The sequence below is a fragment of the Rhodococcus sp. 06-1460-1B genome, assembly GCF_002258475.1.
Lineage (GTDB): Bacteria > Actinomycetota > Actinomycetes > Mycobacteriales > Mycobacteriaceae > Rhodococcoides > Rhodococcoides fascians.
In genome coordinates this window covers 57188-114658 of sequence record NZ_NOYS01000041.1, presented here as the reverse complement: position 1 = coordinate 114658, position 57471 = coordinate 57188, and the positions used below count along the sequence as shown (strand labels likewise).

Annotated in this window: 57 protein-coding genes and 1 pseudogene (1 of these 58 running past the window's edge); 26 read left to right on the top strand and 32 right to left on the bottom strand. The window is 63.8% G+C overall.

Annotation, left to right across the window (positions count from 1 at the left end):
• The 6 genes and pseudogenes from CH268_RS23445 to CH268_RS23425 all read left to right on the top strand — a co-directional run.
• Positions 1-894, top strand: partial view of a primary-amine oxidase gene (locus CH268_RS23445; protein ID WP_167325245.1) — the 3' end only. The gene continues 1044 nt to the left of window position 1, outside the view; 894 of the gene's 1938 nt are visible here — the last part of the coding sequence; its start codon lies beyond the left edge, outside the window; the stop codon is at positions 892-894.
• Complete coding sequence (locus CH268_RS23440; RefSeq protein ID WP_048319512.1) at positions 885-1400, top strand: hypothetical protein; 516 nt, start codon at positions 885-887, stop codon at positions 1398-1400. The genes CH268_RS23445 and CH268_RS23440 overlap by 10 nt, the downstream gene beginning before the upstream one ends.
• Positions 1375-2625: pseudogene (locus CH268_RS28100) on the top strand (multidrug effflux MFS transporter); the annotation flags it as partial. The gene CH268_RS23440 and the pseudogene CH268_RS28100, both read left to right, overlap by 26 nt.
• A 75-nt stretch (positions 2626-2700) precedes the next feature.
• Positions 2701-3507, top strand: a complete 807-nt coding sequence (locus tag CH268_RS28330; protein ID WP_255182497.1) for a 2-keto-4-pentenoate hydratase — start codon at positions 2701-2703, stop codon at positions 3505-3507.
• Positions 3508-3587: 80 nt separating this feature from the next.
• The gene (locus CH268_RS23430) at positions 3588-5111 is read left to right on the top strand and encodes an aldehyde dehydrogenase family protein (protein ID WP_094666041.1); all 1524 of its coding nucleotides are present in this window, start codon (positions 3588-3590) and stop codon (positions 5109-5111) included.
• A 35-nt stretch (positions 5112-5146) separates the two neighbouring features.
• Positions 5147-5722, top strand: coding sequence for a TetR/AcrR family transcriptional regulator (locus CH268_RS23425; protein WP_032385616.1), 576 nt, complete (start codon positions 5147-5149; stop codon positions 5720-5722).
• Positions 5723-5726: 4 nt separating this feature from the next.
• On the opposite strand, the gene CH268_RS23420 is transcribed toward CH268_RS23425, so the two are convergent.
• Together CH268_RS23420 and CH268_RS23415 are read right to left on the bottom strand one after the other, a co-directional pair.
• Positions 5727-6062, bottom strand: a complete 336-nt coding sequence (locus CH268_RS23420; protein WP_032385615.1) for an indolepyruvate ferredoxin oxidoreductase subunit alpha — start codon at positions 6060-6062, stop codon at positions 5727-5729.
• A gap of 43 nt (positions 6063-6105) precedes the next feature.
• On the bottom strand, positions 6106-7101 hold the full coding sequence (locus CH268_RS23415) for an NAD(P)/FAD-dependent oxidoreductase (protein WP_032385614.1): 996 nt from the start codon (positions 7099-7101) through the stop codon (positions 6106-6108).
• A 255-nt stretch (positions 7102-7356) separates the two neighbouring features.
• Here CH268_RS23415 and CH268_RS23410 point away from each other — a divergent pair, with 255 nt between their 5' ends.
• Genes CH268_RS23410 through CH268_RS23380 form a run of 8 tightly spaced genes read left to right on the top strand, consistent with a single transcriptional unit; the run spans position 7357 to position 14648 of the window.
• On the top strand, positions 7357-8625 hold the full coding sequence (locus CH268_RS23410; protein WP_080731842.1) for a Rieske 2Fe-2S domain-containing protein: 1269 nt from the start codon (positions 7357-7359) through the stop codon (positions 8623-8625).
• Between the two features lie 42 nt (positions 8626-8667).
• Positions 8668-9621, top strand: a complete 954-nt coding sequence (locus tag CH268_RS23405) for a catechol 1,2-dioxygenase (protein WP_094666040.1) — start codon at positions 8668-8670, stop codon at positions 9619-9621.
• The gene (locus tag CH268_RS23400; protein ID WP_048319519.1) at positions 9618-10514 is read left to right on the top strand and encodes an alpha/beta fold hydrolase; all 897 of its coding nucleotides are present in this window, start codon (positions 9618-9620) and stop codon (positions 10512-10514) included. Before CH268_RS23405 ends, CH268_RS23400 begins: the two co-directional genes overlap by 4 nt.
• A gap of 22 nt (positions 10515-10536) precedes the next feature.
• Positions 10537-10680, top strand: coding sequence for a hypothetical protein (locus CH268_RS27995; protein WP_155288885.1), 144 nt, complete (start codon positions 10537-10539; stop codon positions 10678-10680).
• A 30-nt stretch (positions 10681-10710) separates the two neighbouring features.
• Complete coding sequence (locus CH268_RS23395) at positions 10711-11586, top strand: alpha/beta fold hydrolase (RefSeq protein ID WP_032385612.1); 876 nt, start codon at positions 10711-10713, stop codon at positions 11584-11586.
• On the top strand, positions 11583-12569 hold the full coding sequence (locus CH268_RS23390; protein ID WP_228139169.1) for a quinone oxidoreductase family protein: 987 nt from the start codon (positions 11583-11585) through the stop codon (positions 12567-12569). Before CH268_RS23395 ends, CH268_RS23390 begins: the two co-directional genes overlap by 4 nt.
• Positions 12570-12574: 5 nt before the next feature.
• Complete coding sequence (locus tag CH268_RS23385) at positions 12575-13894, top strand: M20 family metallopeptidase (protein ID WP_176458037.1); 1320 nt, start codon at positions 12575-12577, stop codon at positions 13892-13894.
• Positions 13878-14648 (top strand): IclR family transcriptional regulator, encoded by a 771-nt coding sequence (locus CH268_RS23380; RefSeq protein ID WP_094666038.1) that lies wholly within the window; start codon positions 13878-13880, stop codon positions 14646-14648. Before CH268_RS23385 ends, CH268_RS23380 begins: the two co-directional genes overlap by 17 nt.
• 8 nt (positions 14649-14656) lie before the next feature.
• On the opposite strand, the gene CH268_RS23375 is transcribed toward CH268_RS23380, so the two are convergent.
• The 6 genes from CH268_RS23375 to CH268_RS23350 form a co-directional block, all read right to left on the bottom strand.
• Positions 14657-15433, bottom strand: a complete 777-nt coding sequence (locus CH268_RS23375) for an enoyl-CoA hydratase/isomerase family protein (protein ID WP_094666037.1) — start codon at positions 15431-15433, stop codon at positions 14657-14659.
• Entirely contained in the window at positions 15430-17712 is a 2283-nt protein-coding gene (locus tag CH268_RS23370) for a CaiB/BaiF CoA-transferase family protein (protein WP_176458036.1), read from the bottom strand. Before CH268_RS23370 ends, CH268_RS23375 begins: the two co-directional genes overlap by 4 nt.
• A gap of 10 nt (positions 17713-17722) precedes the next feature.
• Positions 17723-19264 carry an AMP-binding protein gene (locus CH268_RS23365; RefSeq protein ID WP_176458035.1) on the bottom strand — a complete coding sequence of 514 codons (1542 nt, stop codon included), beginning with the start codon at positions 19262-19264 and terminating at the stop codon, positions 17723-17725.
• The gene (gene dmpG, locus CH268_RS23360) at positions 19261-20286 is read right to left on the bottom strand and encodes a 4-hydroxy-2-oxovalerate aldolase (RefSeq protein ID WP_048319526.1); all 1026 of its coding nucleotides are present in this window, start codon (positions 20284-20286) and stop codon (positions 19261-19263) included. Before dmpG ends, CH268_RS23365 begins: the two co-directional genes overlap by 4 nt.
• Entirely contained in the window at positions 20283-21236 is a 954-nt protein-coding gene (locus CH268_RS23355; RefSeq protein WP_048319528.1) for an acetaldehyde dehydrogenase (acetylating), read from the bottom strand. The genes dmpG and CH268_RS23355 overlap by 4 nt, the downstream gene beginning before the upstream one ends.
• A gap of 111 nt (positions 21237-21347) precedes the next feature.
• Positions 21348-22181, bottom strand: coding sequence for an IclR family transcriptional regulator (locus CH268_RS23350; protein WP_048319529.1), 834 nt, complete (start codon positions 22179-22181; stop codon positions 21348-21350).
• Positions 22182-22419: 238 nt separating this feature from the next.
• Here CH268_RS23350 and CH268_RS23345 point away from each other — a divergent pair, with 238 nt between their 5' ends.
• Positions 22420-23865: an aldehyde dehydrogenase family protein gene (locus CH268_RS23345; RefSeq protein ID WP_048319674.1), complete on the top strand. Its 1446-nt coding sequence runs from the start codon at positions 22420-22422 to the stop codon at positions 23863-23865.
• A 132-nt stretch (positions 23866-23997) separates the two neighbouring features.
• Here the strand turns inward: CH268_RS23345 and CH268_RS23340 are convergent, their stop codons facing one another.
• The 5 genes from CH268_RS23340 to CH268_RS23320 all read right to left on the bottom strand — a co-directional run bounded on the left by CH268_RS23340 (position 23998) and on the right by CH268_RS23320 (position 28436).
• Positions 23998-24810, bottom strand: a complete 813-nt coding sequence (locus CH268_RS23340; protein ID WP_179275106.1) for an IclR family transcriptional regulator — start codon at positions 24808-24810, stop codon at positions 23998-24000.
• Between the two features lie 203 nt (positions 24811-25013).
• Positions 25014-25820, bottom strand: a complete 807-nt coding sequence (locus CH268_RS23335) for a class II aldolase/adducin family protein (RefSeq protein WP_094666034.1) — start codon at positions 25818-25820, stop codon at positions 25014-25016.
• Positions 25820-26653 carry an ABC transporter permease gene (locus CH268_RS23330; protein ID WP_032385606.1) on the bottom strand — a complete coding sequence of 278 codons (834 nt, stop codon included), beginning with the start codon at positions 26651-26653 and terminating at the stop codon, positions 25820-25822. The genes CH268_RS23335 and CH268_RS23330 overlap by 1 nt, the downstream gene beginning before the upstream one ends.
• Positions 26650-27456 carry an ABC transporter ATP-binding protein gene (locus CH268_RS23325; RefSeq protein ID WP_032385605.1) on the bottom strand — a complete coding sequence of 269 codons (807 nt, stop codon included), beginning with the start codon at positions 27454-27456 and terminating at the stop codon, positions 26650-26652. The genes CH268_RS23330 and CH268_RS23325 overlap by 4 nt, the downstream gene beginning before the upstream one ends.
• Entirely contained in the window at positions 27453-28436 is a 984-nt protein-coding gene (locus tag CH268_RS23320; protein WP_094666033.1) for an ABC transporter substrate-binding protein, read from the bottom strand. Before CH268_RS23320 ends, CH268_RS23325 begins: the two co-directional genes overlap by 4 nt.
• Before the next feature lie 284 nt (positions 28437-28720).
• On the opposite strand from CH268_RS23320, the gene CH268_RS23315 reads away from it, so the two are divergent.
• Positions 28721-29695 carry an ABC transporter substrate-binding protein gene (locus CH268_RS23315; RefSeq protein WP_094666197.1) on the top strand — a complete coding sequence of 325 codons (975 nt, stop codon included), beginning with the start codon at positions 28721-28723 and terminating at the stop codon, positions 29693-29695.
• A gap of 80 nt (positions 29696-29775) precedes the next feature.
• Here the strand turns inward: CH268_RS23315 and CH268_RS23310 are convergent, their stop codons facing one another.
• Positions 29776-30441, bottom strand: a complete 666-nt coding sequence (locus CH268_RS23310; RefSeq protein WP_057473838.1) for an SDR family NAD(P)-dependent oxidoreductase — start codon at positions 30439-30441, stop codon at positions 29776-29778.
• A gap of 118 nt (positions 30442-30559) precedes the next feature.
• Here CH268_RS23310 and CH268_RS23305 point away from each other — a divergent pair, with 118 nt between their 5' ends.
• Positions 30560-31123, top strand: coding sequence for a TetR/AcrR family transcriptional regulator (locus tag CH268_RS23305; protein ID WP_094666032.1), 564 nt, complete (start codon positions 30560-30562; stop codon positions 31121-31123).
• 41 nt (positions 31124-31164) lie between these two features.
• Here the strand turns inward: CH268_RS23305 and CH268_RS23300 are convergent, their stop codons facing one another.
• Positions 31165-32508, bottom strand: coding sequence for an alpha/beta hydrolase family protein (locus tag CH268_RS23300; protein WP_094666031.1), 1344 nt, complete (start codon positions 32506-32508; stop codon positions 31165-31167).
• A gap of 159 nt (positions 32509-32667) precedes the next feature.
• On the opposite strand from CH268_RS23300, the gene CH268_RS23295 reads away from it, so the two are divergent.
• Positions 32668-33228, top strand: coding sequence for a TetR/AcrR family transcriptional regulator (locus CH268_RS23295; RefSeq protein WP_048319539.1), 561 nt, complete (start codon positions 32668-32670; stop codon positions 33226-33228).
• A gap of 6 nt (positions 33229-33234) precedes the next feature.
• Here the strand turns inward: CH268_RS23295 and CH268_RS23290 are convergent, their stop codons facing one another.
• From CH268_RS23290 to CH268_RS23260, 7 genes are all read right to left on the bottom strand, one after another.
• Positions 33235-34542, bottom strand: a complete 1308-nt coding sequence (locus CH268_RS23290; protein ID WP_048319679.1) for an NAD(P)/FAD-dependent oxidoreductase — start codon at positions 34540-34542, stop codon at positions 33235-33237.
• A gap of 148 nt (positions 34543-34690) precedes the next feature.
• Entirely contained in the window at positions 34691-35929 is a 1239-nt protein-coding gene (locus CH268_RS23285) for a PucR family transcriptional regulator (RefSeq protein ID WP_048319541.1), read from the bottom strand.
• Positions 35930-35989: 60 nt separating this feature from the next.
• Positions 35990-36853: an alpha/beta hydrolase gene (locus CH268_RS23280; protein ID WP_048319542.1), complete on the bottom strand. Its 864-nt coding sequence runs from the start codon at positions 36851-36853 to the stop codon at positions 35990-35992.
• Complete coding sequence (locus CH268_RS23275; RefSeq protein ID WP_228139171.1) at positions 36850-37998, bottom strand: metal-dependent hydrolase family protein; 1149 nt, start codon at positions 37996-37998, stop codon at positions 36850-36852. Before CH268_RS23275 ends, CH268_RS23280 begins: the two co-directional genes overlap by 4 nt.
• 231 nt (positions 37999-38229) lie before the next feature.
• The gene (locus tag CH268_RS23270) at positions 38230-39534 is read right to left on the bottom strand and encodes an MFS transporter (protein WP_080966324.1); all 1305 of its coding nucleotides are present in this window, start codon (positions 39532-39534) and stop codon (positions 38230-38232) included.
• Between the two features lie 234 nt (positions 39535-39768).
• Complete coding sequence (locus tag CH268_RS23265; protein WP_094666029.1) at positions 39769-40521, bottom strand: ferredoxin reductase; 753 nt, start codon at positions 40519-40521, stop codon at positions 39769-39771.
• A gap of 1 nt (position 40522) precedes the next feature.
• Complete coding sequence (locus CH268_RS23260) at positions 40523-41122, bottom strand: sulfite oxidase-like oxidoreductase (protein WP_032401208.1); 600 nt, start codon at positions 41120-41122, stop codon at positions 40523-40525.
• Between the two features lie 167 nt (positions 41123-41289).
• Here CH268_RS23260 and CH268_RS23255 point away from each other — a divergent pair, with 167 nt between their 5' ends.
• Both CH268_RS23255 and CH268_RS23250 read left to right on the top strand, forming a co-directional pair.
• Positions 41290-41778, top strand: a complete 489-nt coding sequence (locus CH268_RS23255) for a nucleoside deaminase (protein ID WP_094666028.1) — start codon at positions 41290-41292, stop codon at positions 41776-41778.
• A 6-nt stretch (positions 41779-41784) separates the two neighbouring features.
• A complete protein-coding gene (locus tag CH268_RS23250; protein WP_094666027.1) occupies positions 41785-43164 on the top strand; it encodes an alpha/beta hydrolase in 1380 nt (459 codons plus the stop codon).
• Positions 43165-43195: 31 nt separating this feature from the next.
• Here the strand turns inward: CH268_RS23250 and CH268_RS23245 are convergent, their stop codons facing one another.
• Positions 43196-44071, bottom strand: coding sequence for a helix-turn-helix domain-containing protein (locus tag CH268_RS23245; protein ID WP_094666026.1), 876 nt, complete (start codon positions 44069-44071; stop codon positions 43196-43198).
• 101 nt (positions 44072-44172) lie between these two features.
• Between CH268_RS23245 and CH268_RS23240 the strand changes: the two genes are divergently transcribed.
• Positions 44173-44868, top strand: a complete 696-nt coding sequence (locus CH268_RS23240; RefSeq protein WP_094666025.1) for an SDR family NAD(P)-dependent oxidoreductase — start codon at positions 44173-44175, stop codon at positions 44866-44868.
• A 21-nt stretch (positions 44869-44889) separates the two neighbouring features.
• On the opposite strand, the gene CH268_RS23235 is transcribed toward CH268_RS23240, so the two are convergent.
• Together CH268_RS23235 and CH268_RS23230 are read right to left on the bottom strand one after the other, a co-directional pair.
• A complete protein-coding gene (locus CH268_RS23235; protein ID WP_094666024.1) occupies positions 44890-46335 on the bottom strand; it encodes an amidase in 1446 nt (481 codons plus the stop codon).
• A gap of 32 nt (positions 46336-46367) precedes the next feature.
• Positions 46368-46808: a DUF3237 family protein gene (locus CH268_RS23230; protein ID WP_094666023.1), complete on the bottom strand. Its 441-nt coding sequence runs from the start codon at positions 46806-46808 to the stop codon at positions 46368-46370.
• A 156-nt stretch (positions 46809-46964) separates the two neighbouring features.
• On the opposite strand from CH268_RS23230, the gene CH268_RS23225 reads away from it, so the two are divergent.
• From CH268_RS23225 to CH268_RS23215, 3 genes are all read left to right on the top strand, one after another.
• Positions 46965-47639: a TetR/AcrR family transcriptional regulator gene (locus tag CH268_RS23225; protein ID WP_217900937.1), complete on the top strand. Its 675-nt coding sequence runs from the start codon at positions 46965-46967 to the stop codon at positions 47637-47639.
• A 59-nt stretch (positions 47640-47698) separates the two neighbouring features.
• A complete protein-coding gene (locus CH268_RS23220; protein ID WP_032383918.1) occupies positions 47699-48493 on the top strand; it encodes an SDR family NAD(P)-dependent oxidoreductase in 795 nt (264 codons plus the stop codon).
• Positions 48494-48572: 79 nt separating this feature from the next.
• Complete coding sequence (locus CH268_RS23215) at positions 48573-49328, top strand: alpha/beta fold hydrolase (protein ID WP_094666022.1); 756 nt, start codon at positions 48573-48575, stop codon at positions 49326-49328.
• Positions 49329-49337: 9 nt separating this feature from the next.
• On the opposite strand, the gene CH268_RS23210 is transcribed toward CH268_RS23215, so the two are convergent.
• Positions 49338-50624 carry a competence/damage-inducible protein A gene (locus CH268_RS23210; protein ID WP_094666021.1) on the bottom strand — a complete coding sequence of 429 codons (1287 nt, stop codon included), beginning with the start codon at positions 50622-50624 and terminating at the stop codon, positions 49338-49340.
• A 140-nt stretch (positions 50625-50764) separates the two neighbouring features.
• On the opposite strand from CH268_RS23210, the gene CH268_RS23205 reads away from it, so the two are divergent.
• Positions 50765-51172, top strand: coding sequence for a DoxX family protein (locus CH268_RS23205; RefSeq protein ID WP_094666195.1), 408 nt, complete (start codon positions 50765-50767; stop codon positions 51170-51172).
• Positions 51173-51202: 30 nt separating this feature from the next.
• Here the strand turns inward: CH268_RS23205 and CH268_RS23200 are convergent, their stop codons facing one another.
• From CH268_RS23200 to CH268_RS23180, 5 genes are all read right to left on the bottom strand, one after another.
• Complete coding sequence (locus CH268_RS23200) at positions 51203-52690, bottom strand: FAD-dependent oxidoreductase (protein WP_094666020.1); 1488 nt, start codon at positions 52688-52690, stop codon at positions 51203-51205.
• A 63-nt stretch (positions 52691-52753) separates the two neighbouring features.
• Entirely contained in the window at positions 52754-53812 is a 1059-nt protein-coding gene (locus tag CH268_RS23195) for a GGDEF domain-containing protein (protein WP_094666019.1), read from the bottom strand.
• Between the two features lie 49 nt (positions 53813-53861).
• Positions 53862-54395 (bottom strand): DUF6924 domain-containing protein, encoded by a 534-nt coding sequence (locus tag CH268_RS23190; protein ID WP_027496150.1) that lies wholly within the window; start codon positions 54393-54395, stop codon positions 53862-53864.
• A gap of 42 nt (positions 54396-54437) precedes the next feature.
• Complete coding sequence (locus CH268_RS23185) at positions 54438-55388, bottom strand: alpha/beta hydrolase (protein WP_094666018.1); 951 nt, start codon at positions 55386-55388, stop codon at positions 54438-54440.
• A 45-nt stretch (positions 55389-55433) separates the two neighbouring features.
• Positions 55434-56228, bottom strand: coding sequence for an SDR family NAD(P)-dependent oxidoreductase (locus CH268_RS23180; RefSeq protein ID WP_032393382.1), 795 nt, complete (start codon positions 56226-56228; stop codon positions 55434-55436).
• Positions 56229-56307: 79 nt separating this feature from the next.
• On the opposite strand from CH268_RS23180, the gene CH268_RS23175 reads away from it, so the two are divergent.
• Complete coding sequence (locus CH268_RS23175; RefSeq protein ID WP_032372992.1) at positions 56308-56874, top strand: TetR/AcrR family transcriptional regulator; 567 nt, start codon at positions 56308-56310, stop codon at positions 56872-56874.
• On the opposite strand, the gene CH268_RS23170 is transcribed toward CH268_RS23175, so the two are convergent.
• Positions 56864-57133: a hypothetical protein gene (locus tag CH268_RS23170; RefSeq protein ID WP_094666017.1), complete on the bottom strand. Its 270-nt coding sequence runs from the start codon at positions 57131-57133 to the stop codon at positions 56864-56866. The genes CH268_RS23175 and CH268_RS23170 overlap by 11 nt on opposite strands.
• Positions 57134-57471: the final 338 nt, after the last annotated feature.

Below are 57471 nucleotides of genomic sequence, written 5' to 3'. Positions count from 1 at the left end.
TGGAAGCACACCGACTGGATGACCGGCAAGGTCGACGTACGTCGCTCGCGTCGCCTGGTCGTCAGCTTCATCGCCACCGTCGGCAACTACCACTACGGCTTCTACTGGAACTTCTACCAGGACGCCTCCATTCAAATGGAGGTCAAGCTACTGGGGATCGTGCAGACCCGCTCCGTCGAAGAGGGTGAGACCTCTGCGCACGGCACCCGGATCGCCAAGAACATCGTGTCCAGCTACCACCAGCATCTGTTCTCGTTCCGGCTCGATACCGAAATCGACGGATGGCAGAACACTGTCGTACAGAACGATGCCTACGGGGTGCCTGTCGGCCCGGACAATCCCTACGGCAACGCAATCGGAGTCAAGAAAACGGTCATCGACCGCGAATTGACCGGTGACGACCACACCAACACGCAGTCGTCTCGCAGTTGGCAGATCATGAACACCGCCAAGAAGAACGCCTGGGGCAATCCGGTCAGTTACAAGTTCCTGCCCGGTTGGTCGTCGGCAACGATGCTGGCGCAGGATCCCTCATTGATTGCCAAGCGAGCCGGTTTCGGCACCCGCAACATGTGGGTGACGCCGTACTCGCCCGCTGAAATGCGCCCCTCGGGTGACTTCCCGAACCAGAGCCGCTCCGGTGACGGTCTTCCCCGATGGACTGCGGAAAATCGCGCGACCGACAACACGGATGTGGTGCTGTGGCACACCCTGGGAGTGACACACATTCCGCGCGCCGAGGACTGGCCGGTCATGCCGACCGAGGTCGTCGGTTTCCACCTGCTGCCGGTGAACTTCTTCGACAAGAACCCGGCGCTGGACGTGCCTGCTTCGTCGAGTGCACACGGCGGGAGCACTGCAGACGACCAGCCGGGCGAAGCGTCGTGTCACTGACCCTCGGGCCTGTGGTGGGCATGCCACCCGGGCGCGAAAGAACTAGGGCTGGAGTCGATCTCGTCGATGCCGTCCTCGCCGCTGTTGCGATTCTGTGTCTGGTGGTGCACGTCGTGTTGCTCATCGTCACGGGCACGGCGATGCTCGGCATGGTTGTGCCGATGCTCGTTCTGTCCGGCCTGTGCGTGGCGTTCACGTGCAGGAAGGGCAACGGCCACCGCGTACGCGAGTACGCGGTGACCGCCGGTTTCGGTATCGCGATGCTCACTGTGCACTGGGCATTGATGTCGACGTCGCTGGGCCACTCGAGCCACACGGCGGCGGAAAGCGGCGCCATGGATCACGCTGCGATGGGGCACGGGGCGATGGACATGGCAGGCTCCGGCAGTGTTCTGTCCGCGCAGTCGTTCGAGGGATTGATGCAGGCCGGGTTGTTCTTCGCAGCCCTTCAGATCGTGTTGGCAGTGGGCGCATCGGTGCGTGCACTGCGTGCCGGCGGTGAATAGATCCATCGCCGCGACCGAGAGCGAACACGGAAACTCCGGTGCCGACGGCACCGGAGTTTCCGCGTCCGCGGTGACGGCACCGTCGGGTCGGGGCCGTCTTCGCTTGGTCGTGATGCTCGGTGCGCTCACCGCACTCGGTCCGTTCACCGTCGACATGTATCTGTCGGCTTTTCCCGTCATCGCAACCGAATTCGCGATATCGGAGACGGCGGTGCAGTTCACCCTGACCGGCACTCTGATCGGCTTCGCTGTCGGCCAATTGGTGATCGGTCCGATGTCGGACGCACTGGGTAGGCGACGTCCACTGATCGTGGCGTCGCTGCTCCATGTTGCGGCCTCTCTCGGGTGCGTGGTCGCGCCGGGTATCGAGGTGCTGGCAGTGCTTCGGGTCCTGCAGGGTTTCGGAGGTGCAGCCGGAGCTGTCCTCGCCATGGCCGTGGTGCGAGACCTCTACCAGGGCAACGCCGCTGCGGTCATGATGTCCCGGCTGATGCTGGTGATGGGCGTGGCACCGATCCTGGCACCGTCGATCGGTGGCCTGGTCGTCGAAATGTCGACGTGGCGCGTGATCTTCGTGATCCTTGCAGCTCTGGGCCTGACGGCGGTCGCGATCGGTGCGTTCGCGATGCCCGAGACCCTGCCCCCGGCGGCGCGGCAGCAGAACAGTGCGCGCACGGTTCTACGCAATTACGCGCGCCTCGGCACGGATCGAGCCTTCGTCTCGATGGTGCTCGTATGTGGCCTGGGCCGGGTGGTGATGTTCGCGTACATCTCTGCCTCGCCGTTCGTCCTACAAGGTAGCTTCGAACTCACTCCGCAGCAGTTCGGAATCGCTTTTGCCGCAGGCGCAGTCGTGTTGATCGGAGCTTCTCAGCTCAACGTCGTCGTTCTTCGTCGATGGACAACTCGAACCGTTCTGCTCTCTGCGCTGTTGATCGGCACCGTCGTTGCCGTCGTGTTCGTGGTCTTGGCGGCGACCGATACGGGCGGGTTGATCGGTTTCGGGGTGCCGGTACTGCTGATCTTGGCGGTGATGGGCACGGTCCTACCGAACGCTCCGGCGCAAGCACTGGCCGGCTACGGGTCCCTGGCCGGTACCGCGTCGGCCTTGATCGGCGGCGTCCAATTCGCCTTCGCAGCGGCAGCCGCACCCGTCGTCGGTCTCCTCGGCAACGACGCCCTCGCAGTGGCGACCATGATGGCTTTCGCGGCGTCGGTTGCCTTGGTGCTGGTTCTCGTCGGCACCGGACCGACGGTGAGGACCGCTGAGCGAGACGCAGTTGTTGCCGGTGACGCCCCCGTGTCCGAAGCTTGCGTCGTGACTGTGAGCCAGAACAACATCGAGGCCGCCGCCGAGCGGCTGAACCACGCTGCGAACAGCGGCGAGCCCTGCGAGCCGGTCCGCGACCTGATCGGCCGTGACGACGTGACGGCGGCGTATGCGGTACAGGAGATTCTCAACAACGAGCGTCTGGATTCCGGAGCGGTCGTGGTCGGCCGAAAGATCGGTTTGACGTCGAAAGCCGTTCAGTCGCAATTGGGTGTCGACCGTCCCGACTTCGGAATGCTGTTCGACGACATGGCCTACGGTGCCGACGCCGTCATTCCCGCCGAGCAGGTGTCGCAGCCGCGTGTCGAGGCCGAGATCGCCTTCGTATTGCGCGAAGATCTGGCCGACGGGCCTCTCGACGCAGATCGCGTCAGACGAGCCACCGATTACGTGGTCGCCGCCCTCGAGGTATGTGGTAGCCGAATCAGCAACTGGGACATCAGCTTTGCAGACACCGTGGCCGACAATGCGTCGGCGGGTGCCTACGTACTCGGTGATCGGAAAGTGTTGCTCGGGGATCTGGACCTCACCGAGGTGCAGATGACCATGTCGATCGACGGAACTCAGGTGTCCGAGGGCACCGGTGCCGCCTGCCTCGGCGATCCGGTCGCAGCCGTCGTCTGGCTGGCACAGACCGCGGCAGACCTCGGTCGGCCGCTGCGTGCCGGCCAGGTCGTTCTGTCCGGAGCTTTGGGACCGATGCGGGCGGTCGCAGCAGGACAGTCGGTCACGGCCACCCTGACCGGCCTCGGATCGGTGAGCGCTTCCTTCCAGTAGTAAACCGGGACAACCCTTCTCCGTGTATCGCGCTACGGAAGCGGGTTGTACTCGCAACGTGTCACGTCAGAAGGAGAACAATGTCGTCCATTCTCTCGTCGGAAACAGCCCGCGCGGCTTTCGTCCCCAACGGGGACTATCAGCAGTTCATCGGTGGCGACTGGGTGAGCGCCCGTAGCACCTTCGAAGCGGTCGACCCCAGCGTCGGAAGCCCGTGGGCGGTCCTGCCGCAGGGCACGGCCGAGGACGCGGAGTCCGCCGTGGCGGCGGCCGTCCGCGCCTTCGGGCAGTGGCGCAGGACGACGCAAGATCAGCGACAAGCAATCCTGCTGTCGATCGCGGATCGCTTCGAGGCCGACGGCGACCGTTTCGGTGCCTTGTTGGCGACCGAGAACGGCCGACCGGTCCGCGAAGCAGGAATTGCCGACATCCCCACGGTGGTGGCAATTTTCAGGTTCTACGCCGGCGTCATTCGCGCATTCAACGGCGAGCAGATTCCGCTGTCGAACCCCGACACCCTGCTCTACACCAAGCGCGAACCTCTCGGCGTGGTCGCGGCGATCATCTCGTGGAATTCGCCGTTGATCACCTTCGCCAACAAGGTGGCACCCGCGCTGGCCGCCGGCAACACGGTCGTCGTCAAGCCCTCGGAGTACGCGTCTGCGAGCATTCTCGAGTTCACCCGGTTGATCGGTGACCTCCTGCCGGCCGGTGTGCTGAACATCGTCACCGGTCTCGGCCCCGAGACGGGAGCGGCTCTGGTCTCGCACCCCGACGTCGCCAAGATAACGTTCACCGGAGGTCCGGACACTGCACGGGCAATTCTCGGTTCCGCAGCGCGCACACTGCGGCCGAGTTTGATGGAGCTCGGCGGCAAGGGGCCGATGATCGTCGCTGCCGACGCGGACCTCGAACTCGCGGTTCAGGACGCGCTGATGGGGATCTATCTGGCCAACGGTCAGGCGTGCATCGCAGCCTCGCGTCTACTGCTGCACGACGACATCCACGACGAATTCGTCGAGCGATTCGCTGCGGTGGCCCGAAGGATCAAGGTGGGCGACGCGACGGATCCGAGCAGCGAGATGGGACCGCTGGTGTCGGGTCGTCAACTCGAACTGGTCAGCGCACACGTCGAGCGGGCGCGCGCGGAGGGTGTCTCGGTGGTCGTCGGAGACGAGCCACTCGACCTGGACGACTCTCTGCACGGTGGGTTCTATCATCGTCCGGTGCTGCTGGCCGATCCGAAGGGCCAGGCCACGATCGTGCGGACCGAAGTCTTCGGTCCGGTGACCGTCGCGGAACGCTACCGAACCGACGAAGAAGCGATCACTCGCGCGAACGCATCGCCGTACGGCTTGGCGGCCGGGGTCTGGACACAGAACCTGCGCCGCGCGCATCAGTTCGCAGATCGCCTGGACGCGGGAATCGTGTGGGTGAACCGATGGTTCGATCTGCCGCCCGGGATGCCGATGGGCGGCCGAGGTGACAGCGGGTTCGGACGTGAGTTGTCGTTCGAGACGCTCCGTGAGTACTCCGCAGTCAAGTCGGTCAACATCGATCTCGGAGGCGATCGACCACCACTGTGGGGATTGGCCGGGCAGTAGCGACGCGGTCGTCGGTAGCGTGGTTTGCTGTGAGGATGAACGCTGCCGACGACTCGACGGAACATGAATCCGATCAGTCCACCAGGGATCGACTGCTGGATGCGGCCATCGATATCGCCGGTGAGACCGGTGTACAGGCCGTCACCTACCGGGCCGTGGCTGCCCGGGTGGGCATGGCGCACGGCTTGGTCCGGCACCATTTCGGCACCCGGGAGCAGTTGCTGATCGAAGCGTTTCGCCGAGCGGCGGAACAGGATTCGGACGACGTCGGGCTGGAGGCGAACTCGATCGACGAGTTTGCCTCCAATCTCGTTCCAACACTGAATAATTCGCGTAAGCGCCAGTTGCTTCAATACGACGAGACCACTCAGGCGGTCCGCGGTAATCTACCGATCGAAAACGTGCGTGGACTGTACCGGCGGTATGCGGCTCAGGTCCGACACACGCTCGACAATGCCGGCGTGCCCGACCCCGACGGCAGCATCTCGGAGCTGGTGTTCTCGGCACTGGACGGACTCGTGATGCAGCACATGGTCTTCTCCGACGACGACAGGACCTCGCAGCTGCTGGAGCAGCTGCGAGAAGTCCTCCGGCGTCTGGTCGCGAGCTGATCGCTCAGTGATTCGCCGTGAATTCGGTGTCGACGCCCAACGGTCCCAATTTCTGAGATCCGCCCGGATCACCGATCGGCTCGCTTCTTCCCGGCAACGGCTCGTTGAAGAAGGCGATGGAATCTGCGACGAATTCTGCGAGCTCGGGATCCTTGCGCGCTTTTCGGTCGACGAAGACGGCGTCCACCGGGCACTCCACTTCGCATGCCCCGCAGTCGATGCACTCGTTGGGGTTGATGTAGCTGCGGCGGTCGCCGATGTAGATGCAGTCGACGGGGCACACTTCGATGCACGACCGATCGAGCTGATCGATGCAGTTGATTCCGATGACGTAGGACATGCTGGTTCCTCCTGGTGTGGTGAGGTCTGGTGTGGTGAGGCGCTCAGGCGCCGTCGGTCGAATGTCCGGGGAAGAGCACCAGGTCGGGGTCGAGGTCGACCGCAACGTGATTCATCGCGGTCGCGACTTCACCGAATCCGACCGACATGAGCTTGACCTTTCCGTCGTAGTCGGTCACGTCACCGGCGGCGTAGACGCGGGGCAGGTTGGTTCGACCCGAACGGTCGACGGCGATGGAACGACCTCGCAGTTCGAGGTTCCAATCGCGGATGGGGCCGAGATTGCTGATGAAGCCGAGAGCGGCGATCACATGATCGGCCGCGACGACGGTTTCCTCGCCGTTCTTCGCCCGAAGCGCCACTTTCGACAACGACCCGGTTTCCAGATCGCCTACCAGGGCAAGGACTTCGGTGTCCGTGTGGATGGCGACCTTGCCCGAACGCACGCGTTCGAGAGTCGCGGCGTGACCTCGGAACGTGGCTCGGCGGTGGACCAATGTGACCGATCGGGCGATCGAGGCCAGTGCATCTGCCCAGTCGAGCGCGGAGTCACCGCCACCGACGATGACGACATCCTGGTCGGCATGGACCGTGGGATCGGTGACGAAGTAGGAGAGCGCGGATCCGAGCCATTCGGTACCGGTCTCCATCGCCCGCGGCGTCGGGGTACCGATACCGGCGGTCAGCACGACGGCACCGGCACGAACGATCGTGCCGTCGTCGAGGGTCAGGACCGGCAGGCCGTCCTCGTGGGTCAGCTCGATGGCCTGACGGCCGAGTAGATAAGTCGGTGAGAAGGCACCGGCCTGCTCCACGAGATTGGCGACGAAGTCACGACCCCGTATCGACGGCAGCGCGGCCACGTCGCGAATCTGCTTCTCCGGGTACAGGGCCATCACCTGCCCTCCTGCCTGGGGGAGAGCGTCGATGACTACGGTCTCCAGCCCGCGAAAGCCGGCGTAGTACGCGCCGTAGAGTCCGGTCGGGCCAGCACCGACGATGGCGACGTCGGTCGTGACGACCGAGGGCTGAATGGTCATCGGGTCTCCTTCGAGTTCGTTGGGTCCTAGGGACAGTAGGCGCCGCCGTCGGATACATCACGTGGATTGGACCGCTGAGCGGAACCGGGCGGGGTTCTCGGTCCGAGAAAGCCGGGCGCGTGGACAAATTCCGGTAGGCGGACCGCTTCGATTGTGGTGTCCGCAACGCAGTGATGTGCTGTGCCGACTCGGAGCGATCGGTCGAGAAGTCGATCGCTTCCCACGACACGAGTGAACTGCACCTGGAGAGCACATATGAGCGAGACGCTGGAACCCCGCGCGGCGTCGACGGTATCGCGCCCTACCGTCGCGACACCGCCGAAAGAAGCGGACCGAGTGAAGACGCCGGCCCAGAAGAAGAAGGACGGCAACCTGCCCGGTAGGCAGGACTGGTCGAGTTGGCCCCTGTATCAGGCAGCCGGAGCAGGCTTTCGCGGCTACTGGTACCCGGTGGTGTTCTCGTCCAAGGTCGGCGAGCGTCCCGTACGGGTCAAGCTGCTCGGCGAGGACATCTTCGTCATCCGCGACCGCGGTGTCGTCCGAGGCATGGCCAATCGGTGCCCCCACCGCGGAGTGCCGCTGAGCTACGGCAACAAGCAGTTTCCCGGCACGATCTCGTGCGTGTACCACGGCTGGACTTTCGATCTCGAGACCGGAGACCTCAAGGCCGCCATCACCGACGGTCCCAAGTCGCCGATCTGCGGCAAGGTCACCCAACCGACCTACCACGTCGAGGAACGACTGGGAATGGTCTGGATTTTCGTCGGCGACGGTGAAGAGCCACACCCCATCGACGAGCAGCTGCCCGAGGAACTCGTCAGCAACGCTGCCGTCATCGGATCGCGAATCATGCCGCGAGAAGGCAACTGGCGCTTCGCCTGCGAGAACGGGTACGACGAGGGACACGCGAAGTACCTGCACCGAACGGCGCTGTGGCGGCTGTTCAAGGCGATGCCGGTGTGGAACACCACCAAGATCGTCAAGCGCGGTCGCTGGATCTACCGAGTTCAGCTGGAACAGTTCTGGGATGCGGACTTCCCCGGCCTCGGCAAGTGGACCGGGAAGGCGTGGTTCAAGAGCAACCCGCCGAAGACCACCACGAACATCGGCAACACCGGCTCCCACCGTGAGGTGAACCCGGTGATTGCGGCACAGGAGTTCCCGGGGTTCGCGTCGGTGAGTATGCCGGGTGTTCTGCGTATCGCCTACCCCACCTTCATTCACTACGAGTTCTACGTACCGGTGGACGAGGACAACCACCTCTACGTGGGAGTGATGGCGGATTTCCAGAAGGGGCTCAAGACCATTCCCTTCTACTTCAAGTACCTCGGAGCGGTCCGTTGGCTGTTCCACGGTCAGTTCTCCAGCCAGGACAAGTGGATGGTCGAGGTGACCGATGCACCGCCGGAGAAGCTGTACCGGCCCGACGACTCGCTTCTGCAGTGGCGCAAGCTCGCCGAGGACACGACAGAGGATCGGATCGATGCGTTGGCCGAACAGGGCATCGACGTACCGACCCCGTAATGATCTCACCCTCTGATTCGAGCTCGACCTAAGGAGCAAAACATGTCAATCGTGCTGGGAATCGGGGCATCTCATTCCACGTTGATGAACACCCACTGGGACAAGGTCGTTCACACCGACCGTGCCGAGGCGTTTCGAGAAGGACTCGCGACGGCCCGCGACCGCATCGTCGAAGCACGTCCGGATGTCGTGGTTCTGGTGGGATCCAATCACTTCCGGGGGTTCTGGCTGGACATGATCCCGTCCTTCACCATGGGCGTCGGCGAGGTCGTTGCCGCAGGTGACGGCGGAACACCGAAGGGCCCGCAGAAGACCGATCCCGAATTCGCTCGTGCGTTGGCTCAGTACCTCGTCGATGCCGGCACCGAAGTCGCCATTTCGGCACGCCTGCAGATCGACCACGGTCAGTCCCACTCAATTCAGTACCTGCTCGACGGGATCGACGTCCCGGTGGTGCCGTTGGTGGTCAACGTGTTCGCCGCGCCCCTGCCGACACTTCCTCGTGTCGCCGAGCTCGGTCGCAATATCGCCGCGGCAATCGAGAGCTTCGGTGACCGCCGCGTCGTGGTCGTCGCCTCGGGCGGACTGTCCCACCAGTTGCCGTGGCCCAGTGACTGGACCGCTCCCGAGGGCGAGGACGAGGAGTTCCTGGTCGAAGCCTGGTTGAACGGGCGCGGCGAATGGGAACGCTACGACAAGCGGCGACGGGAAATCATCGTCGGAGCGAAGCCGACCATATTCCCGGAATTCGACGAACAGTTTCTGCGCGATCTCGAACACGGAGATCTGCAGAAATACACACAGTGGACGTCCGAGCAGATTGCCGAAAACGCAGGAAACGGTGGCCAGGAGCTACGAACGTGGCTGATGATGGCTGCTGCTCTCGGCTTCGCGCCGGGCAAGGCCCTTGCGTATTCGCCGATGCCCGAATGGTTGACGGGAATGGGCGTGGCAGTGATCGAACCCCACACCTTGCCAGGAGAGAAGAACTCATGACTGTCGCATCACCGGTTGCGGTCGGGAAGTCGCCCGCCGCTTCGGCACCCCCGGAAAGCCGCTTCATCGAAGCGGACGGTGCCACCTACCACTACTACGACATCGGCACCGGGCAGGACACGATCTTCCTGCACGGCGGCGGCCCAGGATGCACCGCGTGGAGTGACTTCGGCCCCGTCGCACCGTATTTCGAGGCAGACCGACGTTGCGTGCTGGTGGATATCCTGCAGTACGGGCAGTCGGAGAAGTGCCTGATCGATGGCCCGATGTGGGACTTCCATGCGGCCAAGACGGTGGCGCTGATGGACGCACTCGGCATCGAGCAAGCCGACTTCGTCTGCAACTCGTGGGGTGGAACGATCGCCCTGAACTTCGCTGCCCTGCACCCCGAGCGTGTTCGCTCACTGGTGATCACCGGAAGTATGCCGGTGTTCTACGGTCCACTGGCACCACTTCCCGAGCGCGGTCATCGGGGACGGACCGCACGGGACGTCTACTACGGCGGCGAAGGACCCACCCGGGAGAAGATGCGGACGCTGATCACCCGCCTGGAATGGTGCGACCCCGATCGTCTCCCCGAGGAGACCCTGGACATGCGCTACCAGCAGAGCCTCGATCCCGAGGAAACGGCACTCGCTGCGATGTCGGACAGCCCACGCGGCGAATGGCAGGACCTGACACAGCAATTGGGCCTGATCGAGGCGCCCACCTTGTTCATCTGGGGCCGCGAGGATGCATTCCTCACGCCCGACTATCCAATGATGCTCGCGCGCATGATCAAACGCGGCAATCTGCATGTGATGGACAACGTCTCGCACCATCTGCAGGAAGAGCGGCCCGCTGCGTACCACGCGGTGGTGTCCGGATTCTTCACTGCCAGCCAACATCCCTGATCGAGCGAACGAGGACACCGTCGTGAAGATTCTGTACATCCCGCTGGCCATCGGTACCGGGATCGGCGCGCTGCGCTACTTCAGCGGGCGCCTGGCCACCCACCAGCGTCTGATCCCGAACCCGTTGGCACGCGTCAACACCCAAGTACATCGCATCAATCAATAGCACCGTATCGACTGAGTAGGAGCATCCAACGTGACGCAGGAACTCGCACGAACAATTTGGACGGAACTGGCGGGGCTCGACTTCAGTGTCAGCACCATCGACGCAGGTGGCATCCCCACCCGATCGCTTCGGGCAGGTAACGGTGCCGAGCACATCGTGTTCTTGCACGGCACCAGCGGGCACCTGGAAGCGTTCGTCCAGAACATCAAGCCGCACGCGGAGCGCTACACCGTTCACGCGATCGACATGCTCGGCCACGGGTACACCGGAAAGCCGGACTACCCGTACGAAATTCCGCGCTACCGGGATCACTTGCTCGCGTACTTCGATGCCGTCGGTATCGACAAGGCGCACATCGGCGGAGAGTCACTGGGCGGTTGGGTGGGCGGTCGGACCGCAATCGACAACCCCGATCGTGTCGCTTCGCTGCAGATGATCGCGGCCGGTGGAACAGTGGCCAATCCGGAGGTCATGGATCGCATTCGCACGAGTACGCGAAAGGCCGTCGAGACCGACGACGTGGAGCTGACGCGCCGTCGGATGCAGTTGCTGATGCACGATCCGGCCAACGCGAGCGAGGAATTGATCTCGGTTCGGCACACCATCTATCACCAGCCGGATTTCATCGCAGGTATCGACAATCTCCTGTCGCTGCAGAACATGGAGACTCGGCTGCGGAACATCCTCACACCCGAGGACCTCGCTCAGATCACCGTTCCCACCCTGGTCGTGTGGGGGCGCAACAACCCGTTCGGCGACATTCCGGAGGCACACGCGATGCACCAGAACATCGCCGGATCCGAGCTTCTGTTGTTCGAGAACTGCGGCCACTGGCCCCAGCGTGAGCACGCGGACGAGTACAACGCGGCCAGCCTCGCGTTCCTCGAGAAGCACCCGATCGCATGAGTGCGACGATGCGCGCAGCCCGGGTGCACGCGTGGGGCGAAGCGCCGGTCGTCGAAGACGTCGACGTGCCGGTGCCGGCAGCGGGCGAGGCACTCGTCCGCGTCGAGGCCGCATCGGTAGCGCACCTCGACGTGACCGTCGCCAGTGGTGAGTTCGGTATCAAGCCGACGTTGCCGTACACCGGAGGCGTGGAGGGCAGCGGCGTCGTCGTCGAGTCCGCCGTGTTCGAGCCCGGCACCAAGGTCGTTCTGCGCGGCGGTGGCCTCGGACTGTTCAAGAACGGAACGTGGGCCGAGTACGTCGTCGTCAAGGACAAGGCTTTGGTCGAGGTGCCCCACGGTCTTTCACCCGAGGTCGCAGCGACATTCTGGGTTCCGACGACGACCGCCCGCGCTGCACTGGTCGACGTCGGTCGACTCGGTTCGTGGTTGCCCGACGTCGGCAGTGCTGCCGAGGAACACGTCATCGTGGCCGGTGCCGCCGGTGCCGTCGGCTCGATGGTCACCCAGCTGGCCCTGCGGTACGGAGCCACGGTGACGGCCCTCGTAGCCGACCGCGAGCAGGCGTCGCGGGTCCCTGACGGTGCCACCGCATTGGTCGCCGGTGACGACGAGCAGTTCGCCGTACTCGCCGAGCAGCGCGCGGCCACCCTGCTGGTGGACACACTGGGCGGGTCGAATCTCATCGTCAGATCCCGTTGGGTGCGCCCCGGCGGCCGCGCGGTATCGATCGGATACGTCACCGGCAACGACGTGTCGATCGGGCTGTCGAACTGGCTGCTCGACGACGTTGCACTGTTGCCGGTCAACATGATTCGGCGCGAGGAGTCCGCGCGTGCCACGGTTCCCGAACTCGCTGCACTGTTGGCTGCAGGAGATCTGACGCTCGACTACGAGAGTTTCTCGTTGGACGAGACCGGGATTGCGCTCGACAAGCTCGGCGCGGGAAAGGTCCGTGGACGAGCGGTGGTCATTCCCCAGTGACGACCGTGAGCAGAAGGGACTCCGCCGACGAGGCCATCGAGCGCGTTCTCGCACATCTCACGCGAGAACGACTGCTCGCTGCCGTTCGGGCAATGGTGGACATTCCCAGCCCCACCGGCGGGGAAGCACCGCTGGCCGAGTGGATCACGTCGGATCTGGCCTCGGCCGGGGTCGACGCCGAGGTCCAGCGCATCGACTCGAGCCAGGCGAATGCCGTCGCGACCATCCCCGGCGGCGACGGACCGTCCCTTCTGCTCTACGCCCCGATCGACACGTTCACCACCGGTGATCCCGCGCTGGACATCCCCGGCGCGGCCGTGTCGTGGCGGCCGGATCTCGCACCGCGGTCGGTGGTCTCGGGCGACATCGTCGAGGGACTCGGAGCCGGTAATCCCAAGGGCCACGGCGCAGTGGTGCTGGCTGTACTGCATGCGTTGCACGCAGCCGGCGTCACTCCGCCCGGTGACGTCGTGGGCGGCTTCGGAGCCGGCGGCATGCCGAGTTTCGCGGTGTCGGGAGTCGGTGCGCCGGACCGCACGAACACCGGTCACGGTGTCGGCGCGGGGTTCATGCTCGAACGTGGGTACACCACCGACTTCGCCGTCATCGCCAAGCCCGGTTGGACGGTGCTGCACGAGGAGGTCGGGCTCGTGTGGATCGACGTGACCGTACACGGTGGACACACTTATGTCGGCAGTCGCCACCGCATTCCGTACAGCAACGCAGTTGCGTCGGCCGGCCGCGTGGCCGTCGCCCTGGAAGACTGGCTCGAGGAATACGCACAGCGCCATCGATATTCGACGATGACGCCCCAGGGGATTGTCTCGTCGATCAGCGGCGGCCTTCGCCGGCTCGCGGCGTCGACCCCTGCGGCAGTGACGCTTCGGCTCGATCTGAGGCTGACGACCCGACAGACGCCGGCCACGGTGCTGCGCGAAGTTCGCGCCATGCTGGCCGGGGTGAGCGAGCAGCTCGGCGTGGAGGTGTCGGCACGAGCGGTGGCGGCCATTCCGGCGACCCACACGCCCCCCGAGTCACCGGTGATTCTGGCGGCGGTCGACGCCTTCGAGACGGTCTCCGGTTCACCGCACCAGATCATCATGGACAACAGCGGTGCCACCGACGCGAACATTCTTCGCATGCGCGGTGTGCCCACGGCTCGGGTCGGAATGCCGAAAGTGGCTGCCGTTCCCGATGGCTCGAGCATCGACTTCACGCGTGGCATGAACCTGGTGGACGTCCGAGAGATGCAGCGGTTGGCAGAAATTCTGATCCGTACCGTGTTCCTCCTGCCCTCGAAAGACGACAGTGCCCGAGCAGGATGACTGCGCCGCACCCAGCGTCGCGAACTCGGTGCTGGGCAAAACGCGGTTGATTCTCGAAGCGTTTCGACTCGACGACGACAGCCTCACGTTGACCGAATTGGCGCAGCGCACCCAGATATCGAAAGCATCGGTACACAGGCTCAGCCGGGAACTCCTCGAATGGGGAATGCTCGAGCGGTCCGGTCTCGAATATCGCCTCGGCATGCGGGCTTTCGAGTTGGGGAGCCGCGTCCCGAGATTACGTGTTCTGCGTGACGCCGTCCGACCGTTCATGGAGACCCTGCATCACCGGACCCACGAGACAGTGCATTTGGCGGTGCTCGACGGCCACGAAGTTCTGTACCTCGAAAAGGTCGCCGGCGGCCCCGCTTCCGCCCGCCCGTCACGGATCGCGGGTCGGCTTCCGCTGCACTCGACGGCCACCGGGAAGGTGCTGCTCGCGTTCGGGCAGCCGAAGCTGTTCAACGATCTGCTCGCCAGGGGCCCGCTGGAGCGGGTGACCCCGGCGACGATCGTGCTACCCGGCATGTTGGCCGAGCAACTTCGCCGAGCGAGGGCCGACGGGTACGCCTCCGAACGGGAAGAGATGACCGCAGGCTACTGCTCGGTCGCTGCGCCCATCTTCGGGCCCACCGGCCTGCTGTTGGCGGCGGTGTCGTTGACTGCGTCGGCCGCCCGATCGGACCTGCCGCAGCTGGCCACGCTGGTGAAGTCGCTGAGCGACAACGTCTCTGCTACCGGCGTGGTCAACTGACCTCTAGCTCACCGACCCTCGAACTGCGCAGCACGCTTGTCGAGGAACGATCCGATGCCCTCGGCGGCGTCGCGTAGCTCGAGGTTGGCCATGACGTGTTGCTCCTCGACCGCCATGGCCTCGTCGATGGGCAGGTGCAGGCCGCGATCGATCACGGACTTCACCAAACCGATCGTGGCGGTGGGACGGTCGGCGAGTCGACGTGCTTCGCGGGCAACAACGTCCTCGAAATCGTCACCGGCGACCACGTCGACCAAGCCTTCTCGTAGAGCTTGCTCCGCCGTGAACTTGGTGGCGTCGATGATGAATCGTTTGGCCCGATGTGCGCCGACCAAACGAGGCAGCCGTTGCGATCCACCGGCACCGGGAAAGATCCCGAGATCTGTCTCCGGAAATCCGAACACGGCCTTCGCGTGCAGGATTCGCAGGTCGCAGGCCAGCGACAGTTCGGCACCTCCACCGAGTGCATGGCCGTTCAGCGCTGCGATCACCGGTTTGGGAGCCAGTTCGAGCAAGCGTTGCACCACCACCCATCGACGCATGTCCCGATAGGTATCGGGATCGAGTCGTTGCATGACCCGCAGATTCGCTCCACCGACGAAGATTCGGTCCTTGCCGCGAACCACCACACATCGCACCGTCGGGTCGTCCAGCACGGTGGGAAGATGTGTGATCATCGATTCGATCAGTTCCGGATCGACGATGTTGATCGGCCCGTGGTCGATCACCACGGTGACGATGTCGCCGTCGCGCTCGTAGCGGTGGCCGGTCGGTTCGGTACTCATGAAAGAACTCCTTCGTTGTGCAGGTCGACCAGCTCGTCCGGAGTCAGACCCAGCTGTTCGACGAGGATGTCGTCGGTGTGTTGGCCCAGAAGTGGTGCTGCTGTGCGTAATCCGCCCGGGGTAGCGGACAGGTGGGCGACGAGACCCTCGTGCGCAACGGATCCCGCCAGTGGGTGTTCGAGGGTGGGGTAGAAATTGCGGGCGCGCAGCTGTGGGTCCGTGTCCACCAGGTCTCGTCCGTCGCGGACGGGATATGCGGCGATTCCCTGGCGCTGCAGGCGCTCCGCGAGCACGTCGGCGTCCGTCGTCGCGGCCGTCTGCGTCAGCGTTTCCCATGGATCATGCTCGACGGCCGTCCCGATCGACGTGAGCGCGTCGTTCAGCGCGTCGGAAGTGCAACTCCCGACCGCTATCCATCGATCGTCACCGAGACTCTTCAGGATTCGTGCCGAATCGGTCGGAACATTGCCTGCCACTTGACTTTCGAGAGCCGCGGTGCCCAGATTCGAGGCCATTGCTTCGAGCTGCGAGAGGTCGACGTGGCCACCTTCACCGCGATAGAGCAGTTCGAGTGCGCCGATGACAGCCGAATTCGCAGCGACCATGTCGCCGAGTCCGAACGTCAGCCCCTGTGGATCGCGATCGGCCCGTGCTGTCTCCGCTGTCAGTCCGGACATGGCCGCGAGGGTGTCGGCGAAGGTCACGGCATCGCGCCACGGTCCCGTCTGGCCGGTCCCGGCCATGGACACCAACACGACGCCGGGGTTGATCTTGCGAAGTTGTTCGTAGTCGAGCCCCCATCGCGCCAGGACGCCCGGGCTGAAATTTTCCACGACGACGTCGACATCCGCGGCAAGGCGACGCAAGAGATCCTGGCCGGCTTCGGTTTTCAGATTCAACGCAACGCTTCTCTTGTTGCGGTTGAAGTTGAGGAAGTAGCCACCGTCGTCGAATCCGGCGTCGGGGCGCAGCCTCATCCCCGGCGAGAAGCGGGTGGGGTCCTTGCGGTGGTACGACTCCACCTTGAGAATGTCGGCACCGTGTTCGGCGAATGTCTTGGTGACGTACGGACCGGCCAGAACCCAGGTCAGATCGAGAACGCGGACTCCGTTCAGTGCGCCGGTCGTTCTCGCCCCGTCGGCCGGTGCGCGCTCGTCGCGATGTACCTCGGCCGCGTCGTCGCGCGGGTTCGGTCGCGGAACGGCCCAGGCTTCGGCTGCCGTGACATCGCGAGGCTCGGCGAGGCGGACGGGTCTCGGTAGCGCGGGTGACTCCCAGCCGAAGCCGACGTCCCGGTAGCTGCCCTTGCTTCCACTGTGGACGAAGAACTGTCGATCCAGTAGCTGCGGATTGTCCAGCAGCGCAGGTCCGTTCGCCACCTCGGCCCAGGGCAATGCTCGACGACGGGCCTCCTCGGCGAACGGTCCGGCCGAGCGTCGACCGGTGAAGCGGGACACCACTGCATCCACATGTGCTCGCTCGCGCCACCGAATCTCGTTGTCCTGCCAGCGGTCGTCCGCCAGATCCTCGGCCTCGCCCTCTTCGACCATCCAGGCAAGAAGGTCCGTCCACATACGGGGGGATCCGGAATAACCGCCGGCGAGGAACCCGTCGGATGCCTGGAACACTCGGTGGGCGACGTGACCGTAGATGCCCGAGGTGCGCCCGGGAATCGTCCCGCCGTGGATCCACGAGATGGCACCGATCTCGAGGGTGGCCGCGACGGCCTCCTGCGCAGAGATCTCGACCAATTGTCCTGCGTTCGTTCGACGTCGTGCAATGAGGGCGAGCAATGCGCCGATGGCACCGTGGGTGCCGGCGAGTTGAGTTCCCTGCTCGCGTGGCGGTGGCTCGGGGGCCTGTCCGGCATCTCCGCAGAGCCACGCCATTCCGCCTGCTGCGGTGATCACGGTGTCGTCGCCGAGCCACTCTCGGCGTGGGCCCGAATTGCCGAACGGGGTGATCACCGTGTGCACGACCGCGTCCCACAGCGACGGCCTACTCTCGCGCAGAGCAAGGGTGCGAAGCCTGGGTGCGGGGCCGGACTCGAGCACCACGTCGGCCTGGGCGATCAGTTCGATCAACGTGGTGTCCGAGACAGTCCCCGAATGTCGAAGGACCTTCTTCCCGGCGTGCCAGTGCAGTCGGTCTGCCGCCGAATCCGAACTATCGTGGAGGGCTACCCGTACCACGTCGGCACCGAGGCCGACGAACACACGCGCGGCCTGGTATCCGAGCCGGTCGGTGAGGTCCAGTACGCGAATCGCAGGAACGGACAAGTGAAAGCTCCTAATCTTGTTGGTGCGCTTCGGCATCGAACGCGGAGGTCGGAATACCGCGATCGCGCAGTGCGCGCCGGTTCAGTTTCTTACTGGCCGTGGTCGGCAAGGCCGTCTCCACGTTGACGTACCGGGGGACCGCATGGCGCGGTAATTCCTGCGCGCAGTATCGGAGAAGATCGCGCGGGCAGATGTGTCGTCCGTGACGGGGGACGACGGCGAGCAGAACCTCGTCCTCGGTCAGCTCGGACGGCACGCCGACCGCAGCAGCCTGGGCAACGTCCGGGTGGCCGGACGCCACCCACTCCACTCGTTCGGCATCGACAGTCAAACCCCGGCGTCGGATCGTGTCTGCGGTTCGCCCCTCGTAGTAGAGCCACCCGTCGACCAGACGCCCGCAGTCACCGGTGACGAACCAACCGTCACGCCAGGCTTTTCGGGTGATCTCGGGTTCTCCGACGTATTCGGTGAAGGTCAGGTTCTCGCCATACGGCCGTACCTCGAGCGAGCCGGGCGTTCCGTCGTCCACCGTACGTCCGTCGTCGTCCACCACGCGCACTCGATAATCGTCGACGACTCGACCGGCCGCGCCCGGGCGCGGCACCACATCGGTCGTGGCCACGTCACCGAGCTCGGTCGATGCATACGCCTGCCGTAGCTCGACACCGAAGCGCTCCGCGACGCTGTGGAACATCCAGTCCGGTGCAGGCCCGCCGTAGGCGCGCGAAATGGTATGAGCGCGCTCGTCTTCGGTGGCGGGGGAGCGAAGCAGTATCGCGCACACCGCACCCATGAAGTTGAAGGCGGTGATGTGCTCTTCCCTGGCGGTACGCCAGAACCGTCGTGCGGAGAAGTCGTCTACCACCAGGCGGGCCCCGGACATCACCGCGGGTAGGAACGCGGCATGACGGGCATTGACGTGTTGCCAGGGAAACACATTGAGCAGCACGTCGTCGGAGCCGTAATGCATGGCGCGGCAGACACGTCGGGCCTGACCGAACCCGACGCCATTGCCCAGAAGAGCGCCTTTCGGACGCCCTCCGGTACCCGACGTGACCATGATCGCGGCCGGGTCGCCCGGGGACGTCCGATGACGCGACGGTGTGGTCCCGGTTCCGTCCGTCACCGCAGCCAGGCCGTCGACGTGGCCGTCGACAGTCATCGTTGCGACACCGACGGATTCGCCGAGCCGAATCAGATGCGGCTCCATGGCCAGCCGTGCCGGAGACGCGACAACGAGCACAGCGGAGGCCGCAGTCATCAGCTGACGAGCGACATCGGGATCCAATGCCGTCGGGATCGGCAGCTCGATCGCTCCGAGCCAGGAGATGGCCGTGGTGAGTGTCGCGGCCGCGGGTCCGGACGAACCCGCGGTCGCGACAACGCTGCCGGCACCGACGACACCGGCCATCGAGCCGGCCATGGCCAGGGCGTCCTCGAGTAGCCGACCGGCGCTGATGCTCGGCCCGCCGACGCGACGGATCACTTCACCGTCGGCGTCGGCGTGGGCGCGGAGCTCGACTGCTTCGGCCCACGAGGTCGGGTCGATCACGCCGGGAGTGCTTCCCTTTCGGCCACGAGACCGAGAGCGATGTCGATGATCATGTCCTCCTGGCCACCGACCAGTCTGCGACGGCCACATTCCATCAGTAGGTCACGAACGTCGACTCCGTAGGCACTCGAGGCAGCTTCCGCATGCCGAAGGAAGCTCGAGTACACGCCTGCGTAGCCGAGCGTCAGCGTCTCGCGGTCGACGCGGACCGGTCGATCCTGAAGCGGACGAACGATGTCGTCGGCGGCGTCCTGGAGCGCGAACAGGTCGCTTCCGTGAGTCAGTCCGGTCAGGTTCGCAGCAGCGATGAAGGCTTCGATGGGGCAATTTCCTGCCCCGGCTCCGTGTCCGGCCAGCGACGCGTCCACTCGGTACGCGCCGTTCTCGACCGCTACCAGCGAATTGGCAACGGACAGAGACAGATTCTCGTGTGCGTGGATGCCGATCTGGGTTTCCGGTTCGAGCACGTCGCGGTAGGCGCGAACTCGAGCCTGGACGTCGCCCATCGTCAGGCGACCACCCGAGTCGGTGACATATACGCAGTGGGCACCGTACGACTCCATCAACTTGGCCTGCTGTGCCAGAGCCTCGGGTTCTGCCATGTGCGACAGCATCAGAAAGCCGGACACATCCATCCCGATCTCGCGGGCCGCCGCAATGTGCTGGGCGGAGATGTCTGCTTCCGTGCAGTGAGTGGCAACGCGTACCGACCGGACCCCGAGCTCGTATGCCCGCTTCAGATCGTGGATCGATCCCACACCGGGGAGCAGGAGAGTGGTGAGGGTGGCGCGCTGGATCACCGACGCGGCAGCCTCCAACCATGCCCAGTCGCTGTGCGATCCCGGCCCGTAGTTCAGCGACGAACCTGCCAACCCGTCGCCGTGCGCCACCTCGATCGCGTCGACGCCGGCAGCATCGAGCGCGACGACGATGCGGGCAACGTCGGTGGGGGACATGCGGTGCCGAACGGCATGCATACCGTCCCGCAACGTGACGTCCTGGACGTAGATGGGGGTGCTCATCGGAGTGCCACCTTTCGGCTTGCGATGCGTTCGGCGACCTGGATGCCGGCGGAGGTCATGATGTCGAGATTGCCTGCGAAGGCGGGGAGATAGTCTGCAGCGCCTTCGACTTCGAGAAACACCGAGACCTGATGTGTGGGCCGCGGTGCGGACGGGTCGGCAAGCAACGTCTCGACGGGCTGATCGTCGGGGACCGCGACAACCTGGACCTCCTGCTTCAACCGATAACCGGGCACGTAGGCGGAGACATCGGCCACCATCGCGGACACGGATTCGCGGATACGTTCGGTGAGAGCACCACGACCGTCGTCGGTCACGAGGGCAAACACGGTGTCGCGCATGATCAATGGCGGCTCGGCCGGGTTGAGCACGATGATCGCCTTACCGCGTGCTGCACCGCCGACGGTCACGATCGCCGCGGATGTGGTCTCGGTGAACTCGTCGATGTTCGCGCGGGTTCCCGGCCCCGCAGATCGGGATGCGATCGACGCCACGATTTCGGCGTAGGCGACGGGAACGACGCGGTTGATGGCCGCGACCACCGGAATGGTTGCCTGCCCACCGCAGGTGACCATGTTGACGTTGCGTGCGGCGATGTGGTTTTCGAGGTTGACGGCCGGGATGACGTACGGCCCGATCGCGGCCGGGGTCAGGTCGATCATCGTCTTTCCCAGTGGTTCGAGCCGAGCTGCATTGGCCTGGTGGGCTTTTGCCGACGTCGCGTCGAACACGATGTCGATCTCGTCGAACCCGTCGAGCTCGATCAATCCCTCGACTCCACGATGGGTGACGGGTACGCCGAGTGCTCGGGCACGCGCGAGGCCGTCGGAGTCGGGATCGATCCCGACCATGGCACCCATCTCGAGTACCTCGGAGCGGCCGATCTTCATCATCAGATCGGTCCCGATGTTCCCAGATCCGATGATGGCGACTCTGGTGGCGATTGGCATGGGCTTACCTCACTCACGGACTGCGGCGTCACTGCCGTTGTGGCAGAACTGCTCCAGCTTCACAGCTGAACGGCGATCGACGCACGAATCGGGTCCGTTGAGCGATACGGCCTATGCCAGACGTTGCGCAGGGAAGACGCTCGGCGTGCTCATGGCCGCGTGGGTGTGCTGCCGCGTGATGGCGTGCGAGGCGAGCCGCAGTGCGTTGATCAATGCGGCGTCACCGGTGTGGTCCACCGGCACGGTCAGGGACAGTGCCGCAATGGCGTTGTCGCCGGAATCGTAGATGGGCACGGCGAAGCTCTTGTATCCGACCAGAGCCTCTTCGCGCTCCGTCGCCAGGCGCTGATTACGGATCGACACCATCTCGCGGCGGACGGCGTGCATGCTTCGCGCGCTCTGCGCGGTCAGCCGTGGAAAGTCGCTCTCCACCAATTGGTCGAGCAGCCGATTGGAGTCGGGAGCCATTGCCAGAAGCAGCTTTCCGGACGCTGTACACGTCAGTGGGAGACGGCCGCCGACACGGGAGAGCGAGTGCACGCTTCGCGTTCCTCCCAGCTTTTCCAAGTAGCACGTGTGCGTGCCCTCGCGAACCGCCAGGTGTGCGGTTCCCCGCGTCGACGCGACGAGATCGACGAGGACGGGCCGGCCCACTCGGCGAAGCAGCGATGTGCTGCCTGCGCGCTGACTCAGGGCGAACACGCTGAACCCGATTCGGTACTCGTGACCGACCCGCTCGAGCAAGCCGAGTGCCACCAACTCCTGGGCCAACCGGTATACCGACGGCTTGGGAACGCCGCTGCGCTCACAGAGGTCGACCAGACGTAGCGAGTCGCTGTCACCGTCGAAGGCCGAGAGTATCGAGAAGGCCTTCCCGAGGACAGAGTTGGGCGGAGCCAGCGATGAGTCCTCATCCAGGTCGAACGGGTGTGCCAACACGGACATGGTTGCCTCCTGCGCTCACGGGTGACGGATGTGCGCCCCATCACATCCACCATCATTATCCAGATGGATAACAATGTCCAGCCCGGTGAGCGGATCGAAACGCGTTGTTTACGACGCGTCGAATATCTGGGGTCGGTTCGGTCACCGAAACTCCCCGATACGGCGTCGCTCCGCGGCTGGCACATTGGACCGTCGAAGTCCGATATGGCGCTCGCCGAACGAGATGTTGAGGGAACACATGCACAACACGCAATTGCTCATCGCAAACGAGTGGGTCGATGCCTCCGATGGCCGTACCGGCGAGACCGTGGACCCGGCTACCAACCAGGTGATCGGACGGTTCGCCGAGGCCACGATCTCGGACGTCGACGCTGCGGTGGCCTCCGCACGTGTGGGGTTCGAGTCCGATGCCTGGCAGGGGATGAGCCCGGATGCCCGAGGGCAGCTACTGTGGCGGATCGCCGACTTGCTCGACCGAGATGCCAAGGAAATAGCGGCACTCGAAACCGCCGACCAGGGGCAGCCGACGTTCATGAGCGTCGGCGTCAACCTGCCGCTGACCGCTCAGGTCTTCCGGTACTACGCGGGCTATGCCACCAAGATCGAGGGCACCGTCTCACCCGTGTCCATTCCCGGGAACCTCAGTTTCCAGCAGCGGGTACCGGTCGGTGTCTGCGCGCTGATCACCCCGTGGAACTTCCCGCTGGCCATTGCTGCGTGGAAGTTGGCACCGGCACTGGCCACGGGCAACGCGGTAATCCTCAAGCCTGCCGAACAGACGCCGCTGTCGACCATGAAGCTGGTGGAACTGTGCCTCGAAGCGGGAGTGCCCGCGGGCGTGGTCAATCTGTTGACCGGAGGACCCGAAGTCGGTAAGTCGTTGGTGTCCCATCGCGGTGTCGACAAGGTGTCGTTCACCGGATCGACCGAAACCGGTCAGCACATCGTTCGAGCCTCGGCCGGAAATCTCAAGCGCGTATCGCTCGAGCTCGGTGGCAAAGCCCCCAGCATCATCGCTGCCGACGCCGACATCGACGCTGCCGTCGCAGGCAACCTGCAGGGCGCTGTGTTCAACACAGGTCAGGCCTGTGGTGCCTACACCCGGTTCTTCGTACACAGCTCGCGCGCAGAGGAATTCACCTCCAAGATCGCCGCGGCAGCCGACGCGTTGCCGATCGGTCCGGGATTCGACCCGTCGACGGTCATCGGCCCCCTGGTGTCCCAGGAACATCTCGACCGAGTGCATTCCTACGTCGAATCCGGTCGGTCACAAGGAGCCGAATTGGTGACGGGCGGAAGCCGCGTCCAGGGCGATCTGGCCGACGGATTCTTCTACAAGCCAACGGTATTCGCCGGAGTGCGCGACGACATGACCATCGCCCGAGAGGAAATCTTCGGGCCGGTGCTGTCGGTCATGGCCTACGACGACGAGGACGAGGTCATCGCTCGGGCGAACGATACCGAGTACGGGTTGGCTGCGGTGGTGTGGACCAAGGCACTCGACTCCGCACTCACACTCCCGCCCAAGTTGCGCTTCGGCACGGTGTTCGTCAATCAGCTGCCCCTGCTGGACCCGGCATCACCCTGGGGTGGTTTCGGGATGAGTGGCTGGGGCCGTGAATTCGGTTCCCATTCGATCGATGCCTACACCGAAGTCAAGACGACGTTCATCAACCTCGCCTAGCCGGCCACGTCCGCACGGCGGTGGGCCGAAGCCTCGTCCATCGCCGTGAGTGAGCGGCTTCGCTGCACGTGCACGGAAACTCGGTCTCTGCTACGAACTTCCACTCACATGCGGCGAAGCCGCTCTTCCCAACTACTTGCCGCAGCCGTTGAACGAACACACGGTGGGATGACACGTCCCGTCTCCGCGCGCAGCGCCCGCCGGTTGGAGGCACCGCATGGCCTGCAGGCTGCGGGAGATGCCGATTCCGGCGGTACGCAGCGCTCCGGCAACGCGATTGACGTTCATTCTCGAGGTCGGTGCGGTGACCGACAGTGCGCCGGCCAGAACAGCGTTACCGCTGAACACCGGAACTGCAACGCTCATGTAGCCCAGTCGCGTTTCTTCGACCTCGACGGCCAACTGGTCCTTACGCATTCGCTCGAGTTGCTGCGCCAGGACTGCGACCGACATCGTCGTGCGTGAGGTATGTGCGACGAAGCCCTGCGCCACGACCTCGTCGAAGACCTCTCGTGGCGAGAACGCCAACATGATCTTTCCGGTTGCCGTGCTGTACAGCGGAAGTCGTCCCGCCACCCGCGAGTTCTCGTTCAAGCCCCGATGGCCCACAATCTTCTCGATGTAGAGAACGTCGAAACCTTCACGCACAGCGAAGTGGACGGTCTCCTGGGTGGCGAGAAGCAAGTCCTCCATGTACGGCAGGGCAGCGTCGCGAAGAATGCGCTGTCGGGGGACCATCTGGCCGAGCTCGAACAGCCGCAGCCCCAATCGGTACTTCGTGCCTGCACGTTCGAGCAAACCCCATTCGACCAACTCGCCGGCCAGCCGATGCACGCTGGCTTTGGACACACCGCTACGACGGGTGAGTTCGGTCAGCGAGAGGTCGGTATTCGTACTGTCGAACGCGTCGACGATCAGCCTGGCCTTGGCCAATACCGAGGTCATGTCCGCAGTCGGCTCGATGTCCAGCGGTCGCGGACTGGTCGCAGATCGTGCGGAGAGTGCGGAAGACATGCTCACCTCTATCGTCGAAATGTCTGAAACCCCCCCTCGACTTCGACGTTATGCCCTTGTTCACCTTTTGTTCGGGTTTCGGGGTCCACTGGGTGAACCTGTTTCGGGGTGTTAACAATTGCGGGCCACAGCGATCATTCGTCGAACAGAGGTCGAGCGTCGAAGATGTCCGGCTCTGCTGCAGCAATACTCTGAATGATGGTCGAGTAGGCGAACCAGCCCACCTTGTCCACCCCGACCGCCTCGAACGTCTGCGCCGCGATCTTGTCGTGCAACACCACCGGATCTCCGGCGGCACACGCCGCCAACTCGGCCTGCATCGACCGTTCCATCGAGACGTACCACCACACGGCCGCCTCGACGGATGTTCCCACGGTGAGGTGGCCGTGATTGGACAGGATCACGGCCTTGTTCGTACCCAGCGCCGCGGCAATTCTTACCCCTTCTTCGGCGTCGAGAGCCACTCCGTGGTACTCGTCGTACAGTGCGTGGTCCTGGTGAAAAGCGCAGGCGTCCTGGGTGATCGGCTGCAGTAGCCGGTGCAGGGACGAGAACGCTTTTCCGTGCAGCCCGTGTGCGTGCACGGCTCCGATCACGTCCGGGCGGGCTTCGTGCACCGTGGAGTGGATGACGAAGGCTGCTCGATTCAACGGTCCCGATCCGGACAGAACGGTGCCGTCGGCACCGACGTGCAACAGCTCCTCGGGCCGCACCTGGGAGAAGTGGCGTCCGAACGGCGCGGTCCAGAAGGTATCGGGATCTTCGGGGTCACGGGCGGTGATGTGGCCGGAGATGCCCTCGTCGAGACCGAATTTCGACAATATGCGGTAGCCGCCCACTACCGCGACCTTGCGACGCGTCCGCTCTTCTGCGCTGCTCAGGCCAACGGGTGCATCCGGTATCGAGGCGAGTTCGCCAATCGATGCTGCCGAGCCCGGCATCACTTGACTCCGTAACGGCCGAGGAACCGCCTGGACAGCAACCGCAGTACGCGGTCGAACAGAAAGCCCATGATTCCGAGAGTGATGATCCCGACGAACGTCCAGTCGATGCGGCCGTAATTGCGCGCCTGCCAGATCATGGAGCCGATGCCGGCATCGGCAGCGACGATTTCGGCCGACACGATGGTCAAGAAACTGTTACCCATGGCCAACCGAGCTCCGGTCACGATTCCCGGGACCGTGGACGGCAGGACGACCGTCTTCATGATCTGTAGCCTGCCTGCGCCGAGGTTCGTCGCCGCCTGCAGCTTGTTCTCGCTGATCGCGACTGTCGCAGCGATCGTACTCACGGTCACGATGAACACCGAGGTGTAGAAGATGAGAACTACTTTGGATGTTTCGCCGATGCCGAACCACACCACCGCCAGCGTGACGAACGCGATGGGCGGGATGAACCTGAAGAATTCGATGTACGGATCGAGCAGCTGGCGGACGATATTGATGCGGCCCATGAGGATTCCCACCGGCGCGCCCACGATCACACCCAGAACCCACCCGATGAGGATTCGTTGCCCGGACGCCTGAATCGATGTCCACAGGACCCCGGTGTCGGACAGTTCTTTCGCCGCCGAGACGACGGCCGCGGGTGACGCCATCGTCGTCGGTCCGTACCACCACGCCAGGAACGACCAGAGTGCGAGACCGATTGCGGCCGAGACGACGAACAGAGCAGCGGTACGCATCGCAGACTTTCCCGCACCCCACGCTCGATTGCCCCGACCAGGCTTGGCCGGCGACGCAGCCTCGGTGCGTCCAGCGATCACGGCGGTCATAGCGTGTCCTCCTCGATACCTTGATTGCGAAGCGAGGCAACCACTTCGGCTCGAATGTCGTCTCGTAGTCGTTCGTAGAGTTCTACGACGGCGGGATGATTGCGGTCACGCGGACGTGGAGCATCGACCTCGTACACGCTCTTGATGCGAGCGCTCGGACCGGCTGTCATGACGACGACACGGTCGGCCAGGGTGATCGCTTCGTCGATGTCGTGGGTGACGAACACGACGGTGCATCCCGTGCGCCGCCAGATTCCGTCCAGTTCGGTTTGGAGAACTTGACGCGTCTGGGCGTCGAGGGCACCGAACGGCTCGTCCATCAGCACCAAGCGGGGTTGGTTGGCGAGTACGCGCGCGATCTGGACACGTTGCTTCATGCCACCGGACAATTGCGTCGGGTACTTGCTGCCCGCGTGCTTCAGGCCGACCATGGCCAAGTACTCGGCTGCGATACGCGCCTGTTCGGCCTTGTTCGATCCGTGCATGCGGGGGCCGTACGCAACGTTCTGGCTGACGGTCATCCACTCGAACAATGCTTCGGAACTCTGGAACACCATGCCGGCGTGGGTGTTGTTTCCTTTCACCGACTCGCCGTCGCAACTGATGTCGCCTGCTGCCACCGACACGAACCCGGCCAGGGCCGACAGCAGCGTCGACTTGCCGCACCCACTCGGCCCGAGCAGGCAGACGAACTCGCCCGGTCGGATGTCGAGGTCGATGCCGCTGACCACCTCCAATTCGCCGAATCTGATGGCTACGTCGCGTGCCTCGATCGGAACGCCCTCCACTGTGTCCACACTCATCGTGATCCCTCCGTCGACCAACCGACGAGGAGCGCCGTGTTCAGGTCGGGTTGGTTGTTCATGGCACCGATCTCGGTGTAGAAATCGACCACGCTCTGGGCATCGGCAACGCTGGTCGGCGTCAAATCCTCTACTGCGTAATCGATTTCGTCGATCGACTGCACCGTCTGGGCTTCGTCGACGTTCACTGCGGTCTTCGTCGCCGCCGCCGCGGCCTGCGGATCTGCTTCGACCTCTGCCGTTGCCTCCGACAGCACGTCTCGAACGGCGCGTGCGGTGTCCTCGTGACCTTCGAGCCACGACTGGGTCGTGATCGCCCAATGGTGGTAGAACCAATCGAAGTCGCCGGTGGTCGCCACGACCTTGCCGGTTCCCTGGTCGATAGCAGCGCTCGGCCAGGGCTCCCACATCACGTATCCGTCGATGTCACCGCGACTCAGGAGCGCAGGCATGTCGGTCGGGGTTGCCGAGATCATCTCGACGGAGTCGGGAGAAACACCGTTCGCTTCCAGGTACTTGACGGTCGAAATCTGGCTGAGTCCGGCGACGATGCCCAGTTTGCGTATCGATTGCGGACCGTCGACGCCGTTGCGGAGTACGACTTTGATGTATTTGCCCGACGACTCGTACGAATACATGGCACGTAGCGCCGGGTTCTGTTGGAGCTGGGCGATCGTGGTCGTGTCCGAACTACCCGCCATCTGTACCTGGCCGGTGGACAGTGCATCGACGGCTTCGCCACCTCGGCCGAACTGAACCAATTCGACGTCGAGACCGGCTTTTTCGAAGAGACCTTGCTCGTCGGCCACGAAGAACGGCGCGTACGACGCGTCGATACCGACCGCGATGCGAATGCTGCCGGTGGAGCTCGTTGCAGCCGCGGATTGGGTCGCCGGGCGGGTGCACGCACCCGCGAACAGTGCGGTGATTGCGGCGAGTGCAACAAGACTCGATGTGGTCAGTGTCGATCGTGGGGCCATGGGCGCACGCTTTCCTTGCTGTGATCTGGACCGCATTTCGCGGCGGTGTGAGGCAAAGCTAGTGGCGGTCCGACCCTGCGCCCACCAACGCGGTCCACCGTGCGGACCCGACCGATGTCTTAACGTGGCCGAAACCCAGCGCAACGATGTCGGATGAATTCGTAGTGGGGTCTGGTGGCCGGACCGTCGGACGTACACGTCAGCGCGAACACCGACATCATCATGTCTTCCGATACATGGGACTGCTGCCGCATCCGTGCGCACTCCACATCGAAAGGCACAACATGCTCTTGAAACGCACTTTTCCGACCGCCGGTCGGGCGCTGGCCGTCGTCGTGGCCTCGGTGGTCGTGCTCGCCGCAGGCTGCTCGCGACCGGCCACCGAAGCAGCGGCGACCGCCGATCTGGTCCGGATCTCGGTCGGTGTCGATCCGTCGTACGCGCCGATCTTCCTCGCTGACAGTGAGGGAATGTTCGAGGCCGCAGGCCTCGATGTCGAGGTCATCCAGACGGAGGGCGGGGCGGCCGGTGCGCAGAACGTGGTGGCGGGAACGTCGGAGCTGTCCGGCAACGCAGATTCCACTGCGCTCACTGTCATGGCCGCGAACCCGAGCCTTCGCGCACTCGGAGTGTTCCAGGATTCGGACCGCTACTTCCAGGTCGTTCTCCGGGACGGGGTCGCACCGGCGGACATCAAGACAATGGGGGTGTTTCCCGGAATTGGTTTGTACTTCACCGATTTGTACCTGCGGAGCCTGGGGATCGACCCAGCTGCGGTGACTCTGGTGACCACGAGCCCGCCGGAGCAGCCGGCGCTGCTGGCGCGAGGTGACATCGACGGGTTCATCTCCTTCGACCCGTGGGTCGGGCAAGCGGAGGATGCCGGGTCGACAGTCGTCGCGACGACCGGTGATTTCGGCGCGAAGTACTCGCAGTGGATCATCGCATCCGAGGGTTGGCTCACAGCCAACGAAGAACTTGCAGGCAAGGTGTTCTCGGTCATTGCCGAGGCATCTGCAATCGTCAACACCGATCCGGCTCGTGCAGCGAGGGCGGTGTCCTCGGAAATTCAGATGGATGCCGCCGAAGCGCAGGATCGGGTGTCGCAGATCGACTTCGGCGGTCGAGACTTCACCGAAGCCGACGTCCAGCAAGCTGGGAGCCTGGTCGACTTCTTCACTGCACAGGGCAAGTTGGCAGGTCCGGTCGACCCGTCGGCGGTGCTCCTCAGCGGCTGGGTTTCGCAGCACGCAGGCTGACAGCGCTGCCGCGGCCTCGGCACATGCGGGGCCGCGGTAGTGCCGCGCTTCCTCTCGGTCTCAGATACTCGAGCGGAATGTCACGCGTCGTACGCGACGTAGTGCAATTCTGCGTCGCGGCGCTCGTCGTACAACGTCGTGTATGCCTTCGCAATGACGTCCGGTTCGGCCTCCGGATGACCTGCCCCGATGAGGGCAGTGATGCCGACGTGGGCAACGTAAACGCCCTTGGGTTCGAGAGCGTTGTGCAGATTCAGCACCCAGTTGCGAAGGCCCGCAGCGGCGATGTTGACGTTCCCCAGGAACGGCATCGGACTGATCGAACCGCCACCGGTGGTCACCAGGATCGTTCCGTTGCCGGCGGCGACCATGTCGGGGAGGACGTCGCCGATGGCGCGCAGCGCACCGCCGATATAGAAGTCGATCTGCGGCTGCAGGTTCTCAGGCGACACCTCGAGCACGTCCACGGGAACGAGTGTCGGATCCGCCGGGGAGAATTCCAGCACGTCGATCGGTCCGAGGTCGGCCTTGATCCGGCCGAGGGCGGCTGTGATCGTGTCGGGCCGGCTCACATCGGCGGCAAAGCCGCGAGCGCGGAATCCTTCACCGGTCAGAGTGTCGGCGAGGGCATCGAGCTTCGCCTGGGTGCGAGCGACGAGGGCGATGTCGAAACCCTTGCGGCCGAACGCGCGAGCGATTTCCAGACCGAGGCCGGGACCGGCTCCGATGATGGCGATGAGGGGCATGAGGGTCCTTTCGAGAACCGCCGAGTAGTCGGTGCAGACGGGTGATGGGCTAAGTTGAGGTCAACCTCATCTAATTCATACCCTAACTTGAGGCCGTACTCAACATCTAGGAGTTGGCATGGTTCCCGAGAAAGGCCTTCGGCGAGACGCACAGGCGAACCTGGACAAGCTCCATTCCGCAGCCCTACGGGTGTTCGCCGAGCACGGGTTGGGGGCACCTCTGGAAGACATCGCTCGGGAAGCAGGCGTGAGTATCGGCACGCTCTACAACCGCGTCGGATCACGCGAAGCGCTGATCGACGCCGTCGTTCCCGCCGTCGCGGGCGAGAAACTCATGACGCTCACCGAGCACACACTGGCTCAGGGATCGCCCCGTGCAAGACTGCAGACATTCGTCGACACCATGATCGAGCTCCAGCTGAGCGACCCGGCGCTGAACGACGCCATGCTCCGACGGTTCCCGAACGCGACCACGTTGATCGACGCCTGCGAGCGCTCGACGGCTCTGGGTGCGAATCTCGTCGAAGAAGCACACGCCGCCGGCGTGCTCTCGACGTCGTTCACGGCGGACGACCTCATGGCGATGTTGTGGATAGCAGGCACGTCGAGCCGCGACGGGGCGGCACCGCCCGGCTGGCGTCGCGTCGTCGAACGCGGTCTCACCGCGGCCTGGACGCAATAGGACCGCGGAGCATCGGCGGACCTCGGAGGGGCGTTCGTTTCTCAGTTCCCGTTCGACGCATCGACCAGATTCTCTCGGAGAAAGCGGGTCGACAAGGCCGACCAGTGTTCGGCGTTGCCCATCGCGCAGTGGTCGTCGTCGGCGTACAGAACCAGTTGGGCGTTGGGTGCGTCGACGGCGAGTTCGATCGAGTCGCGGGTGCTGGCCAACGTGTCTGCGGCTCCATTGATCACCAGCAGTGGGATGTCGATATCCCGGTAGCGATGCCGTAGGGACATTTTCGAGGTCTTGCGCGCCAAGTCCAGGATTCCGGTCGCACCGAGTGTGCGGATGAGCGTCGATATCATCACCTCGGGCATCCCGATCGAGTTGATCGCGCCGAAACTGCGGTGAGTCAGCGGACCGTTGGACACCGCCACTTTCAATCGTGGATCCGACGTGGCCATGCGTGCGGACCAGTATCCGCCGAAACTGAAGCCCATCATGCCGATTCGGTCCGCGTCGATGCGCGCATCGGCCGCGAGGAAGTCGATCACTGCCGAGTACACGTTCTCGGACGCAGCTGTCATGGGTTCGTCGTACGAGTAGGTTCCGGGCATTTCCATGACGAACGTGCCCAGCCCTGCATCCCGTTGCGCCAGTAGGGGTAGCAATGTTTCGGCAATGGTCCCTTCCAGACCGTTCGTAACCAGGACTGTCGGAACGTGTTTCGCGTTCAGCGGTAGCGCGAGAATTCCGTGTACCCGGTCGGAGGTACCGGGCAGGGCGATGTCGACCACCTCCACGACATACCCCATAACCGGTGCGAGAGCGAGCAACAGCGACTCCGACAATCGAGTCGACCTGCGATAGGCGTCCTGGCGTCGCGGCGTCCCGCCCGGCCATGCGGCGACGAAGTAGTACACCAACGCCTTGATCAACCCGTCGACAGCGACCGCCGCGTCGGACGCGTCGGGGTGCTCGGCGATGAAGCGTGCGGTCGCGTGTGAATCGGCTACCGTTCCGCGGTCGGCGAGGATCGACGCCGCTGGGGCGAGTGCGCCGCCCAATTCGGACAGTACCGCGCCGGTCGGAGCATCTGTGTCGAGCAGCCGAGAACTCACGGGCGCATGCAACCGTGACAAGGCCGCATCGGCGCGTTCGAGGTGCTCGGTGGCGAACGTCGACCAGTAGGAAACCCACCTGTCGTCCTCGAAGGAGCGGCATCGAGCCAACTGGTCGCGGAACTCGTCATCGGGTATGCCGCCGAGGTGGGTGAAACGGTCCACGAACAGACGAGGCAGAAACGGCGCGACACCGCGGCTGTGCGAGGCCCTTTCGGTGGTACGGGTCAATGCTCTCGCGCTGACTCGTGCCCGCTGTCCCCATTCGATCATCGACGCCATCGTGTAGCTCCCCGTCCCTTAACGCAGATAGATCTGCTTTAGACGCACGGTAGGGCGCTCGATCGGTAAATGCAAGACTTTCTGCTTTAGCCTTGGGGTGTGGAGCACACACCTACCGATCCTCGAATACGGCGGCGACCCGGCGGTCGAGCCGCACAGGTGACGGAAGCTGTCCACGAGGCTGTGCTCGCTGCCGTCGTGGAGGTCGGTGTCGACAAGGTCGGCATTCCTGACATCAGTCGACGGGCCGGAGTGCGTGACACCACGATCTACCGGCGGTGGGGAACGCGCGAGAACTTGATTCTCGACGTCATGCTCACCGGGAGTGAGCGGATTCTTCGGGTGCCCGACACTGGCGCGCTGAAGGACGACTTGATTGCATTCGCTACTGCGCTCGACGGATATCTCGCATCTGCACTGGGGCAGGGCCTGATTCGAGTGCTCGCCTCGATCACCGACTCGCCTGCTACCGCAGAAGCACGCACTACGTTCTGGTCGCAACGGTTGCGGTCCGTACAGGTGATCATCCTCCGCGCGGTCGAGCGTTCCGAGGTGCCAGCTGATGTCGATGCCGGCCTCGCGATCGAGCTACTGATTTCACCGATTCACTTCCGCCATCTGCTGACCCGGCAACCATGCGACCGCGAGTTCATCGACAGCCTGGTGAATGCCGTAATAGGTTGCTGCCAGTGTGCTCCGGCAGATGCGACGCACGAGTGATCGCAGCTAACCCAGGACGGTCCCGGTCGACTCGGTGTTGAACTCTCTTCGGCGAGAAAAGGACCCGAGATCGACCTTCACCCCGGTGTGAGTTCCCGTGTATACGACGGGGTCGACGTCGTGGTCGTGTCCGGCCTCGACCCTCTCGATCAGAGTTGTCAGCATTCGGCCGACGACGGGTGCATTCTTGAACTGATTCCCGCTGGTGCCCATGGCAACGTAGAAGCCTGCCCGATCGGTCCGGTCGTAGATCGGGGTCCAATCCGAGGCGGCGTCGTACACGCCGGCAATTCCCCTGGGCTGGAACGGGACCGACAATCGAGGTAGACGCCGAGCGGCTCTGGTGACCTGTGCCTGGAAGCGCGCGGCAGTGCGGCTCGGGTTGGCGCTGTCGGGGTCGTCGATCCATTCCAGGGGGTCGCATTCCGGTTCGGTACCGCCGATCAACAGGCCCCCGCCCCGCTCCGGTCGCATGTACGTGCCCAGGTCCAGATCGGCGATCATGGGTCCGAGACGTGCATCCTGGTTGTAGCCTTCCGGTGCAGAGACGTGGTGGACCTCCTGCCGCAGGGGGCGTACGTCCACAGTGAAATCGCTACCTACCCCCGCCATTGCGTTGAGTGCACCCGACCAGGGGCCGGCTGCATTGACCACTATCGGGGCTTCCACGGTATCTCCGTTGTCCAAGTGCACGATCCACCTCTCGGAGACCTGCTGCTCGATACGAACCACCCGTGTCCGGAAGGTAAACCGGGCCCCAGCAGAGGCCGCAGCAGCTCCCAGGTTGGCCGCAGCGAGTCGAGGGTCGTCGACAAAGCCTGCCTGCGGCGTGAACACCGCTCCGAGCGAGGTAGCAGCATCTGCGTAGAAAGCGTCGCTGTCAACAGGTTTCGGCGGAAAGTAGGAGCCGACATCGATTCCAGGGACTCGATCGCTCAGAGTCGTCGAGTCCCAGAGTTCATATGCGACGCCGATTTCGTCGAAGAGTCGGACCGTTCGCTCGCGCGGGGCCAGGTCCACATCGAGAAACACCATGCCGCACTCGTGGAAGCGGGCCAGGTCGGTCGACGCCGAGTTGCCCAGGTGCTCCGGCCAGTTCTTCCAACACTGAGCGGACTCCCATGCCGTAGCCATACCGTCGAAGGTCGAATAGTTGAACCGAATGATCGCGCTGGAAGCGCTGGTGGATCCGAATCCCGGCCCACCTTCCTTGTCGACCACCAGAACTCGATATCCGCGTGCAGAGAGTTCGTAGGCAATGGAGTTGCCGATGACCCCCGCTCCCACGACTACCACGTCGGTCGATCGGGGCACCGTTCCTCCAGATGATTCGGTCGCGTCGTTGTCCGGAACGTGGTTTTGTTGCACAACAACAGTTTTACTGAAGCCGACGGGCGACGCTATCGACATCTGTGAACACTTCGGCCACCCGCAGCGCATCTCGTGTAGCGCATGCCGGAGGTCACGGAACCGCCCGCCCGGACGACGCTTCCCGGGCCGCAGTCAGCGACGTCAACTTCAATCCCAGATGCAAGGTAAGTCGATCATCGCCGTTGTCGAGACTGCACTCGGTGATCTGCTCGATGCGTTTGAGTCGTTGGTAAAGGGTCGCACGATGAATGCACAGCTGGTCTGCTGTTCGCCGAATATCGCAGGCGTTGTCGAAGAATGTGTTCAACGTGCTCACGAACACGTGCTGCCGGTCCGCTGCCTCGAGTACCGACACCGGAGAATTGCGTGCAGCACTGGCGATGTCGTCGTTGGACATTCGTAGGAGAGTGTCGTAGGGGCCAAGATTGCCCCATCGTGCCATGTCGCCGAGCGAGGGGACCAGCAGCGCGGCGCGAACCGCCGTGAGAGCGTGTCGATAGGCGCGAAATATCAGCCCAGGTTCGTTCACGACGTCACTGGTGCCGAGTACGAACCGAGTGTTGTTTCCGCTCAGCTGCCGGAAACGAGAAGTCGCACGCGTGGTGACGGACTCCAGCTGATGCGGTGTCAACGGTTCCGTCGTCGCGAGCAGCAACCATATTCGCGATTTCTCCACAGCGATCGAGCCGGTGCCGCTCGGGAGAGCCTGTAGCCCCTCCTGAATCGCCACTTCCATTGCTACGTCGTCCGATGTTTCGGCAGGGTTCGCACTCTCGCGCTGTGCTGCGACGACCTGATAGTGGCCAGTGTGCTCCGCTATCACTTGCTCGGCGAGCGCGTCCTCGACTGCCTGCTTCCTGACGTCGTCGGCCGAGTCGACGAGGTCACGCAGAATTGCCGCACGACGCTCGTTCGATCGCTCGCGAACCAGAAGGCGTTCGTACAGAACGATTCCCGCTCGCATAGCGGTGTTCTCTGCCTTCTGTATATCGGACGCGGTGAGAGGATTCTCGGCGGAGTCGATGAGCCAGAGAAAGCCCAACAGAAGACTCTTGCACCGCACAGGAACACAGAGCCTTTTCTGGCTCCCGGGCACATCGGGTTGGGCGAGGCCGGGTTCGATCCACGTACCGATGCCGGAAGCGAGCAGGGGGCGGGAGACTTCCTCCGGTACCGCTCGGTTCAGGATGGAGGTGATTCTCAGCGAGTCTTCGTCGCCGAAATGCCGACTTGCTGCGAGTAGGCGAATCGAGGGGTCGTCGATGGCCACAGAGCGGTGAAGCTGCGCGGCCAGGTCGTCGACGAACGTCTGAAGATCGTCGATGGGCATGACACCCTCCTTACGACGTCGATGGGCTCCACCAAATGTTAGAGCAGCCACTGCACACGATTACCGGACATGGCACTCCTTCAGGTAGCTCAAAAACGACGCCTGTACACCGGTCACGTGCGTCTCGTCGAGCATCGAGGTCGACACGACGTCGGCGCGTCCTTCGGCTCGCAATTCCTCGAGCGCGCGCAGGACGTTTCGAGCCAGACCGCGGTAGACCGGGACATCCCCCCACAGTTCGACCTTGTTCAGGGTGACGTGGAGACGAGGGTCGCGCTCGTCTATCTCCGGAAGAGCGCGGATCAGTTCGAACAATTGGCTCTCGGCACTGCTAATTCCTGGAGTTCCCGCACCGACCGTCGCGAACGGTGTTCCGCCGCGAAGCCACGCGTAGAGCGCGAAGAGGCCACCGTACGAGTACCCGAACAGGCCGTGACCGTACTCGCTGACGCGCAGGCGCGATTGCAGTAGAGGGTGCAGCTCCTGAACGAGGAAGTCGAGGAAGGCATCTGCGTTGCAGTCCGAGATCTGCGCTATGTACGCATCGATGTCCGTCTGGCTCATCGTGCCTGCTTCGCGAGCCGACTCCAGCGCGGCTACGACGTCGTCGCCGATCGGTTCTCCGGGCGGAACGAGGTCTCGGTTGCGGAGCTGCGACCAGTCCGACGCCTCCTGACCGGCGTAGCCGACGGTGATCTGGATGTAAGGCGCGATACTCAGAAACGGATCCTTCTGCGTGACGATCAACGGTGCCGTGAAACCCACTGTCCAATTGCCATCTAACACATAGATCAGGGGCACCGTGTCGGTGGATTCGGCGTATCCGGGAGGTGTGGTGATCCACACCGCGTAATCGAGCCCGGACCGGGACGTTACTTGGATGTACTCGGTGTCGGGAAGGCAACCGTGCAATATCGTGCTCATCGAATGTCCTTTACTGTCGAACCGCTCTTGACTACGAGAACGGCCATTTCCGGATTTGCAAAGACGCTGGGATCTTCGAGGGGATCGCGCTGCCACACCGCGAGGTCGGCTCGCATTCCGACGCGCACCATTCCGACGGTGTCGCCCACGCCCAGAATGTCCGCGTTGACGCTCGTCGCAGACACCAAGGCCTGCATCGGTGATTCCAGCTCGGATCGCACGCGCAATTCTTCGCCTCTCCGTTGCTGGTTGGGGCCGATGAGGTCGGAACCGAGACCGATTCTCAAACCGCTCGCGCGAGCGATCGCGAGGGCGGCTTCCATGCGCTCGCGGATTCCGGCCGCCCTCGACGCAGTCACCGGATTCACGTCCGTCACTTCGTCGTTGGACAGCAGATCGAGGACGGAGAACGTGGGGACCACGGCGACGTCGTGTTCCTTCATCGAAGCTGCTGTCTGCTCGTCGATGTCGGTTCCGTGTTCGATGCAGCGCGCGCCGGCCTGTATCGCGTTGCGGATGCCTTCTTTGCCGTGCGCGTGGACCGTGACGTAGGTACCGCGGGCAGATGCTTCCTCAACGGCCACTGCGATTTCCTCGACGGTGAACTGAGTATCGGAGAGCCGGTCGTGGCCGCCGACCACCCCGCCGGTCACACACAACTTGAGGAAGGTGGCACCTCGGCGGAACGTTTCTCGAACGTTCTTCCGAAGTTCGTCGGCATTGCCCGACATCAACGACAACGCGCACAGTCCGGGGATGTGATGGTCCGTCCACATGGCCGTCGGTTCCCACTCGGCACCGTAGTACCCGTGCCCGCCCACCTGGCATTGGACGGGTCCGCACGACAAGACATGTGGACCACGTACCTTGCCCTTGGCGAGAACGCCCACGACGCCGCCGTCGATGCCGCCGGTATCACGAACGGTCGTGAATCCGGCGTCGAGCGCGAACCCCGCCGTTGTGAAAATGTCGGCAGCAACCTCTGCGGCAGACAGTTCGAATCCGAACTGCGCGCGGATAGGGCTGGACAGGCCGAGGTGGACGTGTGCATCGATCAGGCCAGGGGTCAGTAGTCTGCCGTCCAGGTCGACAGTCGTCGCACCCGCCGGAGCGCTGCCGACCGCGGTGATGATGCCATCCGTCACGCACACATCCACAGCGGATGGTTCTCTACCGGAACCGTCCGCGACTCTTCCTCCTGCGTACCATGTCTCCGTCACACAACCTCCCGGTCTTCGTCTCGACCGATGTCTCCGAGGCACGCCGACATCGGCGCGTAATGTTGGGCCGTCGAATACATCATGGTGTCTAGTCGCCGGAACCAACAGTGACCGTGCGATGCGACTTCGGCGACCTGCAATCGACAAACGTCGTGTCTACGTCTTCGATTCCGGTATTCCGCGCCACAGGACGGGAAGAGCGATCACGGCGATCGCCGTTGCGTAGAAGGCCGGTGACAGGGTGTTGCCCGTCGCGTTCACCAGTGCCTCGCACACCAACGGTGCCGTACCGGCGAAGAGTGCATAGGCCACGTTGTACGGGAGTGCCGTACCCGTGAATCGTGCATGTGTGGGCATCATTTCCAGAACCGCGAGAAGGGCGGAAGCCAGCAACGCTTGGACGATGACCAGGGCCAGCAACGCAAGTGCGATCGCAACGATGTTTCCCGTTCCGATGAGTAGGTAGCTCGGTATCGCGACGAAGATCGACGACACCATGCCGATCCGGACGAGTGGCCGCCGGCCGACTCGGTCCACCGTGGCTCCGAAGTAGACGTACAGGGGAACTGCCACCACCAGTGCGCTCGACGTCAGTAACAGAGCAGTCGTGCTCGAGACTCGAGCCGCGTGAACCAGGAACGTCGGCATGTAGCCGATCAGCATGTGAGTGGCAACGCCCAGCGCGGCGAAGTAGACGAACGCGGTGATCAGGGACTGCCGGTGATGGCGGAGCAGATCAGCCATAGGATGAATCGGGAGAGATTCTCTTTCCTTCATTTCCGTGAAAGCCGGAGTTTCCTCGACAGCAAGCCTCAGAAACAGGCCCGCAAGTGCGACAATTCCGCCGATGACGAACGGCCAACGCCACCCGCCATTCAGGAAATACTCTGCACCAACCGAATTGAACGACAGGACCGTCACCGTTGCGAAGATGCTTCCGACGAACGACGAGCCGGCGATTATCCCCGCGTACAGGCCACGACGGTGGTACGGCGCATGTTCGACGACAAACGTAGCTGCTCCGGTGTATTCGCCTCCCGCCGAAAATCCCTGTACCAATCTGCAGACCAGCAACAACAGCGGTGCAGCGGCACCGATCGATGCGTACGTGGGAAGCAGGCCTATTGCGGCCGTCGAGCACCCCATGAGAGTGATGGCCAGTGAGAGCGATCCCCGTCGACCGAATCGGTCACCGAGTCTTCCGAAGAAGACTCCACCTGCTGGTCTGGCCAAGAAGGCGACTCCGTACAGGGCAAAGGTGGCCAGCAGTGCGCCACTCCCGAATTCCGCCGGAAAGAACACTGTCGCGAGAACAACAGCGCTGAATCCGTAGATGGTGAAATCGAACCATTCGACGATATTTCCTGTTGCACCGGCAATCAATGCTTTCCGACGAGTGAGCGACAGTGCTGTCGACCCTTCTGCCGGGGTCTTGACGGGAACATCGGCTGCACCGGTCATGGCAGTTCCTTCGGTGGTAGGTGGACATCGTGCAACGACGGCGGAACTCCGAAGTATCCTGGAATGCACGTGACAAAACCGTTGCTACACAGTCGAACTCACGAGGTCGGTTCGACACGAGGAAAGCCTATGGCAGGCAACCTGGGCTGCGACATCGTCATTTGTTCACGGTAGCCGGGTGAAACCGCGGCACGTGTCGCATACGAATCTGCGCGGGGATGGCGACAGTCGGCGTCAGCTCGGTCCGAAACGCTCTGTTCGGATGTTCCCAGCCGAGTGACCCCGCGCCACCAACATGTCCGCGACCGTGTCGACGAAGCTCGTGGGCCCGCAGATGTAGCAGCGCGGCTCGAACTCCGCCGGCCATCCGTGAGCGTCGATGTCTTTCAACGTGATTCGACCGAGTGGCCGTGTGCTGCCGGCAGGAGCACGCCGCGTGTGGATCATCGTGACGTCCACTCCCGCCGGAGGGTGAGCCCACTCGTCCGCGAAGTACACCTCTGCTGGTTCGCGCACGGAGTACAACACTCGGAAGGGCACCCGCCCGCCCGTCGCAGACGCCTGCGCGCGAACCATGGCGCGGAGCGGGACGATGCCGGAACCACCACCCACCAACAGAATCGGCGGAGACGGGGTCTCCGACGGTTGGGACGGCCGCCAGACGAACCATCGACCCACCGGCCCGCGGATTTCGATGCGATCGCCGACCTCGACGGACTCGACCAAGTAGGGCGACACCTCACCGTCCGCGACGTTCTGCACGGCGATCTCGATACGCGACGTGCCGTCGGGTGCCGAGGCCAAGGAGTAGCTGCGCTGTGCGCTGTAGCCGTCCTCGGCGGTGAGCTTGACGTCCACGTGCTGCCCGGCGAGATGGCCGGGCCAACCGTCGACGTCGAGAACAAGGGTGGACGCGGTGGGTGTCTCACGCCGCACGGCCGCAGCCGTAGCAACGAGCCAGGGTTTCGCCCCAGCCGCCGAAGTCACGTCAGTCGCCCTGGTAGCGCTGCTCGCGCCACGGGTCTCCGTAGTCGTGGTACCCACCACGCTCCCAGAAACCTTGTTCGTTCTCCAGGGTGAGCTCGATGCGTGAGATCCACTTGGCCGATTTCCAGAAGTACAGATGCGGAACGAGAAGCCTTGCCGGACCGCCGTGTTCGCGAGCCAGGGGAGCACCGTCGAACTCGGTGACCAGCCAGGCCTTCCCGTCCCTGAGATCTTCGAGGGGGAGATTGGTGGTGTAACCGTCGAAGCCGTGCACCACGACGTACCCGGCATCGGTGTCGAGACCGTCCAACAGAACGTCCAGGCTCACGCCCTTCCACGTGGTGTCGAGCTTCGACCACTTGGTGACGCAGTGAATGTCGACGGTCGGAGTCTCGTGCGGAAGTGCCGCGAATTCGTCCCAGGTCCAACTGCGAGTGTCGCCCCGTTCGGTGGTGACCGAGAACGACCACGTGTCGGTCGCGACCACGGGCGCAGGCCCGATCGCGAGGACGGGAAAATCCTTGGTCAGATACTGACCGGGGGGAGTGCGCCCGTCGTCGCCGCGTCGTCGGCCCACGAAGCCCTTCGAGATCAGTGCCATGGTGAAGAATTGTGCGCTCGTTGTCGCGAGTCTGACAAGTCGGGTGACGGTGTCGGCTACCTGCGCTTCGGGGGGAGCACGTGGGATCGATGCGGAGTTCGCCGTGCTTCGTACCGGTACGGTCGAGGTGTGGACACTTCTATCGTCGACGCACCATGTGGTGCGGCATGAGTATTTCCGCCGCCGACCGTGCATTTCTGGCGCGTGCTGTGGATCTGGCGTCGGCCGCAGTGAGTACGGGCAACGATCCGTTCGGTTCGGTGCTGGTGTCGGGAAGCGGTGAAGTGCTTGCGGAAGATCGCAATCGCGTCGGCGATCGACACGATCCCACCCAGCACCCCGAGATCGCTCTGTCACGGTGGGCTGCGACCAATCTGAACCCCAGTGAGCGACGATCGTCGACGGTATACACCTCCGGTGAGCACTGTGCGATGTGCGCGGCGAGCCACGGAATTGTCGGGCTCGGACGTATCGTCTACGCCACCTCGACAGCCCAATTGCTCACGTGGCTGGAAGAATTCGGTGCTGCGCCGCTCGCGATCACGCCGCTCACCATCACGCAGGTCGTGCCGGGAGCAGTGGTCGACGGGCCGGTCGCCGAGTTCAGCGACGCTGTCCGTGACCTGCACAGGCAACGTCACACGTCCACGGCGTAGCGAAGGGTGAGCGAAATCTTCGAAGGCCGCCGAACGAGAACGTCGACATCGGCACTCGTGATGACCGGTGGTATCGGTGTTGCACTCGCGTGGCTCCAGTGTCTTCTGATCCGTCAGCAGTTCGCGGTGGGATTGTGGGTCATCGTGGTGGCCGTCGTGGCCACCTGTCTCGTCGCGTCCGATGCCAGAAAGCATGTAGCCGTAGGAACTTCGCTCGGTGCAGTGACCGTGGTCGCTCAGGTCGCCTGGTTGGTGACGCCCTTTCACGCGCTGTGGGTCGTGAGCGCAACCGCGGGGACTGCGCTCGGGTTCTTTCTGCTCGGATCGGCGTGGGCGGGCTCCTCGGATGGCACTCGCCGGGTGGTTCTCGCCGTACCGGCCGGCCTCGCTGCCTCGATTGCGTTGGTGGTTTCCGCAGTGACGATCACTACGGCCGCCAGTCCAGCGCCGCTGGTTCGAGCGCTGCAGTCGTTGGGGCAGAGCAATTCCTTCGTTTCTGCCGCGCCGACAGCGACGTCGGTAGTGAACGGAGCAGGTCGCACCAATGACATCGAATACGGCTCGACGCTTCCCAATTCGTTTCTCGACATCTACATCGCCGACAACGATCCGTCGGTCAGCCGTCCCACGTACGTCATGGTGCACGGCGGGGGATGGATAGCGGGGGACAAGGCCGACGGTGATTCCGAACTCGGGACGGACAACCCATATTTCGCGTCGGGGGCGGGCCCCGTACTCGACGCCGGTTTCAACCTGGTGTCGGTGAATTATGCGTTCGCACCGGAATACCGTTTTCCCACGCAGACGATCCAGTTGGGTGAGGCTCTACAGTTCTTGGAAACGAACGCCGACCGATACGGCTTGGACATGAGCCGCGTCGTGCTCGCCGGAAGCAGCGCGGGTGGTCAGATCGTGGGTAGCTACGCCAATGTTCGGACCAACCCCGACTACGCACGGGCGCTGGGCATCGAACCCACGATGGATCGAAGCGCGTTGAAGGCCTTGGTGTTCGACAGTGCAGTCCTCGATGTGGGGAGGGCCGGCTCGCCGCAATCTCCGAGTCCGTCGAACGGCTTTCTGTACGACATCGGTGCACGCAGCTACCTCGACACCACCGATGCCGATTGGCTGGCGCGCGCAAACGTCACGGAGAACGCCACCTCCGACTTCCCGCCGAGCTTCATCGCCGACGGCAACACCGGCACGTTCCCCGATCAGGCGGCCGAACTGAGCGCGAAGCTGGACAGAATGGGCGTCGCCAATCGCTTGAATCTATACAGCAAGAACGAGGGGACCCTCGAGCATGCATTCATGACCACGGGCTCGCAGTGGACCGACGAGTACAACCGGCTCAGGATCGAGTTCCTCCGCGGCATCGTCGGATAGCAGAGCAGTCGCTGACGCACTCGCCTGGCCGCTACTGCACTGGCACCCGTATCCGGCCGACCGAACCGGAAACGGCGGCCAACCGGAGTTTCGTTTCGTCTTCCGATCCGGGGGCGGCGGTCATGATGACGATTTTCAGCTCCGCGTCTCCGTCGGTGAGTACGTCGCAGTCGACGGTGATCGGTCCGACGGTCGGATGGTGGACCACTTTGTGATCCTCGCGATGTGAACCGACGGCACCGACCGACCACAGAGACTCGAATTCTGAACTGCCGGTGCGTAATTCTTCGATCAGGCCCCTCAGTCTCGAGTCTCTGGGAAACCGCCCGGTGGCTCGCCGAAGGTCGGACACCACGGCAGCTCGGACTGCTGCGTCGCCGCCGGACGGCGTCACCGGCCAGGCGGACATTCCGGGTGTGTCCGCGCCGACGGGGAAACAGTCACGAGCGAAGTTTCTCTTGGAGTGCGAGACGGACGACGGATCACCGACCAGCGCGGCCCAACTCCGGTTCCACCAGAGCAGTTGCCAATCGGCGGCGAAGACGGCAACTGCACCCTCGTCGAGTCGGCCGACAACCCGCCGCACTCCGGGCGGAATGTGGTCGGAGATAGTCCCGTCGGCCGGCGGAATGTGGCCGGCCAAGCGGTAGAAATGGTCTCGCTCGGGAAGAGTCAGCTGGAGAGCCCGCGCCAAGGACGACACCACCTGCACCGACGGTGTCGTCGCTCGTCCCTGTTCGAGCCGCACTACGTAGTCCACGGAGATGCCCGCGAGATCGGCGAGGTCCTCGCGTCGGAGCCCCGTGGCCCGTCGAGAGCGTCCGGTCGTCAGTCCGACAGCATCGGGTGAGAGTCGATCACGCCACGATCTGATCGTCGCGCCGAGTCCGTCCGTTGTCGAGGTCACGACTCCATTGTCACTCTTCGGGCGGGTGTGAGGGTGGTACCGATTGTCCTACCGTCCAGGCGTGCCTGGAGCACACGCCGGTCGACCTGAACACTGGGGCCATGACCATCACATTCATCACCGGAGCAAACAAGGGCCTAGGTTACGAAACCGCGCGCCGACTGATCGATCAGGGCCACACCGTGATCCTCGGAGCACGTGACGCCGAGCGGGGTAGGAATGCTGCAGCAGCGTTGGGCGCTCGGTTCGTTCGAATCGACGTCACCGATGCCGAATCCGTCGCATCGGCAGCTGCGGACGTACAACGGCAGGAGGGGGTTGTCGACGTACTGATCAACAACGCGGGCGTTCCCGGACCGCACAGCGCCATCGAAGAACTGACCGCCGAGGATGTGCAGTCGGTACTCGATGTCAACGTCCTCGGAATCGTCCGAACCACAACAGCATTCCTTCCACTACTGCGCCGCTCCACCGATCCCGTCATCGTCAACGTCAGCAGTGGAATGGGTTCGTTCGCGGCGACACACGATCCGTCTCGCGTCGAATCCAGCGTGATTGCTCCGGCCTACACCGCGTCGAAGTCGGCTGTCACGATGCTGACGACGCAGTATGCCAAGGGCCTGAGTGACATTCGCATCAATGCCGCCGATCCGGGCTACACCGCAACCGAATTCAACGGAAACAGCGGGCCGCAAACCGTCACCGAGGGGACCGACGCCATCGTGCAGCTCGCCACCGAAGGGCCCGGCCACGGATCCGGGCGGTTCATCGACCGCCACGGAACCGTCAGCTGGTGACCGGTTCCGCGGCAGTCAGCGTCAGCCGATCACACTCTGCAGGTCCATCCCCGCCGGCTTCTTCAGCGGAGTGAACGTTCCGACGCTCTGCTCGACGGCTCGGGCTGCCGCGAGTGCGATGTGGTCGCCGTTGCGTGGAGCGATCAGCTGAACTCCGGACGGGATGCCGTCCGAGTCGAGCCCGGTGGGCACGGCGACCGAGGGCAGGCCGAGGAGGTTGACCGTCACCAGTAACCGGTGATCACGCCACAGTTGCGTGGTCGCTTCGGGACCGGACAAGTCGTAGCCGACGGCAGTCATCCGCCGCGCCGAGACCGGGCCCAACACGATCGGGTACTCGGCGTGAAACCTCTCCCACGCTGCCGAAATCAGCACACGCTGACCCCACGCAGCCTTGTACTCCGCGATCGACTCGTAGACCTCGGTCTCCGAGGAGTTGTCGAGGAAATACTGCGTTGCGCCCGCGCCGAGGGGCTCGGCACCGCTGTCGGGCTGGAAATTGCCGACGAACTCGGTGACCGAGAGCCGACGCCACAGCACCGCACCTTCCTCGATCATGGGTGCCTCGGCCTCGACGACCTCCCACCCCGCAGCGGCCAGAGCATCGGCAGCTATCGAGATTGCCTCGGCCACTTGCGGGTCCACACCCCACCCGGCGGGATCGCGCGTGACGGCGACGCGTCGTACGCCGTCGTAGGTGGCCGGGTGGGGAATCGAGGACGCCATCGGATCCAGGCCGTCCGACCCGTGCATCAGCGAGAAGGCGGTGTCCAGGTCGTCGACCCGGCGAGCGATCGGTCCGTTCACAGCGAAGAACTGCTCAGTCAGTGGCCAGGCCTCGACGGGTGAGGGTGCCGGCACACGGCCAGCCGACGGTCGCAGTGCGCAGATACCGGCAGCGTAGGCCGGCAATCGTAGAGATCCGCCGTAGTCGTTGCCGAGTCCGATGACGGACATGCCGGTGGCCACGGCGACGCTGTCTCCGCCGCTGGAGCCGCCGGCGACTCGGTCACGATCCCAGGGGTTGTAGGTCCGCCCGAAGAGTTCGTTGTCGGTGTCCCAACGCAATCCGGTGTCGGGCATGTTTCCCCGGCCGATCGGGATCGCGCCTGCTTCCATCAGCCGTCGGACCATTGTCGAATCCGACGTCGGAATCGCATCCGCGAGGAAGGTCCAGCCTTGCGTCGACGCAGACCACGTCAGGTCGATGTTCTCCTTCACAGAGATCGGTACCCCTGCGAGGTCACCGACATCCTCACCGTCGGCGATTCGGCGATCGATGGTGTCCGCGAGTTCGCGTGCGCGGTCGTGGAATACGACGGTGAGAGCGCCGAGGTGACCGTTGGCCTCGGCGATGCGGTCGAGGTGCGCGTCGATCACCTCGCGTGCGGTCACTGCGCGAGTACGAACGAGTCGCGCTATCTCGCGGGCGCTGAGCGTCCAGAGAACGGGGTGTGCCTGAGTCATGCTGTGCCTCCTGTGGAGTGGGACGGGAGTGATCAGGCCAGAACTTCGAAGACGTCGATCGTGGTGCCGGTTGCGTGGGACGTAGCGCGGCCCACGAACACCGAACGCGTGAGCCACTGAAGTCGTGGTGACGTCGTCCGAAATCGGGGAGTGGACTGGAAGTAGCCCATCTCTTCGCCGGACTCACCGGGGAGGTGACGGACTATCCCGAGGTTGACCACGTCGACGATGTCGTCCTGATCGGTACGAATCAGGTATCGCGCTTCGACCCGGTAGGCGTCGTCCGCGCGAGTCAGGCACCAGTCACCACCGCCGGGAATGATGGTTCCGGAAACATCGCCTTCGATGGTTCCGCCGATGATGGGAATGAACTCGAGCAGCTCGGTGGCTCGTTGTTCGAGGGGTAGGTAGGGGCCGGTGTCGGCGACGATGCGGAATGTGAATCGCAGCTCGGGTGCCGTGGGGGCGTCCATGGCTCGTCCTGTCTCGGGTCGTATCTTTTTGGTGTTGCAGTGACTATGGTCATAGTCACGGTGATAGTCAATAGCATTCACTAAGGAAATTGCGTCAGAGCGAGACGGAAACACGTCCGAACGCGCTCGATGCGTCGGACGCGAAGGGATGTGCCGATGAGTGCGGACGTACGCAAGCGTCGCAAGAGGGGATCGCTGTCGCAGGAGGAAATAATTGCCGCGGCATTGAGAATTCTCGACACCGAGGGCGAGCCGTCGTTGAAATTCTCGCGACTGGGTGACGAGTTGAAGGCGTCCCCGACGGCGGTGTACCGACACTTCGCAAGTCGCCACGACCTGCTCACCGCAGTGGCCGATCATCTCGACGAGCTGTCTCTGGACGGCTACGAGCCGACCGACGACTGGCGCGCGGATCTCGAAGATCTCGCGTGGCGTGCGTGGCGAACGACGACGGCGCACCCGGCGGCGGCCGCTGCCACGTTCTTCCTGATAACCAACGGACCGAACGAACTCAGGGCCGTCGAATGGGTTCTTCGGGCGATGCACATGGCCGGTTTGCGAGGCCGTGCCGCGGTGATCCAGTATCAGGTCTTCGCGAATCTGGTTCTCGGTTCGGTCAGTGCCGAGGGCGCTCGGCTCAGTGCGTCGGACCCGCGCGAAGTGGAGGAAGGGTGGGTCCAGGTCTACGCCCCGAAGCATCCCGAGAAGTTCCCGTATGCGGAGCAAGCCAAAGCCGAACTGGCACGGATGAATTACGAAGAGGTGTTCGCCAAGCAGATCGAGATGTACCTCGACGCGCTCGAGGCTCTTGCTTCGAGGGACCGAGAGTAGGTCCTTCCCCCCCCGGGGGTTTCATCGTTCGCTCGTTCGATTGTGGAGGTGCTCGACTCATGGTTTCGACTGCGGCCCAGATCGATAGGCCCGTAGCGGTGGTGACGGGTGCAGGCGGCCCCGACGGTATCGGGTTCGCCTGCGCACGAGCATTGGCGGCAACACACTCGCTCGTCATCGCTGCTACGTCGTCGCGGATCGAGCTCCGTGTTGCGGAGTTGACTGCTACCGGTGCGCAGGTGATCGGCTTCGTCGGCGATCTCACCGACTCGTCGACCGCGAAGCGACTGGTGAACGACGCAGTCGAACAGTTCGGCCGGGTAGATGTATTGGTGAACAACGCGGGCATGACCGCAACAACGGGCAGTGAAGAACAAACTCCGGCCGAGCTGACCTCGGACGATCAGTGGCACGCGGCAATTTCACGCAACCTCGACACGAACTTCTTCGTCACCCGCGCCGCGCTCGAGCCCATGGCGGAGCAGCGGTTCGGACGAATCGTGAACGTAGGGTCGGTATCCGGCTCGGTGATGGCCTACGGAGGAGATGCCTCGTACCACGCTGCCAAGGCGGCATTGGTGGGTTTGACGCGGTCGATAGCGATCGATAACGCGCATCGCGGAATCACTGCCAATATCGTTGCGCCAGGCTGGATCGCGACGGGATCGGCAACCGAACACGAAAACGCAATGGGAGCGGCCAGCCCGCTGGGGCGTTCCGGAAGGCCCGACGAAGTCGCGGCACTCGTCGCATTCCTCGCATCCGCATCGGCGTCGTACATTACCGGCCAGGTCCTCGTTGTCGACGGCGGTAACTCCATCGCCGAAGAGCGAGGCCGCGGCACGCACGCGTGACTACTCGAACCCCAACGTCGAGTAGCGGATACTCGACGGCGACGCGGAGCTGGCACCCTCGACGAAACGAGAGAAATCGATGAGCACCAAACCTCCACTTCTGTTGCTGCACGGAGTGACGATGTCGGCTCGAGCGTGGGACACCGTCGCACCGTTGCTCGAGAGGAACTACGACCTCGTCGTCCCGACCGCAGCGGGTCATCGCGGTGGACATCGTCTCGATCACGCGAGTATCGGTGCTCTGACCGATGTGACAGAGCAGCTGCTCGATGATCGTGGTCTCGACACCGTGCACATCGCGGGCAATTCGATGGGAGGGTGGATGGGTATCGAGCTCGCTCGCAGAGGCCGGGCCCGGTCGGTGTGCGCGCTCTCGCCCGCCGGTTTCTGGGAGCCCGACGCCGATCCGGGTAAGAGTCGGGCGACGTTGATCCGAACCAAGAAGCTGGCCGACGCCACCAGCTCGCTGATGCCGCCGCTGATGCGGTTCGGGTTCGTTCGCCAGCTCGCCATGCGTGATATTGCGTTGCGCGGCAAGCAGATGACGCACCAGCAGGCTGCCGCATCGTTCGAAGACCTCGTCGGATGCGATGCGACTCACGACCTGTTGAACACCCGCGAGAGCGTGGCACCGTTCGCCGAAATGCCGTGCCCTGTCACCGTGGCGTGGTCGAGTGGAGACCGCATCTTCCCGCCCGAACATTTCGTCCCTGCGGCCCGTCAGCGGCTACCCGGGGCGCATTTCGTCACGCTGGCAAACGTCGGCCATGTGCCGATGATCGACGATGCGGCACTGGTGGCGAAGACGATCGAGGAGTCCATCGTCGGTCGTTGACCACAAGAATCAGATCGTCGGCTCCAGGGCGTCGGCGAGCATGTGCATCGCTGCGGTGGTGGAAAGCGAACGCACACTTGCCCTGTCACCGGGCAGTCGAAGTGTCCGGGTGACGGTCGGCTGATCGCGGACGGCAATCGCGAAGCACACGGTGCCGACGGGCTTGAGTTCGGTGCCACCGCCGGGGCCTGCGATGCCACTGGTCGAGACAGCGATGTCGACACCCACCCGGTTCAGCGCGCCCTCCGCCATCAGTGCAGCCACCGGTTCGCTCACGGCTCCGTGCTGGTCGATGACCTCGGCTGGAACACCGAGAAGTTCGGTCTTCGCTTCGTTTGCATACGACACCACCGCGCCGATCACATATGCCGACGACCCGGCACGGTCGGTGAGACGAGCGGCGATCATGCCGCCCGTGCACGATTCTGCCGTTGCGATGCGACGGCCCGTCAAGCGACTCGCCACGATGTCGTCGATAGTAGATCCGTCGGTCGAAAAGACCTGTGAGCAATAGTGTTTCTCGATAAGTGCTGCGACGTCGGAGTATGCGGCCGCCGCTGATTCTGCATAGCGCGTCACCATTTCGAGTTCACCCTGGCGCAGGCAGGTGGTGATCTCGAGGTCGCCGAATCCCGTTATCTCGCGCTCCGCTGTTCGTAGGGTCGCCGCGAGGTCGGCCTCCGACAGACCGTACGCGCGGATGGTGTCCTGGCGAACCGCAGTACTCCTGGCCAACACTCGCGAGACCGGCGCTGTCTGCACAGCTTCGGGCCACATGGCCTGTAGTTCGCGCGGTGGGCCCGGCAGAATCAGAACCGCAGGCAGCATCCCGGAGTCACTCGCTGGTATCGCGACGCCGGGAGCAGTGCCGGTCGGCGAAATGGACAGCGCGCCTTGCGGAACCATGGCTTGCTTGCGGATGCCCGCGAGAAGGGGCTCCGAATCGGTCGAGGAACTCAGGCGGCTCCGCCAACGCTGCACGATCTGCTGGATGCGCTCCTCGAGTTCGACGTCGAGTTGCAGTTCTCGACCGTACAACGCGGCAACGGTCGCGACCGTGAGATCGTCGGCGGTCGGCCCCAACCCACCAGTGGTGACAATGAGGTCCATACGCTGATCGGCGAGGAAACGAAGTTGTGCGGTGAGATCATCGGGCCTGTCCCCGCACACGGTGATGTGGGCGACGTCGACGCCCAGTTCCAAGAGACGTTGGGCGACCCATGGGCCGTTCCTGTCGGACACCCGACCCGAAAGAACCTCGGTTCCCGTAACCACAACACCTGCTCGCACTGACATTCTTCGACTTTACTGTCACCGGGTTCGAGTGGACTCGTGACGGTGGTTCGATCGACACCGAATCCGGGGCCGCGGTGAGTTTCCGTACCGACGGCAGTCGATACCGGCGACATCGTGCATCTCGAACATCGGAGAACATCATGACCACGACGACCACTCCTGCAACCACGTCACGTACCGCTGCGCGCGTCGGCTGGGTCCTCACCGGCCTGCTGGCGCTGTTTCTGATCTTCGATATCGTCGGCAAATTGCTGAATGTGCAGCAGGTGAAAGACGCGACGGTGGAATTGGGGCTGCGCGACGAGATGACGCCCGTCATCGGCGTCGTGCTACTGGTGTGCTTGGTGCTGTACGTGGTGCCGCGCACCGCATTTCTGGGTGCCGTTCTCCTGACCGGCTATCTCGGTGGTGCCGTTCTCACCAACTGGCGGGTCGACAAGCCGCTCTTCAGCACGGTCCTGTTCGCGGTCTACGTCGGGATTCTTGCATGGGGTGCGCTGTACCTACGGGATCCGAAGGTGCGTCAGGTCGTGCCGATAGTGCGGTAGCGAGACGCCGCCTGTCGACACATGTAAGGGTCAGGACAACGGATTCAGACCCGACGTGACGGGACCCTCCAACACGGAGCCGTCGGCAGCGAAACGCGAACCGTGCAGCGGGCAGTCCCAGGACTTTTCGGCATCGTTCCACGCCACGATGCCGCCGAGGTGTGGGCACACCGCAGACACGCGGTGGGTGACGCCGTCGACGGTGCAGACAGCCTTCGGTGCGATGCCGGGCTCGACGTGGCCCTGACCCTCGACCAGTGGGGTTTTCGAGCCCCCGGTGATCGGCTTCGCCCATCCTTTCGTCATGTTCAGTCCCACGTTGGCATTGATACGGATCGCGTCGACGATGCCGGTGAGTTGGCGCAGATTCCAGCTGTCGTACGCGCCGGCCCAGTCGGTTCGACCGCCGAACGCCCGCTGTGCAAGAACGAGCGCGGACGCCGCGGCGTTCGTCATTCCCCATTTGTCGTACCCGGTGGCGACCCAGATGCGATCGTCGCCGGGCAGCAGTGGTCCGGCGTACGGCAGCGCGTCGATCGACCCGTAATCCTGCGCAGACCATCTGTATCGTCGTCGGGCCCCGGGGAAGTTCTCTGCGGTCCATTCGTCGAGGTCGTTCACCTGGGCCTGCGGAGAAGACTCGCGCCCGACGACGTGGTCGTTTCCACCGATGAGGAGTAGATCGCCGGCCGGGGTGGGCGCGTACCGGATCGATCGGCTGGGGGAGTCGGCCGAGAGGTACATTCCGCGTGGAACGTCGCCGTCGATCTCGTACGCAGCGGCATACGACCGCATCGGTTCCATTCGAGCGAAGAATGCACCGCGATCGAGAATGGGTGTGCCAGTGGCCAAGACGACCCGCGACCCGCGGAGTGGACCCTGATCCGTCTTGACGTCGACGTGACGAAGCCTTCGTCTCACACCGAGAGCTCGGGTGCCTTCGGTGATGTCCGCACCCGCGCTAGAGGCGTCCTCAGCCAAGGCAATGAGGGCGTCCATCGGATCGAACTGAGCTTGGTCCGGAACAGACACGGCACCGGCGACGTCGAAGGGAAGTTCGGTGTCGGTGCCGTAGGAGGCGTTCAGTCCGGCACCGAGAGCGACGCGCAATTCATCGCGAACGGCGGTGAGACCGGAGCTGGTCGTGGCGTACGTATGCGCGGTCTCGCGTTGGACAGCAATACCCCGCTCCGCGCAGTAGTCGAGCAGCCATTGCTGCCCAGCAGTGTTGCCCTGCACGTAACGTCGCACCTGCTGCTGCGAGTGTTTCGACGCTATCGACGACAGCTTCGTGCCCTGCAGAACACTGATCTTGGCTGTCGTGTTTCCCGTTGCGACAGCGCCGATCGTGCGGGCTTCGAGCACCGCGACGCGTTCTCCGGCTCGTGCGAACAGCAGGGCGGTGACCAAACCTGTGAGTCCGGCCCCGATGACCACGGTGTCGTACTTCTGTCTGAAATCGATCGCGCGGTAGGGCGTGCGGTCGGGTCGGTCGAGCCAGAGTGAGTTGGGCGGCATACAACCGAGTTCCCGCCTTCGTCGTCGCGAAACCCGGCAAAACCAGATCGCCGTACGCCGTCGTCAGTGAACGATATCGCCGGGCGGACGCGCAAGAGCGACGCAATTGCGGCCGTTGCGTTTCGCGCGATACAAAGCCTCGTCGGCGGCGGCGAGTGTTCGGTCGAACACGGTGCGGGTGGAGCGTGGATCCACCTGTGGCAGTGCGGCACCGACGCTGACGGTGATCGGGATGTCGTCTGCGACGTTATGGACGGCCTGTCGAAGGCGCTCGGCGAATTCGCCGAGCGTCGGCGTCGGATCCGAGACGAGGACGACGAATTCGTCGCCGCCCAGTCGTGAGACCGTCGCGTGTCGGCCGGCGCTCATGGTCAATCGCATTGCCGTCAGCCTCAACGCGACATCGCCCGCGGAGTGGCCGTGGTGGTCGTTGACGGCTTTGAAGTGGTCGATATCGATCAGCAACAAGGCCGGACGAACGGGGTCGTTGCCGGCACCGACTGCTCTGGCTTCCAGGCCTCGCCGGTTGAGCACTCCGGTCAGTGGGTCGGTCATCGCGTCGGACAGATGAACCCGAGAGGAGTGCAGTACTGCTCGTGAGAACGCCGACAGCAGCGTGACAGCGCCGTTGATCACCGTGATGGCCACGACGACTCGGAGGACGACCGATACGGCGTCGGTAGGGGTCTTCGCCAGCGCTGAAGATCCGAGTACGAGCATGTACACCGTGCTCCACCCGACGTGGAACCCGATCACTTTCGGTCGAGCGAAGTGCGCGGCGTACGCACCGACCAGTGCGAGAAGCATCGCACCCTGAAGCGCTGCAAGAGGATCAGCGTAGGTTGCCGTCACCACGGTGACACCGAGTTCGCAATACACGACGAACCAGTTGTTGACGGGTGCGCGGCGAGACCACCAGTCCATCCCGAATTCGGCTTTGCTCATGATCCGGGCGACGGGAATCGTGCTGATGCACACGGCGTAGGTCAGTACGGTGCCGAGTCCTTCGGTGGGGCCGTCCTGCGTGAACGTGGTGCCGATGCCGAGCAGCCCGAACAGCAGTGTCTGAACGACAACCCCCGTCCGCAGCAGCGGGTCGGGTGTCTCGTCGTTCGCCCGCATGCCGGCCGGTCGCTCGGTGGGCGCACGTCTTGCCGGTGAGTCCCGATGTCTACCCACCGAAACCGTCTCGTGTCATGTCCGATCGCCAGCGCAGACTGGCTCGGACTGCCTCCCCGACACGGTCGGCGAGGTCGGCGGCGAGTGGCTCGGAGTGGTGAAACGTAGGCGCCTGTTTCGGTTTCGGCAACCGGGCCGGTTCGAGCTTCGGTGCATGCCCGTCGATGCCCAACCGGAAGGCACTGTCCGGAGCCATCCGAGTCGAGGGTATGCGTTCGGCGTTGCGCGGAACCGCCGAACAGTCGATGGTGAGCAGCGTTCGATCCGGGCGCGCGAACGTCTGCTTGTCGGCAAGCGCGACATACAGTCCGTCGTTCGCCTCGGCGCGCGTCGCCAGTCGTGCGACGACCCGTCGAATGCGCTGCTGGCACTGTGTTCGGTCCGACGACACGACCAGCTCGGCACCCGGGACGGAAGATCGTGTGCTGCGCGCCGACTCCGTCAAGGACGTCCAGATGGCGTCGTCGTCCTCACCGAAATATGTTCGCAACAGCCAGAGTTCGGAGCTGCTCGCGCCGTCGGGCATGGTGATCCAATCCGAGAACTGTGGGGTGCGCCGAACGTGCGGTCAGGCGGAGGGGACAGCCCGGAGTTGCACGGGCACAGTATCGGCGAGGAAGGTCAGCTGATCTCCGATCACCGAGGAGAACAGCGGCTCCACGTACGGGTCGAAATGACCGCCTACGTAGGTTCGAACCGTCGCACCGCGGACTTTTGCCGCGGCGCGTTGTGCGACGGACGCCGGGGTCACTGTGTCTTCGGACGCAATCTGCACCAAAGTGGGGCAGTCGATACGTGACATCGTTCTCCCGGGGGAGTAGCGCCAGATCTTCAGAAGGATTCGTGCAGCGACGGTTTCGGGGTAGTCGCCGTCGGACAGTCCGGACTCGAGGACGAGACGGTCACGCCCCTTCATCGCGTCGGGCGAGACCATCACGGCTCGTTGGCCGGGTAGTCCGACGCTGTCGACGTAGCGCGGCGATCGGCCGAGGACAGCGCGCACACCGTCGGACATAGCGGCCGGAGCCAGCCGCACAGCCTGTCGCAATCCGGTTGCGCGAACAGCGGCAATGCCGTCGATGTGGGGAACCTGGGCGATGACGGCTGCGAATCGAACCCCGTTGCCCGCCAATGTCAATACGTGGCCACCGGCGAACGACGTTCCCCACGCGACGACTCGATTCTCGTCGACTCCGTCCAATGAGCGAGCGAAGTCGACTGCGTTTCGCCAGTCGGTGAGCTGTTCGTTCACGTCCAACAGCTGGCGCGGTTCGCCCTCGCTGTCCCCGAAGAACCGGTAGTCGAAGACGCACACCACGTAACCGGCCGCGACGAAACGCTCCGCGTAGGCGTACAGGCGCATGGCTCGGGGACTGCCGAACCCGTGGGCCATGACAATCACCGGCAGACGGTTGGAGGCCGGGCTGCGTGGGCGGAAAACCGTAGCAGCGCAACGAACTCCGTTCGAGTGGAATGACGTCTCGGTACGGGTGAAACCGGTGTGGTCGTCGGTGATCATGCGATTGTTCCTCTGTTCAGCAAAGACTGTATGGATCGAAACTCGTTACTTGAAGGGATTGAGTGTCCTGCCGAGGTAGTACCCGATACGTGTCGGAATCGGTTTGGCTGCAACAGCAGTCGCTTTGTTGACCAACCCGGGCACGCACACCGGAGTGCCGTTCTCGACCGCGCGCCATCCCTCGCGAACGACGTCCTCGGGGTTCTGCCACAGGATCGAGGGGAGTTTGGACGTGGCCGCCTCCCTGGTCCCCATGACGTCGTGGAACTCGCTGTGCGTGAAGCCCGGGCAGAGCGCGGTGACGTGAATGCCGTGGGGACGCAGCTCCATGTCGAGTGACTGCGACATGTCGAGTACGTAGGACTTGATGCCGGTGTACAGCAAACTGGCCGCGGGGGGAAGCAGGGCCGCCAGCGACGAGAGGTTGACGATGCGCCCGTATCCTCGCTCTTTCATGCCAGGAACAGTGAGGTGAGCAAGTTCGGTCACCGCCGTGATCATCACCTGGATCTCCGCGGCCAGCGACTCGAATGAAGCGTCGGCGAACTTCGAATTCCCGGACATTCCAGCATTGTTGACGAGTATGTCGATGTCCACCCCCAGGGCTCGCGTGCGCTCCATGATCGCGCGGGGAGCGTCGCGATCGGCCAGGTCGGCGGCCACCACGTCGCACCGCACGCTGTGGCGCGTGGTGAGCTCGTCTGCCAGTGCAGTCAACCGATCCTCGCGACGGGCTACCAGAACGAGGTTGTGTCCCTCGGCGGCGAGGTGACGGGCGAAGGCCGCGCCGATGCCTGCGGATGCGCCGGTGATCAGGGCTGTGCGTCCGGTGTTCGACATCTGCCACGTCTCCATCTCTTGAACGGTCATCAAGAACGGTAGCAGTGTCTTGAATGGCATTCAAGATAAACTCCGGGACATGCCCAAGAATCGCGGACTGCACGACAGGGAGAGCAAGCGCGACGACATCGTCGCCGCTGCCCGCGAGATGTTCGTATCCGACGGTTTCGAGCGCGCATCGATCAGCCGTCTGGCGAAAGCTGTCGGGATAACCCCGAACACCGTGTACTGGTACTTCGACGACAAGGACGACATCCTGGTCGCAGTGCTGACCGCTATCGCGGCCGAGGACGCGGCAGATTATGCGACCGTCGCGGATCGATCCCTGGCCGACCGTTTGGTCTGGCTCGTGGAGCAACTGCAGAGGGTGGGCCCTCTGGTGTCGACGGTGCACGACCGAGTTGCCAAGTCGGCAGCAATCGAACACTGGCACAACGGTTTCCACCACTTCGCGGAATCGTTGTTCGCTTCCGATATCGAGAAGGCTGGACTGTCCGGGTCCGAAGCCGATGCGATGCTGCGCATCGGCACGTTCGTCGTGGAGGGATTGCTGACGCACGCCCCGGCTCCGGAGGTCGTCCGTTCGGTGATCGATCGATTGGTCGCGACCATACCGCCTGTTTCGCGTACCAGCTCTACCGAATGACTCCGGTGCGCTGCGGATCTCGTGGTCGGTCGGTCAGCAGCCCGATCTCGGCAACAGTCAGGTCGGTCCGCGGGTCCCGCCACACGGCCGTTCCGTCGCACACCACCGGCAGGAGTAGTCGCTTCTCCTGGATCGGCCACTGAATGAACGGGTAATAGCCACCGCACGCGTCGACGATCCGAGTGGGTGCGCCGTGACCGGAGTCCGGGACGAACAGAAGACGCCACTCCTCGACGCATTCGAAAGCCTGCCATTCCATCGCTTCAGGCTGGCATACGAGCGCGCTGGGGCGATACCGAATTATGTTCGGCCGCCCCGCAGACCCGCGGCCCTGAAACCCGGTGCTCCCCCTCGAAGAACAGTAGGTGAGATGAGCCGCTGACGTCCGTGGATCAGGCCGTCAACAGGGATTTCACTGCGAGCAGGTCCACCTGGCGGATGGTCGGCGGCTCGGCCAGAAGCTCCTGCTGACGTTCGCGAAGCGACTTCACGATGCTGCCGTGCAGGTGGTCTTGGCGTCCGTCCTCGTCGGGGAACGTGTCGTAGATCGCGAACGTGTTCTCGCTCAACTTGATTGCATACCAGGTTGTGGTGCCC

Coding starts and splice junctions, on each gene's coding strand:
- CH268_RS23285 (WP_048319541.1), bottom strand. CDS start 35,929: ATGCCCATCGACGATCTTCAGACGTTCGTCGACGACCTGGCCGCGCAG.
- CH268_RS23215 (WP_094666022.1), top strand. CDS start 48,573: ATGAGCACCAAACCTCCACTTCTGTTGCTGCACGGAGTGACGATGTCG.
- CH268_RS23280 (WP_048319542.1), bottom strand. CDS start 36,853: ATGAGCACGATATTGCACGGTTGCCTTCCCGACACCGAGTACATCCAA.
- CH268_RS23425 (WP_032385616.1), top strand. CDS start 5,147: ATGAACGCTGCCGACGACTCGACGGAACATGAATCCGATCAGTCCACC.
- CH268_RS23415 (WP_032385614.1), bottom strand. CDS start 7,101: ATGACCATTCAGCCCTCGGTCGTCACGACCGACGTCGCCATCGTCGGT.
- CH268_RS23335 (WP_094666034.1), bottom strand. CDS start 25,820: ATGCCGGGCTCGGCAGCATCGATTGGCGAACTCGCCTCGATACCGGAT.
- CH268_RS23260 (WP_032401208.1), bottom strand. CDS start 41,122: ATGGCACTGATCTCGAAGGGCTTCGTGGGCCGACGACGCGGCGACGAC.
- CH268_RS23220 (WP_032383918.1), top strand. CDS start 47,699: ATGGTTTCGACTGCGGCCCAGATCGATAGGCCCGTAGCGGTGGTGACG.
- CH268_RS23410 (WP_080731842.1), top strand. CDS start 7,357: ATGAGCGAGACGCTGGAACCCCGCGCGGCGTCGACGGTATCGCGCCCT.
- CH268_RS23240 (WP_094666025.1), top strand. CDS start 44,173: ATGACCATCACATTCATCACCGGAGCAAACAAGGGCCTAGGTTACGAA.
- CH268_RS23200 (WP_094666020.1), bottom strand. CDS start 52,690: ATGCCGCCCAACTCACTCTGGCTCGACCGACCCGACCGCACGCCCTAC.
- CH268_RS23405 (WP_094666040.1), top strand. CDS start 8,668: ATGTCAATCGTGCTGGGAATCGGGGCATCTCATTCCACGTTGATGAAC.
- CH268_RS23320 (WP_094666033.1), bottom strand. CDS start 28,436: ATGGCCCCACGATCGACACTGACCACATCGAGTCTTGTTGCACTCGCC.
- CH268_RS23225 (WP_217900937.1), top strand. CDS start 46,965: ATGAGTGCGGACGTACGCAAGCGTCGCAAGAGGGGATCGCTGTCGCAG.
- CH268_RS23210 (WP_094666021.1), bottom strand. CDS start 50,624: ATGTCAGTGCGAGCAGGTGTTGTGGTTACGGGAACCGAGGTTCTTTCG.
- CH268_RS23255 (WP_094666028.1), top strand. CDS start 41,290: ATGAGTATTTCCGCCGCCGACCGTGCATTTCTGGCGCGTGCTGTGGAT.
- CH268_RS23345 (WP_048319674.1), top strand. CDS start 22,420: ATGCACAACACGCAATTGCTCATCGCAAACGAGTGGGTCGATGCCTCC.
- CH268_RS23205 (WP_094666195.1), top strand. CDS start 50,765: ATGACCACGACGACCACTCCTGCAACCACGTCACGTACCGCTGCGCGC.
- CH268_RS23230 (WP_094666023.1), bottom strand. CDS start 46,808: ATGGACGCCCCCACGGCACCCGAGCTGCGATTCACATTCCGCATCGTC.
- CH268_RS23270 (WP_080966324.1), bottom strand. CDS start 39,534: ATGACCGGTGCAGCCGATGTTCCCGTCAAGACCCCGGCAGAAGGGTCG.
- CH268_RS23355 (WP_048319528.1), bottom strand. CDS start 21,236: ATGCCAATCGCCACCAGAGTCGCCATCATCGGATCTGGGAACATCGGG.
- CH268_RS23300 (WP_094666031.1), bottom strand. CDS start 32,508: ATGGCGTCGATGATCGAATGGGGACAGCGGGCACGAGTCAGCGCGAGA.
- CH268_RS23390 (WP_228139169.1), top strand. CDS start 11,583: ATGAGTGCGACGATGCGCGCAGCCCGGGTGCACGCGTGGGGCGAAGCG.
- CH268_RS23170 (WP_094666017.1), bottom strand. CDS start 57,133: ATGGAATGGCAGGCTTTCGAATGCGTCGAGGAGTGGCGTCTTCTGTTC.
- CH268_RS23430 (WP_094666041.1), top strand. CDS start 3,588: ATGTCGTCCATTCTCTCGTCGGAAACAGCCCGCGCGGCTTTCGTCCCC.
- CH268_RS23400 (WP_048319519.1), top strand. CDS start 9,618: ATGACTGTCGCATCACCGGTTGCGGTCGGGAAGTCGCCCGCCGCTTCG.
- CH268_RS23195 (WP_094666019.1), bottom strand. CDS start 53,812: ATGCGGGCGAACGACGAGACACCCGACCCGCTGCTGCGGACGGGGGTT.
- CH268_RS23375 (WP_094666037.1), bottom strand. CDS start 15,433: ATGAGTACCGAACCGACCGGCCACCGCTACGAGCGCGACGGCGACATC.
- CH268_RS23315 (WP_094666197.1), top strand. CDS start 28,721: ATGCTCTTGAAACGCACTTTTCCGACCGCCGGTCGGGCGCTGGCCGTC.
- CH268_RS23350 (WP_048319529.1), bottom strand. CDS start 22,181: ATGTCCGTGTTGGCACACCCGTTCGACCTGGATGAGGACTCATCGCTG.
- CH268_RS23330 (WP_032385606.1), bottom strand. CDS start 26,653: ATGACCGCCGTGATCGCTGGACGCACCGAGGCTGCGTCGCCGGCCAAG.
- CH268_RS23185 (WP_094666018.1), bottom strand. CDS start 55,388: ATGATCACCGACGACCACACCGGTTTCACCCGTACCGAGACGTCATTC.
- dmpG (WP_048319526.1), bottom strand. CDS start 20,286: ATGAGCACCCCCATCTACGTCCAGGACGTCACGTTGCGGGACGGTATG.
- CH268_RS23175 (WP_032372992.1), top strand. CDS start 56,308: ATGCCCAAGAATCGCGGACTGCACGACAGGGAGAGCAAGCGCGACGAC.
- CH268_RS23310 (WP_057473838.1), bottom strand. CDS start 30,441: ATGCCCCTCATCGCCATCATCGGAGCCGGTCCCGGCCTCGGTCTGGAA.
- CH268_RS23235 (WP_094666024.1), bottom strand. CDS start 46,335: ATGACTCAGGCACACCCCGTTCTCTGGACGCTCAGCGCCCGCGAGATA.
- CH268_RS23340 (WP_179275106.1), bottom strand. CDS start 24,810: ATGACCTCGGTATTGGCCAAGGCCAGGCTGATCGTCGACGCGTTCGAC.
- CH268_RS23305 (WP_094666032.1), top strand. CDS start 30,560: ATGGTTCCCGAGAAAGGCCTTCGGCGAGACGCACAGGCGAACCTGGAC.
- CH268_RS23420 (WP_032385615.1), bottom strand. CDS start 6,062: ATGTCCTACGTCATCGGAATCAACTGCATCGATCAGCTCGATCGGTCG.
- CH268_RS23190 (WP_027496150.1), bottom strand. CDS start 54,395: ATGCCCGACGGCGCGAGCAGCTCCGAACTCTGGCTGTTGCGAACATAT.
- CH268_RS23325 (WP_032385605.1), bottom strand. CDS start 27,456: ATGAGTGTGGACACAGTGGAGGGCGTTCCGATCGAGGCACGCGACGTA.
- CH268_RS23180 (WP_032393382.1), bottom strand. CDS start 56,228: ATGTCGAACACCGGACGCACAGCCCTGATCACCGGCGCATCCGCAGGC.